This window comes from Streptomyces sp. NPDC002181, from assembly GCF_042890485.1.
GTDB lineage: Bacteria > Actinomycetota > Actinomycetes > Streptomycetales > Streptomycetaceae > Streptomyces.
In genome coordinates, this window is the sequence record NZ_JBIASC010000006.1 from 56,653 (window position 1) to 114,323 (window position 57,671).

At 72.4% G+C, this 57,671-nt stretch carries 41 protein-coding genes (2 of these 41 only partly in view); 33 read left to right on the plus strand and 8 right to left on the minus strand.

Going from position 1 to position 57,671, the window contains the following annotated elements:
- The 4 genes from dapF to hflX all read left to right on the plus strand — a co-directional run.
- Positions 1-121, plus strand: partial view of a diaminopimelate epimerase gene (gene dapF, locus ACFYXV_RS17635; protein WP_389383360.1) — the 3' end only. It extends 755 nt beyond the left edge of the window; the window shows 121 of its 876 coding nt (coding positions 756-876); the start codon falls outside the window, past its left edge; its stop codon occupies positions 119-121.
- 140 nt (positions 122-261) lie between these two features.
- A complete protein-coding gene (locus ACFYXV_RS17640; RefSeq protein ID WP_385469811.1) occupies positions 262-2,355 on the plus strand; it encodes a RelA/SpoT family protein in 2,094 nt (697 codons plus the stop codon).
- 144 nt (positions 2,356-2,499) lie between these two features.
- A complete protein-coding gene (locus ACFYXV_RS17645; RefSeq protein WP_385469898.1) occupies positions 2,500-3,945 on the plus strand; it encodes a M1 family metallopeptidase in 1,446 nt (481 codons plus the stop codon).
- 170 nt (positions 3,946-4,115) lie between these two features.
- A complete protein-coding gene (hflX, locus tag ACFYXV_RS17650) occupies positions 4,116-5,621 on the plus strand; it encodes a GTPase HflX (protein WP_383337299.1) in 1,506 nt (501 codons plus the stop codon).
- A 71-nt stretch (positions 5,622-5,692) separates the two neighbouring features.
- Here the strand turns inward: hflX and ACFYXV_RS17655 are convergent, their stop codons facing one another.
- Entirely contained in the window at positions 5,693-6,871 is a 1,179-nt protein-coding gene (locus ACFYXV_RS17655) for a hypothetical protein (RefSeq protein ID WP_385469809.1), read from the minus strand.
- A gap of 333 nt (positions 6,872-7,204) precedes the next feature.
- Here ACFYXV_RS17655 and ACFYXV_RS17660 point away from each other — a divergent pair, with 333 nt between their 5' ends.
- The 5 genes from ACFYXV_RS17660 to ACFYXV_RS17680 all read left to right on the plus strand — a co-directional run bounded on the left by ACFYXV_RS17660 (position 7,205) and on the right by ACFYXV_RS17680 (position 15,145).
- A complete protein-coding gene (locus ACFYXV_RS17660; RefSeq protein WP_389383361.1) occupies positions 7,205-8,569 on the plus strand; it encodes a diaminobutyrate--2-oxoglutarate transaminase family protein in 1,365 nt (454 codons plus the stop codon).
- Between the two features lie 16 nt (positions 8,570-8,585).
- A complete protein-coding gene (locus ACFYXV_RS17665) occupies positions 8,586-10,463 on the plus strand; it encodes an IucA/IucC family protein (protein ID WP_389383362.1) in 1,878 nt (625 codons plus the stop codon).
- 6 nt (positions 10,464-10,469) lie between these two features.
- Positions 10,470-11,159 carry a GNAT family N-acetyltransferase gene (locus ACFYXV_RS17670; protein WP_385469803.1) on the plus strand — a complete coding sequence of 230 codons (690 nt, stop codon included), beginning with the start codon at positions 10,470-10,472 and terminating at the stop codon, positions 11,157-11,159.
- A gap of 82 nt (positions 11,160-11,241) precedes the next feature.
- Positions 11,242-13,122 (plus strand): IucA/IucC family protein, encoded by a 1,881-nt coding sequence (locus ACFYXV_RS17675; RefSeq protein ID WP_389383363.1) that lies wholly within the window; start codon positions 11,242-11,244, stop codon positions 13,120-13,122.
- A 52-nt stretch (positions 13,123-13,174) separates the two neighbouring features.
- Positions 13,175-15,145 (plus strand): ATP-dependent DNA helicase, encoded by a 1,971-nt coding sequence (locus ACFYXV_RS17680; RefSeq protein WP_389383365.1) that lies wholly within the window; start codon positions 13,175-13,177, stop codon positions 15,143-15,145.
- 86 nt (positions 15,146-15,231) lie between these two features.
- On the opposite strand, the gene lexA is transcribed toward ACFYXV_RS17680, so the two are convergent.
- On the minus strand, positions 15,232-16,023 hold the full coding sequence (gene lexA, locus ACFYXV_RS17685; RefSeq protein ID WP_363179251.1) for a transcriptional repressor LexA: 792 nt from the start codon (positions 16,021-16,023) through the stop codon (positions 15,232-15,234).
- Positions 16,024-16,495: 472 nt separating this feature from the next.
- Here lexA and nrdR point away from each other — a divergent pair, with 472 nt between their 5' ends.
- Positions 16,496-17,008 carry a transcriptional regulator NrdR gene (gene nrdR / locus ACFYXV_RS17690; RefSeq protein ID WP_383337313.1) on the plus strand — a complete coding sequence of 171 codons (513 nt, stop codon included), beginning with the start codon at positions 16,496-16,498 and terminating at the stop codon, positions 17,006-17,008.
- A 132-nt stretch (positions 17,009-17,140) separates the two neighbouring features.
- A complete protein-coding gene (locus tag ACFYXV_RS17695) occupies positions 17,141-20,029 on the plus strand; it encodes a vitamin B12-dependent ribonucleotide reductase (protein WP_389383367.1) in 2,889 nt (962 codons plus the stop codon).
- A gap of 122 nt (positions 20,030-20,151) precedes the next feature.
- Here the strand turns inward: ACFYXV_RS17695 and ACFYXV_RS17700 are convergent, their stop codons facing one another.
- Positions 20,152-21,111: a DUF1152 domain-containing protein gene (locus tag ACFYXV_RS17700; RefSeq protein WP_389383369.1), complete on the minus strand. Its 960-nt coding sequence runs from the start codon at positions 21,109-21,111 to the stop codon at positions 20,152-20,154.
- 115 nt (positions 21,112-21,226) lie between these two features.
- Between ACFYXV_RS17700 and ACFYXV_RS17705 the strand changes: the two genes are divergently transcribed.
- The 5 genes from ACFYXV_RS17705 to ACFYXV_RS17725 all read left to right on the plus strand — a co-directional run bounded on the left by ACFYXV_RS17705 (position 21,227) and on the right by ACFYXV_RS17725 (position 26,255).
- Positions 21,227-22,078 carry an arylamine N-acetyltransferase gene (locus ACFYXV_RS17705; protein WP_385469782.1) on the plus strand — a complete coding sequence of 284 codons (852 nt, stop codon included), beginning with the start codon at positions 21,227-21,229 and terminating at the stop codon, positions 22,076-22,078.
- Between the two features lie 32 nt (positions 22,079-22,110).
- A complete protein-coding gene (locus ACFYXV_RS17710) occupies positions 22,111-22,716 on the plus strand; it encodes a YdbC family protein (protein ID WP_383502104.1) in 606 nt (201 codons plus the stop codon).
- Positions 22,717-22,788: 72 nt separating this feature from the next.
- Positions 22,789-23,448, plus strand: coding sequence for a histidine phosphatase family protein (locus tag ACFYXV_RS17715; RefSeq protein WP_389383370.1), 660 nt, complete (start codon positions 22,789-22,791; stop codon positions 23,446-23,448).
- Positions 23,449-23,459: 11 nt separating this feature from the next.
- On the plus strand, positions 23,460-24,377 hold the full coding sequence (locus tag ACFYXV_RS17720) for an ADP-ribosylglycohydrolase family protein (RefSeq protein ID WP_383337323.1): 918 nt from the start codon (positions 23,460-23,462) through the stop codon (positions 24,375-24,377).
- Between the two features lie 147 nt (positions 24,378-24,524).
- Positions 24,525-26,255, plus strand: coding sequence for a DUF4153 domain-containing protein (locus ACFYXV_RS17725; protein ID WP_389383372.1), 1,731 nt, complete (start codon positions 24,525-24,527; stop codon positions 26,253-26,255).
- Between the two features lie 57 nt (positions 26,256-26,312).
- Here the strand turns inward: ACFYXV_RS17725 and ACFYXV_RS17730 are convergent, their stop codons facing one another.
- On the minus strand, positions 26,313-27,881 hold the full coding sequence (locus ACFYXV_RS17730) for an MFS transporter (protein ID WP_385460336.1): 1,569 nt from the start codon (positions 27,879-27,881) through the stop codon (positions 26,313-26,315).
- A gap of 127 nt (positions 27,882-28,008) precedes the next feature.
- On the opposite strand from ACFYXV_RS17730, the gene ACFYXV_RS17735 reads away from it, so the two are divergent.
- The 3 genes from ACFYXV_RS17735 to ACFYXV_RS17745 all read left to right on the plus strand — a co-directional run bounded on the left by ACFYXV_RS17735 (position 28,009) and on the right by ACFYXV_RS17745 (position 30,104).
- Positions 28,009-28,611 carry a TetR/AcrR family transcriptional regulator gene (locus ACFYXV_RS17735; protein WP_385460857.1) on the plus strand — a complete coding sequence of 201 codons (603 nt, stop codon included), beginning with the start codon at positions 28,009-28,011 and terminating at the stop codon, positions 28,609-28,611.
- Between the two features lie 69 nt (positions 28,612-28,680).
- A complete protein-coding gene (locus ACFYXV_RS17740; protein ID WP_383337329.1) occupies positions 28,681-29,391 on the plus strand; it encodes a ribonuclease HII in 711 nt (236 codons plus the stop codon).
- A gap of 59 nt (positions 29,392-29,450) precedes the next feature.
- Entirely contained in the window at positions 29,451-30,104 is a 654-nt protein-coding gene (locus tag ACFYXV_RS17745) for a hypothetical protein (protein WP_389383374.1), read from the plus strand.
- Positions 30,105-30,282: 178 nt separating this feature from the next.
- Here the strand turns inward: ACFYXV_RS17745 and ACFYXV_RS17750 are convergent, their stop codons facing one another.
- Entirely contained in the window at positions 30,283-30,915 is a 633-nt protein-coding gene (locus ACFYXV_RS17750) for a hypothetical protein (protein ID WP_385460339.1), read from the minus strand.
- A gap of 368 nt (positions 30,916-31,283) precedes the next feature.
- Between ACFYXV_RS17750 and ACFYXV_RS17755 the strand changes: the two genes are divergently transcribed.
- The 8 genes from ACFYXV_RS17755 to ACFYXV_RS17790 all read left to right on the plus strand — a co-directional run bounded on the left by ACFYXV_RS17755 (position 31,284) and on the right by ACFYXV_RS17790 (position 43,839).
- Positions 31,284-33,443 (plus strand): RecQ family ATP-dependent DNA helicase, encoded by a 2,160-nt coding sequence (locus ACFYXV_RS17755; protein WP_389383376.1) that lies wholly within the window; start codon positions 31,284-31,286, stop codon positions 33,441-33,443.
- Between the two features lie 162 nt (positions 33,444-33,605).
- The gene (locus ACFYXV_RS17760) at positions 33,606-34,871 is read left to right on the plus strand and encodes a DUF4192 domain-containing protein (RefSeq protein WP_389383378.1); all 1,266 of its coding nucleotides are present in this window, start codon (positions 33,606-33,608) and stop codon (positions 34,869-34,871) included.
- Positions 34,872-35,116: 245 nt separating this feature from the next.
- Positions 35,117-37,084 carry a glycogen debranching N-terminal domain-containing protein gene (locus ACFYXV_RS17765; protein WP_389383380.1) on the plus strand — a complete coding sequence of 656 codons (1,968 nt, stop codon included), beginning with the start codon at positions 35,117-35,119 and terminating at the stop codon, positions 37,082-37,084.
- A 69-nt stretch (positions 37,085-37,153) separates the two neighbouring features.
- Positions 37,154-37,900, plus strand: coding sequence for an NUDIX domain-containing protein (locus ACFYXV_RS17770; protein WP_366104641.1), 747 nt, complete (start codon positions 37,154-37,156; stop codon positions 37,898-37,900).
- A gap of 116 nt (positions 37,901-38,016) precedes the next feature.
- Positions 38,017-39,789, plus strand: a complete 1,773-nt coding sequence (locus ACFYXV_RS17775) for an ATP-binding cassette domain-containing protein (RefSeq protein ID WP_389383381.1) — start codon at positions 38,017-38,019, stop codon at positions 39,787-39,789.
- 151 nt (positions 39,790-39,940) lie between these two features.
- Positions 39,941-40,882 carry a FadR/GntR family transcriptional regulator gene (locus ACFYXV_RS17780; RefSeq protein WP_385460356.1) on the plus strand — a complete coding sequence of 314 codons (942 nt, stop codon included), beginning with the start codon at positions 39,941-39,943 and terminating at the stop codon, positions 40,880-40,882.
- A gap of 274 nt (positions 40,883-41,156) precedes the next feature.
- Positions 41,157-42,731: an RNA polymerase sigma factor gene (locus tag ACFYXV_RS17785; RefSeq protein WP_389383382.1), complete on the plus strand. Its 1,575-nt coding sequence runs from the start codon at positions 41,157-41,159 to the stop codon at positions 42,729-42,731.
- 127 nt (positions 42,732-42,858) lie between these two features.
- Positions 42,859-43,839, plus strand: a complete 981-nt coding sequence (locus ACFYXV_RS17790) for a serine protease (RefSeq protein ID WP_389383384.1) — start codon at positions 42,859-42,861, stop codon at positions 43,837-43,839.
- A 118-nt stretch (positions 43,840-43,957) separates the two neighbouring features.
- Here ACFYXV_RS17790 and ACFYXV_RS17795 read toward each other — a convergent pair whose 3' ends face one another.
- Positions 43,958-44,191, minus strand: coding sequence for a hypothetical protein (locus ACFYXV_RS17795; RefSeq protein WP_030154305.1), 234 nt, complete (start codon positions 44,189-44,191; stop codon positions 43,958-43,960).
- 445 nt (positions 44,192-44,636) lie between these two features.
- Between ACFYXV_RS17795 and ACFYXV_RS17800 the strand changes: the two genes are divergently transcribed.
- The 3 genes from ACFYXV_RS17800 (at position 44,637) to ACFYXV_RS17810 (ending at position 49,006) form a co-directional block, all read left to right on the plus strand.
- The gene (locus tag ACFYXV_RS17800; RefSeq protein ID WP_048477576.1) at positions 44,637-46,757 is read left to right on the plus strand and encodes a type IIA DNA topoisomerase subunit B; all 2,121 of its coding nucleotides are present in this window, start codon (positions 44,637-44,639) and stop codon (positions 46,755-46,757) included.
- A 150-nt stretch (positions 46,758-46,907) separates the two neighbouring features.
- The gene (locus tag ACFYXV_RS17805) at positions 46,908-47,417 is read left to right on the plus strand and encodes a DUF485 domain-containing protein (protein WP_385460366.1); all 510 of its coding nucleotides are present in this window, start codon (positions 46,908-46,910) and stop codon (positions 47,415-47,417) included.
- The gene (locus ACFYXV_RS17810; protein ID WP_389383386.1) at positions 47,414-49,006 is read left to right on the plus strand and encodes a cation acetate symporter; all 1,593 of its coding nucleotides are present in this window, start codon (positions 47,414-47,416) and stop codon (positions 49,004-49,006) included. The genes ACFYXV_RS17805 and ACFYXV_RS17810 overlap by 4 nt, the downstream gene beginning before the upstream one ends.
- Positions 49,007-49,033: 27 nt before the next feature.
- Here ACFYXV_RS17810 and ACFYXV_RS17815 read toward each other — a convergent pair whose 3' ends face one another.
- Positions 49,034-49,750, minus strand: a complete 717-nt coding sequence (locus ACFYXV_RS17815) for a response regulator (RefSeq protein ID WP_389383387.1) — start codon at positions 49,748-49,750, stop codon at positions 49,034-49,036.
- Positions 49,747-51,363, minus strand: a complete 1,617-nt coding sequence (locus tag ACFYXV_RS17820; protein WP_389383388.1) for an ATP-binding protein — start codon at positions 51,361-51,363, stop codon at positions 49,747-49,749. Before ACFYXV_RS17820 ends, ACFYXV_RS17815 begins: the two co-directional genes overlap by 4 nt.
- A gap of 215 nt (positions 51,364-51,578) precedes the next feature.
- Here ACFYXV_RS17820 and ACFYXV_RS17825 point away from each other — a divergent pair, with 215 nt between their 5' ends.
- The 3 genes from ACFYXV_RS17825 to ACFYXV_RS17835 all read left to right on the plus strand — a co-directional run.
- The gene (locus ACFYXV_RS17825; RefSeq protein ID WP_389383389.1) at positions 51,579-55,868 is read left to right on the plus strand and encodes a discoidin domain-containing protein; all 4,290 of its coding nucleotides are present in this window, start codon (positions 51,579-51,581) and stop codon (positions 55,866-55,868) included.
- 102 nt (positions 55,869-55,970) lie between these two features.
- Entirely contained in the window at positions 55,971-56,981 is a 1,011-nt protein-coding gene (locus ACFYXV_RS17830) for a LacI family DNA-binding transcriptional regulator (RefSeq protein WP_030154312.1), read from the plus strand.
- Positions 56,982-57,183: 202 nt separating this feature from the next.
- On the plus strand, positions 57,184-57,671 hold the 5' portion of the coding sequence (locus ACFYXV_RS17835) for an extracellular solute-binding protein (protein ID WP_389383391.1). 913 nt of this gene lie beyond the right edge of the window; 488 of the gene's 1,401 nt are visible here — the first part of the coding sequence; its start codon is at positions 57,184-57,186; its stop codon lies off the right edge, out of view.

Here is a 57,671-nt window from a genome sequence, read left to right on the forward strand (position 1 = left end):
CGGCGGCACGCTCGTTATCACCGAACACCCCGACGGGCAGATCGACATGACGGGACCGGCCGTCATCGTCGCCGCGGGCGAGTTCGACACGGCCTGGCTCACCGAAACGGCTTTCGGCTGAGTCTTCCCTCTAATGGGTGATCCGGTTCACGCTGAGCGAGAGGCGGACTGCGCCACGTGGTGGGGTCGGTAGCATCAGGCACCGGCCCTGAGGGCTCACCCCATGCCCGCCACCGCCGGTCGAAGCCGCCGGAGGTGCCCATGAGTGCAGAGGCCACGAACCCCGAAGCACGTCCCGAAGCGCGCCCCGAACTCAGCAGACGGGGCCGAACCCGCCTTGACCTGCGACGACTCGGGCGCGCTGCCCTTCTCGGACCCACATCCCGAGACCGGCTCCCCGATGCCATCGGCCACGTGGCCGAGGCGCACCGCGCCCACCACCCGGACGCGGACCTGTCCCTCCTGCGCCGCGCGTACGTGCTCGCGGAGTCCTCGCACCGCGGCCAGATGCGCAAGAGCGGTGAGCCGTACATCACACATCCGCTCGCCGTCACCCTGATCCTCGCCGAACTCGGCGCCGAGACCACGACCTTGACAGCCTCTCTGCTGCACGACACGGTCGAGGACACCGAGGTGACCCTCGATCAGGTCCGCGCCGAGTTCGGCGACGAGGTCTGCTTCATCGTCGACGGCGTCACCAAGGTCGAGAAGATCGACTACGGGGCCGCCGCCGAGCCCGAGACCTTCCGCAAGATGCTCGTCGCCACCGGCAACGACGTCCGCGTGATGTCCATCAAACTCGCCGACCGGCTGCACAACATGCGCACCCTCGGCGTGATGCGCCCCGAGAAACAGGCGCGCATCGCCAAGGTCACCCGTGACGTCCTCATCCCGCTCGCCGAGCGGCTCGGCGTGCAGGCCCTCAAGACCGAGCTGGAAGACCTCGTCTTCGCGATCCTGCACCCCGAGGAGTACGAGCACACCCGCGCGCTCATCGCGGCCCACGCCGGGGAGCGCGACCCGCTGCCGGCCATCGCCGAATCCGTACGCGGCGTGCTGCGGGAGGCCGGCATCGCCGCCGAGGTGGTCGTACGGCCCCGGCACTTCGTCTCCGTGCACCGCATCGCCCGGGGGCGCGGCGAGCTGCGCGGCTCCGACTTCGGCCGCATCCTCGTCCTCGTCGGCGAGAACGCCGACTGCTACGCCGTACTGGGCGAGCTGCACACCTGCTTCACCCCGGTCGTCTCGGAGTTCAAGGACTTCATCGCCGCCCCGAAGTTCAACCTCTACCAGTCGCTGCACACCGCCGTCGCCACACCCGAGGGGTACGTGGCCGAAGTCATCGTCCGCACCCGCCAGATGCACCGGGTGGCCGAGGCCGGCGTCGTCGCCCTCGGCAATCCCTACGCCACCGCCCCGGCCGCGGAGTCCTCCGCCGACTGCGACGAGGAGCGGGTCGACCCGACCCGACCCGGCTGGCTCTCGCGGCTCCTCGACTGGCAGCAGTCCGCACCCGACCCCGACACCTTCTGGAGCGTGCTGCGCGCCGAGCTGGCCCAGGACCGCGAGATCACGGTGTTCCGCGAGGACGGCAGGGCCTCCGGCACGCTCAGCCTGCCCGCCGGCGCCAGCTGTATCGACGCCGCCTACGCGCAGTACGGCGAGGCGGCGCACGGCTGTATCGGCGCCCGGGTCAACGGGCGCCTCACCTCACTGGCCTCCCCGCTCTCCGACGGGGACACCGTTCAGCTGCTGCTCGCCCAGGACGCCTCCTCGGGGCCCGCCGCCGACTGGCTGGAGCACGCCAAGACCCCAGCCGCACGCATCGCCATCGGCAGCTGGCTCCAGGCGCACCCCGACACCGCGAAGCCCGCCGCCACCCCCGCCCGGGCGCCGCTGTCCGTGGTGGGCGCCCGGGGCGGCGGCGGCAACGCCGTGGCCGACCTCCCGGACGCCACCGTACGGCTGGCCGGCTGCTGCACCCCCGTACCGCCGGACGCCGTCGCCGGGTTCGTCGTACGGGGCGGGGCCGTCACCGTCCACCGCATCCACTGCGCGGCCGTGGCCCAGATGCGCGCGCTGGGGCGGACCTCCGTCGCCGTGCACTGGCGGGCCACGGCGGACTGCCGGGTCACGCTGCTCGCCGAATCGTTCGGCCGCCCGCACCTGCTGGCCGACCTGACCGAGGCCATCGCCCGCGAAGGGGTCGAAGTGGTCTCCGCGACCGTGGAGCCGCCCGTCGAACAGCGGGTCCGCCACACGTACACCCTGCAACTGCCCGACGCGACCGGGCTGCCGTCCCTGATGCGGGCGATGCGGGACGTGCCCGGGGTCTACGACGTGCGCCGGGCCTGACCCGGGGGAGGTCCGGACCCGGGAAGCCGCCCGGGGCGCCCGCGCGGGGCCAGGCCCGGGCGCACGGCCCCGGAAGGTCCCGTTCGGGTGGAACCGTCGCGCGCCGTACGCGGCGGCGCGGCGGGCGCTGGTAAGCGGTGGGGGATGCAGCTCTCCTCCCCGCGCCTGCGCGCCGCCCTGCTCGCCGCGGCCTCCCTCACCCTCGTCGCCGCCGTGCTGCCCCCGCCGAAGCCGCTGGGCATCGGCGACACGCTGTTCCCGCAGCTCGGGAACCCCGGGTACGACGTCCTCTCGTACGACCTCTCCCTCACGTACAAGGACAACAAGAGCCCGCTCGACGCGACAACCGTCATCGACGCCCGCGCGCTGGAGCCGCTGGAGCGGATCAACCTCGACTTCACCCACGGCACGGTCGCCTCCGCCCGCGTCAACGGCGAACCGGCGCGCTTCGAGAGCGCCGGCGAGGACCTCGTGCTCACCCCGGCGAGCCCGGTCGCGGCGAACGTCCCGCTCCACATCGAGATCCGGCACACCAGCGATCCGCGCGGCATCGCCGACGGGGGCTGGGTGCCCACCGACGACGGCCTGGCCATGGCCAACCAGGCCGACGCCGCCCACCGGGTCTTCCCGTGCAACGACCACCCCGCCGACAAGGCCTACTTCACCTTCCGGATCACCGCCCCGGCCGGTCTGACCGCCGTCGCCAACGGGGTGCAGGGAGCCCTCCCCGCCCCCCGGGCGGCGGGCGCGACCACCTGGACGTACCGCACCCTGCACCCGATGGCCACCGAGCTCGCACAGGTCTCCATCGGCGATTCGGCGGTGGTGGAGGCCACCGGTCCGCACGGGCTCCCGCTGCGCAGCGTGATCCCGGCCGCCGACCGCACACGGCTGGAGCCCTGGCTGGAGAAGACGGCCGGGCACGTCCGGTGGATGGAGGCGCGCGTCGGCGCCTACCCCTTCGAGAACTACGGGGTCCTGATCGCCAAGGCCAAGACCGGCTTCGAGCTGGAGACGCAGACCCTCTCGCTGTTCGAGAACGGCCTGTTCTCGGGTACGGGCTACCCCGCCTGGTACGTCGAGGCCGTGATGGTCCACGAGCTCGCCCACCAGTGGTTCGGCGACAGCGTCACCCCGCGCACCTGGTCCGACCTGTGGCTCAACGAGGGACACGCCACCTGGTACGAGGCCCTGTACGCGGACGGCCTCGGCAAGTACTCCATGGAGCGGCGCATGCGCGAGGCGTACCAGCGCTCCGACCAGTGGCGGGCGGCCGGCGGGCCCCCGGCCGCGCCGAAGGCCCCGGCACCCGGGGAGAAGGTCGGGCTCTTCCGGCCGGCCGTCTACGACGGGGCCGCGCTGATCCTGTACGCGCTGCGGCAGGAGATCGGCGAGAAGGCCTTCGACCGGGTCGAGCGGCGCTGGGTGGCCGAGCACAAGGACGGCACGGCCGGCACGGAGGACTTCGTACGCCTGGCCTCGGACGTGGCCGGACGGGACCTGACCGCCTTCCTGAAGCCGTGGCTGTACGGGAAGACCACCCCGGCCATGCCCGGGCACCCGGAGTGGGGCGGCCCGAAAAGCGTGTGACCCGCGGGGAACGGGCATGTCACCATCGACAGGGCCGGTCGACGGAGCCGCACACCGGGGGGAATCTCCCGGCGAGGCGACACGTTGGACGTGACAGAGTGGGAGTCACGCTCACACCCGGCCGCCACCATGCGTGACACGGCCGCATTCGACATCGACGTAAGGATCCAATGACCTCCTCTTCTTCCCCTTCCCAGGACGCGCGGGACGCACGGGACGTGCCGGACCCGCAGAGCTTCACCGAGAGCCTTCGGGCCGACGCCCTGATGGAAGAGGACGTCGCCTGGAGCCACGAGGTCGACGGAGACCGGGACGGCGAACAGTTCGAGCGCTCCGAGCGCGCGGCGCTGCGCCGCGTGGCCGGCCTCTCCACCGAGCTCGAAGACGTCACCGAGGTCGAGTACCGCCAGCTGCGCCTGGAGCGCGTCGTGCTGGTGGGCGTCTGGACCTCCGGAACGGTGCAGGACGCCGAGAACTCCCTCGCGGAGCTCGCCGCCCTCGCCGAGACGGCCGGCGCCCTCGTGCTCGACGGTGTCATCCAGCGCCGCGACAAGCCGGACCCGGCCACCTTCATCGGCTCGGGCAAGGCCCGCGAACTGCGCGACATCGTGCTGGAGAGCGGGGCCGACACCGTCGTCTGCGACGGCGAGCTCAGCCCCGGCCAGCTCATCGCCCTTGAGGACGTCGTCAAGGTCAAGGTGGTCGACCGGACCGCCCTGATCCTCGACATCTTCGCCCAGCACGCCAAGTCCCGAGAGGGCAAGGCACAGGTCGCCCTCGCGCAGATGCAGTACATGCTGCCGCGCCTGCGCGGCTGGGGTGCCTCGCTGTCCCGGCAGATGGGTGGCGGCGGCGGTGGCGGCATGGCCACCCGAGGCCCCGGTGAGACCAAGATCGAGACCGACCGGCGCCGGATCCGCGAGAAGATGGCGAAGATGCGCCGGGAGATCGCGGACATGAAGACCGGCCGCGACATCAAGCGGCAGGAACGACGCCGCAACAAGGTGCCCTCGGTCGCCATCGCCGGCTACACCAACGCGGGCAAGTCCTCGCTGCTCAACCGCCTCACGGGCGCGGGCGTACTGGTGGAGAACGCGCTGTTCGCCACCCTCGACCCGACCGTGCGCCGGGCCGAGACCCCCTCCGGCCGGATCTACACCCTGGCCGACACGGTCGGTTTCGTCCGGCACCTGCCCCACCACCTGGTCGAGGCGTTCCGCTCCACGATGGAGGAGGTCGGCGACTCCGACCTCATCCTGCACATCGTGGACGGCTCGCACCCGGCCCCGGAGGAGCAGCTGGCGGCGGTGCGCGAGGTCATCCGCGAGGTGGGCGCGGTCAACGTGCCCGAGATCGTGGTGATCAACAAGGCCGATGCCGCGGACCCGCTCGTCCTGCAGCGCCTGCTGCGCATCGAGCGGCACTCCATCGCCGTCTCGGCGCGCACCGGGCAGGGCATCGCTGAGCTCCTCGCGCTCATCGACTCCGAGCTGCCGCGGCCCGAGGTCGAGGTCGAGGCACTCGTGCCGTACACGCGCGGCTCGCTGGTCGCCCGGGCGCACGCCGAGGGTGAGGTGATCTCCGAGGAGCACACCCCGGAGGGCACCCTGCTGAAGGTGCGGGTCCACCAGGAACTCGCCTCGGACCTGGCCCCGTACGTACCGGCCAAGCGCTGACGGACGAGCGGACACACGACGGAGGGCCCCCGCGGTGCGGGGGCCCTCCGTTTTCGTGTACCCGGCCGGGACTACTTGAACTTGGCGCTCACCGCGTCGAAGATCCCCTTGGCCTCGGGCCCGAGCCGGGGTCCGGCCAGCCAGCCCGCCTTGGCGGGGCCGATCGAGGTGTTCGACACCAGCGCCGGCTTGCCGTCACTGCCCGTGGCCACCCAGCCGCCGCCGGAGGAGCCGCCGGTCATCGTGCAGCCGATGCGGTACATGACCGGGGTGCTCGCGGCCAGCGTCAGCCGGCCCGGCTTGTCGGTGCACTGGAAGGCCTTCTGGCCGTCGAACGGGGCCGCCGCCGGGTAGCCCGTCGCCGTGATGCCCGCGACCTTCGGCACCGCGGGGGCGTTGAACTCCACCGGGAGCGCCGCGCCGACCGTCTCCTCCAGGGACTTCCCGGTGCTCTTCTCCGGGGTCACGTGCAGCACCGCGAAGTCGTACGGGGCGCCCGCGCCACCGGTCGGACCGCCGTTCGCGATCCACTGGTCCGAGGTCTGCGCCCAGTCGCTCCACCACACGCCGTACGGGGCCACCTGCTCGCGCGGGGCGCCCTTGAGCTGCGCGGCCGGCTTGCCCGCGTTGTTGTACGAGGGGACGAAGGCGATGTTGCGGTACCAGCCACCCGACTTGCCCGCGTGCACGCAGTGGCCGGCCGTCCAGACCATGTTGGACTTGCCCGGGTGGGCCGGGTCCTTCACCACGGTCGCCGAGCAGACCATCGAGCCCTCGGGGCCGTCGAAGAACACCTTGCCGGACACCGGAACGCTGGTGTGGTACGGCGCGTTGGCGGCCTTGGCCTGCACCGGAGCCGGAGTCGGGTCCGTGACGCCCTGGTCCTTGCCGGCGTCCTGGTCGACGGCGGGGGGCTGCGGGGTCTTGTCGGCCTCACGCATCCGGTCCGGGTTCCACAGGTCCTCGATGATCGGGTTGACGTAGTCGCCCGCCTCGCGGAGCCAGTCCTCCTGCTTCCAGTTCTTCCACGCACCCCCCTTCCACTTGTCCAGGTCGAAGCCGTGCTGCTTGAGCCTCTCCTTGAGCTGGTCCGGGATCTTGACGGTCCCGTCGGCCTCGGTGGGGAGGCTCGCCGCCACGGTCGGCTTGGCGTCGCCGCCGGCCTCCCCGTCGCCGGGTCCGCAGGCCGCGGCGGTCATGGCGAGTGCCGCCGCGCACAGGATCGCGGTGACCGGTCGGTTCGGGCGCATGTCGTGAATCCCCCTGGTGATTCCGGATGTCAGACGCGGTGCAGTTGAGGTATTAGGGACACGCGGGGTGCGTGTCCCGGGTTCAGCACCCCACTATGCCGCTGCCGTTGGGGACGGCACAGCCCGGGGCCGTGGTTCCGCGACCGCGGGGCGCCGCGGGAGGACGCCGTGAAGTCCGGGCGAATTCGGGACGAAGTCCCGGCGGGACAAGGATCTTGGGACCACCCGTGATCCGCCGCCGTCACCGTCGTTGGTACGTACGGGGGATGGGGGGCGGCGTTCATGTTCGAGGCGCGATCCGATGGAGCAGTGCGTGCGGGAGGTCCGACAGTCGTGGCTTTGACCGAGCAGGGCGAGGCTGCCGCGCAGGTGCCGTCGCAGGGAACCCGGGCCGTGGGACCCGGAGGGGTGGAGGGCATCCTGCGGCGGCAGGCCATGCGGGAGTCCGCCGCCCGGACGTACGCGCGCTCGCTGCCCATCGTCCCGGTGCGCGCCCGGGGGCTGACCATCGAGGGCGCGGACGGGCGGCGTTACCTGGACTGCCTCTCCGGGGCCGGCACCCTCGCCCTCGGGCACAACCATCCCGTGGTGCTCGAAGCCGTACGGGGCGTCCTCGACTCCGGAGCCCCGCTGCACGTCCTGGACCTCGCCACCCCGGTCAAGGACGCCTTCACCACGGAGCTGTTCGCCTGCCTCCCGCCGGAGCTGGCCGCCGACGCGCGCGTCCAGTTCTGCGGGCCCGCCGGGACGGACGCGGTGGAGGCCGCGCTCAAGCTGGTCCGCACCGCCACCGGGCGCCCGGGGCTGTTGGCCTTCACGGGGGCGTATCACGGGATGACCGCCGGGGCGCTGGGCGCCTCGGGCGGAGCGCCGGACGTACGGGTGACCCGGCTGCCGTTCCCACAGGACCTCCGCTGCCCTTTCGGGGTCGGCGGTACCGAGGGGGCGCGGCTCGGGGCCCGTTGGACCGAGAGCCTGCTCGACGACCCCAAGGGCGGGGTGCCGACGCCCGCGGCGATGATCGTCGAGCCGGTGCAGGGCGAAGGCGGGGTGTTCCCGGCACCGGACGTGTGGCTGCGCCGGATGCGCGAGATCACCGAGGCCCGGGGGATCCCGCTGATCGCCGACGAGGTGCAGACGGGCGTGGGCCGCACCGGCGCCTTCTGGGGCGTCGACCACGCCGGGGTGGTGCCGGACGTGATGGTCCTGTCCAAGGCGATCGGCGGGAGCCTCCCGCTGGCGGTGATCGTGTACCGGTCGGGTCTGGACGTCTGGGCCCCGGGGGCCCACGCCGGCACGTTCCGGGGCAACCAGCTGGCGATGGCCGCCGGGACGGCCACCCTGGCGTACGTACGGAAGAACCGTCTCGCCGAGCGCGCGGGGGCCCTGGGCGAGCGGATGCTGACCGCCCTGCGCGGCCTGGCCGGCGAGCACCCCTGCATCGGGGAGGTCCGCGGCCGCGGCCTGATGATCGGCCTGGAACTCGTCGACCCGGAGACCGGCGCCGCGGCGCCGGTCCTCGCCGCGGCGGTCCGCCAGGAGTGCCTGGACCGCGGCCTGATCGTCGAACTCGGCGGCCGGGGCGCCAGTGTGGTCCGCCTGCTGCCCCCGCTGACCCTGACCGACGACCAGGCCGCGGCGGTCCTGGACCGACTGTCGGACGCCATCCCGGCGGCCGCCTCCCGACAACTCCACTGACTCCGAGGACCCTGCCATGCCCGAAGCCCCTCTCTCCACGCCGACCAGCGCCCCCGCCGGACCGGGCGGGAGCGCCGGGACCGCCCGGCCCGCGACGGGCAGCGTGCCGCGCCAGGAGAACGGCGTGCTGTGGCACCGGATCGGCGCCGGCGCAGCGGCCGGGACGGCCGACCCGCTGGACCATCCCGATCCGGGCGTCGCCGCCGAGGCCGCCTCCGTGGAGAACCTGCTGAGGTGCTGGGTCCGGGAGAACGGGATCGGACGGCCGGGCGTGGGCGTGCTGCGCATCCCCCTCCCCGCCTCCGGCACCGCTCTGCTCGTCGCCGTCCGCTACTGGTCCGCCACCGGCTGGCACCGCTTCGGCCCCGCCCGGCTGGAGGGCACGCCCGCCCACGCCCCCGCCGTGGACGCCGCCACCCTCGCCCCGCTGCTCGCCCGCGAGGGCGGCCCCGACGGGCGCGGCGGCGCCGACCTCGCCGGCCGGGTCTGCGACTCGGTCCGCCGCACCGCCGAGTTCATCGCCGACCGGCGCGAACGGCCCACCCCGCCCGAGCCCGTCGCCGGTGACCTCTTCCTCACCGCCGAACAGTCCCTCCTCCTCGGCCACCCCCTCCAGCCGGACCCGAAGAGCCGCGAGGGACTCTCCGAGGCCGAGATCCGCCGCTACTCACCCGAACTCCACGGCTCCTTCCCCCTGCACTGGCTCGCCGTCGCCCCCTCCGCCCTCGCCACCGGCTCCGCCTGGACCGAACGCGGCCGCCCCGTCTCCGCCGCCCGGCTCCTCGGCCGGCTCACCCCCGGGCTCCCTCTGCCCGAGGGGACGACCCCCCTTCCCCTGCACCCCTGGCAGGCCCGCGACCTGCTCCAGCGCCCCGCCGTCGCCGCCCTCCGCGACGCGGGACTCCTGTACGACCTGGGCCCGTTCGGCGAGCCCTGGTATCCGACCTCCTCCGTCCGCACCGTCCACCGCCCCGGCGCCCCCGTGATGCTCAAGCTCTCCCTGGGCCTGCGCATCACCAACTCCCGCCGTGAGAACCTCCGCAAGGAACTCCACCGCGGCGTCGAGGTGCACCGGCTGCTCCGCACCGGCCTCGCGGAACAGTGGCAGGCGGCCCACCCGGGCTTCGACATCGTGCGCGACCCCGCCTGGATCGCCGTCGACGCCCCGGACGGCACCCCCGTTCCCGGACTCGACACGGTCCTGCGACACAACCCCTTCCGTTCCCGCGACGACGCCGTCTGCATCGCTGCACTCACCTCGCCCCGCCCGTGGCCGGGCCGGACCACCATGCGCTCCCGGCTCGCCGAGACCGTCTCCCGGCTGGCCGCCGCAACCGGGCGCCCGACCGCCGCCGTCTCCGCCGAGTGGTTCCTGCGCTACCTCGATCACGTCGTCCTGCCGGTCCTGGCCTTCGACGCACTCGCCGGCATCGCCCTCGAAGCGCACCAGCAGAACACGCTGGTCCTCCTCGACCCGGCCGGCTGGCCGGTCGGCGGCCGCTACCGCGACAACCAGGGCTACTACTTCCGCGCCTCCCGCCGCGCGGAACTGGAGCGCCGCCTCCCCGGTATCGGCAGCGCCAGCGACACCTTCGTCTCCGACGCCGTCACCGACGAACGCTTCGCCTACTACCTCGGAATCAACAACGTCCTCGGTCTCATCGGCGCCTTTGGATCCCAGCAACTCGCCGACGAGCGCGTCCTGCTCGCCGCCTTCCGCCGGTTCCTCGGCAAGGCCTCCGGACTCGGACCGCTCCCCGCCCGGCTGCTCGACTCACCCACCCTCCGCTGCAAGGCGAACCTGCTCACCCGGCTGGGCGGCCTCGACGAGCTCGTCGGCCCCGTGGACTCCCAGTCCGTCTACGTCACCATCGCCAACCCCCTTCACGATTGAGTGCCGATGCCCTCCACCGACACCTCTGCTTACGCCCCCACCGCTGCCGTCGACCCCGCCACCGCGGGCATCCGGATCCCCGGACGCCGGCTCACCGCCCGGCTTCTGCCGCTGCTCGCCGAAGCCGAACTGCTCGACTCCCCGGCCGGCTGGGGCACCGCCGCCACCCCCGTCGGGCCCCTCCGCCTCGAACCCGTACGCCTCGGCCGTGACCTGGAGCTGCTGACCGGCTGGATGAACGACCCCGAGGTGGCCGCGTACTGGGAGCTCGCAGGCCCCGCCGCCGTCACCGCCGCCCACGTACGCTCCCAGCTCGACGGGAACGGCCACAGCATCCCTTGCCTCGGCGTCCTCGACGGCACGCCGATGAGCTACTGGGAGATCTACCGGGCCGACCTCGACCCGCTCTCCCACCACTACCCGGCGCGCCCCCACGACACGGGTATCCACCTGCTCATCGGAGACGGCACGAACCGCGGCCGCGGTCTGGGCACCGCCCTGCTGCGGGCCGTCGCCAACCTGGTGCTCGACAACCGCCCCCGCTGCACCCGCGTCATCGCCGAACCGGACATCCGCAACACCCCCTCCGTATCAGCCTTCCTCAGCTCCGGATTCCGCTGCTCCGCGGAGATCGACCTCCCCGGGAAGCGGGCGGCGTTGATGATCCGCGAGCGAGCCCTGCGCAACCTCATCTGATCCATCCGAGCCTCCCCGTTCACGCCTCACCCTTCGAAAACTCTGCGTCGCGCAGCAAAGTTCCCGATCCCCGAGGAGTCCCGTGCCGAATTTTCCCGCCGCCTCCGACTCCGCCGGCCACCCCTTCGCGGAAGCTGTCGTTCCGCCCTCCCCCCAACACCCCTGCACGCCCCCCGAACTCACCGCCGCGACCTGGGAGTCCGCCGCCCGCCGACTCCTCGCCAAGATGCTGGCCGAGTTCGCCTACGAGGAGATCGTCAGCCCCCTGCGGACTCCCGCTCCGGCCACCGCCGCCGGAGACGCCTGGCAGCTGACCCTCGACGACGGCAGCAGCCTCGGCTTCCGGGCCCGCCGCCGCGCGTACGGCAGCTGGCACGTCGCCCCCGACACCATCACGCTGACCCCGCCGCCCCCGTCCGCGGAGCCCCCGACCGCCTTCGGGGACCCGTACGCCTTCCTCCTGCGCACCCGCACCCTCCTCGGCCTCGACGGCTCCACCCTCGGCCACCTCGTCCGCGAGCTCAGCGCCACCCTCGCCGCCGACGCCCGCATCGACCACACCGCGCTCACCGCGGACGTCCTCGCCGACCTCGACCACGCCGAGCTCGAAGGCCACCAGACCGGACACCCCTGGCTCGTCCTCAACAAAGGCCGCATGGGACTGTCCGCCGCCGACACCGCCGCCTGGGCCCCCGAGGCCCGCACCCGCCAGAGGCTGCCCTGGCTCGCCGCCCACACCTCCCTCGCCGCCTACCGCGGCACGGCCGGCCTGGAAGACCCGGCCCGCCTCTACGCCCGGGAACTCGACCCCGTCACCCGGGACGGCTTCGACCGGGCCCTGCGCGCCCGCGGCCTCGACCCGCTCGGCTACCTCTACCTCCCGGTCCACCCCTGGCAGTGGGACGAGATCGTGCTGCCCCTCTTCGCCCCGGCCCTGGCCTCGGGCGCCCTGGTCCCGCTCCCCGCCGACCCCGACATACGCGTTCCGCAGCAGTCCGTCCGCACCTTCCTCAACCTCACCCGCCCCGACCGGCACAGCGTGAAACTGCCGCTCTCCGTCTTCAACACCCTCGTCTGGCGCGGCCTGCCCTCCGACCAGTCCGCCGCCGCCCCCGCCGTCACCGCCTGGATCCGCTCGCTCCACGACGCCGACCCCTTCCTCCGCGACGAATGCCGCGTGGTCCTCCTCGGCGAGGTCGCGTCGGTCACCGTGCGCCACCCCGTCTACGACGAGCTCCCCGACGCCCCGTACCAGTACAAGGAGCTCCTCGGAGCGATCTGGCGCGAGCCGCTGACCGGCCGGCTCGCCCCCGGCGAGCGGGCCCGTACGCTCGCCTGCCTCCTCCACGTCGACCCGCGCGGCCGGTCCTTCACCGCCGAGCTCGTCGCCCGGTCCGGACTCGCCCCCGCCCGCTGGCTCCGGAGGCTCTTCGCCGCCCTGCTGCCGCCCCTGCTCCACTTCCTCTACCGCTACGGCACCGTGTTCTCCCCGCACGGCGAGAACACCACCGTGATCTTCGACGAGCACGAGGTACCGGTCCGGCTAGCCCTGAAGGACTTCGTGGGCGAGGTCAACATCTGCCGCGAACCGCTGCCCGAGCTCGCTGGCGTGCCCGCCGAGGTGCGGGCCGCACTGCGCGACAAACCCGCGGCCTTTCTGCCCCAGTACATCCACTCCGGTCTCTTCGTCGGGGTCTTCCGCTACCTGGCCGCCCTGTGCGAGGACCGCCTCGGCGTCCCCGAGGCGGAGTTCTGGTCGCTCGTACGGGCGGAGATCCTGCGCCACCACGCCCGCTTCCCCGAGCTCAAGGAGCGCCACGCGCTCTTCGACCTGCTCGGCGAGCGCATCGGGCGGCTCTGCCTGAACCGCAACCGGCTGTACGAGGACGGCTACCGCGACCGCCCCGACCGCCCGAAGGCGGTGGAGCACGGCACCGTGCCCAACCCCTTGTACCTGCCATGAATCCCGGTCGTGGCGGTCACTGTCGGTGGCGCCCCGTAGGGTTGTCATTGCTATGACGAAGCCCTCCCTCCCCGACCTGCTGCACGCCGCCGTCTCCGCCGTCGGCGGTACGGAGCGGCCCGGCCAGGTGGCCATGGCCGAAGCCGTCGCCGAAGCGATCGACGACAACACGCACCGGCTGATCCAGGCCGGTACCGGCACCGGAAAGTCCCTCGGCTACCTGGTGCCGGCCCTCGCGCACGGCGAGCGCGTGGTCGTGGCCACCGCCACCCTCGCCCTCCAGCGGCAGCTGGTCGAGCGCGATCTGCCCCGGACGGTGGACGCGCTGCACCCGCAGCTCCGCCGCCGCCCGCAGTTCGCCATGCTCAAGGGCCGCTCCAACTACCTGTGCCTGCACCGGCTCCACGAGGGCGCGCCGCAGGACGAGGAGGAGGGCCTCTTCGACCAGTTCGAGGCGGCCGCTCCCACCAGCAAGCTCGGCCAGGACCTGCTGCGGCTGCGCGACTGGGCGGACGAGACGGAGACCGGCGACCGGGACGATCTGACCCCCGGCGTCTCCGACAAGGCCTGGTCGCAGATCTCCGTCTCCTCCCGGGAGTGCCTGGGCGCGACGAAGTGCGCGTACGGCGCCGAGTGCTTCGCCGAGGCCGCCCGCGAGCGGGCCAAGCTGGCCGACGTGGTCGTCACCAACCACGCCCTGCTGGCCATCGATGCCATCGAAGGCGCCCCGGTGCTGCCGCAGCACGAGGTGCTGATCGTGGACGAGGCCCACGAGCTGGTCTCCCGGGTGACCGGTGTCGCCACCGGCGAGCTCACCCCGGGCCAGGTCAACCGCGCCGTGAAGCGCGCGGCCAAGCTGGTCGACGAGAAGACCGCGGACTCGCTCCAGACCGCGTCCGAGTCGTTCGAGCGGGTCATGGAGCTGGCCCTGCCGGGCCGGCTGGAGGAGCTTCCCGAGGACCTCGGGTACGCGCTGGCGGCCCTGCGGGACGCCGCGCGCAATGTCATCTCGGCGATCGGCGCGACCCGCGACAAGTCCGTCCACGACGAGGACGCCGTCCGCAAGCAGGCCCTGGCCGCGGTGGAGAACGTCCACGGAGTGGCCGAGCGGATCCTGCTGGGCTCCGAGTACGACGTGCTCTGGTACGAGCGGCACGACCGCTTCGGAGCCACCCTGCGCGTCGCCCCGCTGTCGGTGTCCGGCCTCCTGCGCGAGAAGCTGTTCGAGGACCGCTCGGTGGTGCTGACCTCGGCGACCCTCAAGCTGGGCGGGGACTTCAACGGGGTCGCGGCCTCGCTGGGCCTGTCCCCGGAAGGGGTCGAGGCGGAGGACGCCCCGGCCTGGAAGGGCCTGGACGTCGGCTCGCCGTTCGACTATCCGAAGCAGGGCATCCTCTATGTCGCGAAGCACCTGGCCACGCCCGGCCGGGAGGGTACGCGCGGCGACATGATGGACGAGCTCGCCGAGCTGATCGAGGCGGCCGGCGGCCGCACGCTCGGTCTGTTCTCCTCCATGCGGGGCGCGAAGGCCGCCGCCGAGGAGCTGCGCGGCCGGCTGGACAACCCGATCCTGCTCCAGGGCGAGGAGACGCTGGGCGAGCTGATCAAGGCGTTCGCGGCGGACCCGAAGACCTGTCTGTTCGGGACGCTGTCGCTCTGGCAGGGCGTGGACGTGCCCGGTCCCAGCTGCCAGCTCGTGATCATGGACCGTATTCCGTTCCCGCGTCCGGACGATCCGCTGATGAGCGCCCGGCAGAAGTCGGTCGAGGAGCACGGCGGCAACGGCTTCATGGCCGTCGCGGCCACACATGCGGCGCTGCTGATGGCCCAGGGTGCCGGCCGTCTCGTACGGGCCTCCGGTGACCGCGGCGTCGTGGCGGTCCTGGACCCCCGGCTGGCCACGGCCCGGTACGGGAGCTTCCTGAGGGCCACGCTGCCGGACTTCTGGTACACCACGGACCGCAACCAGGTCCGCCGCTCGCTGGCCGCCATCGACGCTGCCGCTCAGGCGGACGGCAAGTAGCTGCGCCGAGCGGTTCCGCACGGAACAAAACAACCCCCGGGACCGGCGCAGTGGGTCCCGGGGGTTGGCTAGGAAGGGGCGCGGGGTCAGACGCGGCGCAGTACCGCGACGACCTTGCCGAGGATGGTCGCCTCGTCACCGGGGATCGGCTGGTAGGCGGCGTTGTGCGGGAGCAGCCAGACGTGGCCGTCCTCGCGCTTGAAGCGCTTGACCGTGGCCTCGCCGTCGAGCATCGCGGCCACGATGTCGCCGTTCTCCGCGACCGGCTGGCGGCGGACCGTGACCCAGTCGCCGTCACAGATGGCGGCCTCGATCATCGAGTCGCCGACTACCTTCAGCACGAAGAGCTCACCGTCACCGACGAGCTGGCGGGGGAGCGGGAACACGTCCTCCACCGACTCCTCGGCGAGGATCGGGCCGCCGGCCGCGATCCGGCCGACCAGCGGTACGTACGAGGCGGCGGGCTTGCCGGTGGTGTCCGTGGGCTGCGAGCTGGGCTGGTCCGAGCCCCGGACCTCGTACGCCCGGGGGCGGTGCGGGTCGCGACGGAGGAAGCCCTTGCGCTCCAGGGCCATCAGCTGGTGGGCCACCGACGACGTGCTGGACAGGCCGACGGCCTGGCCGATCTCCCGCATCGACGGCGGGTAGCCGCGCCGCTGCACCGAGTCGCGGATGACCTCGATGACCCTGCGCTGCCGGTCCGTGAGCCCGGAGCTGTCGGCGCGGATGCCCGGAGGTCGCCCTGGCAGTGAGCGTGCGGGGCGCGCGGGCTCCGCCTCCGGGTTCAGGCTTGCGTCGTTCATGGGATGCACCGGCTCGAGTCGGCTCTGGGAGCGGTTCTGGGCAGTGATGGTGGCACTGTCTGCGGTGGTGGTCACGTCGGCGGCCCCTCTCGAAATGTTCTCCCTAGCTGGACAACGGTAGTTGCTTTCGAAAGGTTGCGCCAAACACACGTTCGAGTGAAAAAACGCGGATCGTCCAACCTGGACACATCAAGGGGTGTATGGACGATCGGTCCGCCGAACGCGGGTTCGGTCCGGCGTCCGTTGTTTACGGTACCCTTCCCGATCGGATCGCCGCCCTCCGGTCCTGTGCCCAGTGTGGCACCGGGAACGGCCCCGTCCGGGCATCGCGCGGGGCGACACGCGGAACGAAGTAAATCCAGCGCAACCCAAGATCTAGTGGTTGGATGAGCGCTGCCACCCAGAAGTTGTGGTCCCCGGTCCTCCGAGGTCCTCGGTATCGCATATGCTGGTGGCTGCTTCACGAGCCCCCGACCCGGACCCGTCCCGGTCGTTCAGGCGCCTCGTGAGGTGATTCGGTCGTGCCAAGAGGGAGGGTGAGGGAACCATGCACTGCCCCTTCTGCAGGCACCCCGACAGCCGCGTCGTCGACAGCCGCACCACGGACGACGGCACGTCGATCCGCCGGCGCCGTCAGTGCCCCGACTGCTCCCGTCGCTTCACGACGGTGGAGACGGCCTCGCTGATGGTCATCAAGCGCAGCGGGGTGACCGAACCCTTCAGCCGTACCAAGGTCATCTCCGGCGTGCGCAAGGCGTGCCAGGGACGGCCGGTCACCGAGGACGCCCTCGCCAAACTCGGCCAGCGGGTCGAGGAGGCGCTGCGCGCCACCGGGAGCGCCGAGCTGACCACCCATGACGTGGGTCTGGCCATACTCGGCCCGTTGCAGGAGCTCGACCTGGTCGCGTACCTGCGGTTCGCGTCCGTTTACAAGGCGTTCGACACCCTCGAAGACTTCGAGACCGCCATCGCGGAACTCCGCGTGCCGCGGCCTCATGCCCAAGAGTGCGAGCCCGCCCGGACCCCCGCGGTCCCCGTGCCCGCCTCCGCCGCCGACTGACCGGGTGGCCGCAGCGCAGCGCGGCCGCTGCCCGGGACAGCCAGGCGAAGAAACGTAGATACAAGACAGGCAGTGCCGCGGAATAACGCTGGCACTTTAGGGCGTTTTTGCCCGCATATGGGAGGAAGCGGCATGACAGAGACGGCGAGCGGCTCGGCACGAGGTTCCCGCGCCAAGGGGACCAAGACTGCCAAGAGCGGCCTGCGGATCGAGCGCATCCACACCACCCCCGGCGTGCACCCGTACGACGAGGTGAGCTGGGAGCGCCGTGACGTCGTCATGACGAACTGGCGCGACGGCTCGGTGAACTTCGAGCAGCGCGGCGTCGAGTTCCCCGACTTCTGGTCGGTCAACGCGGTCAACATCGTCACCAGCAAGTACTTCCGCGGCGCAGTCGGCACCCCGCAGCGCGAGACCGGTCTCAAGCAGCTCATCGACCGCATCGTGAAGACCTACACGAAGGCCGGCGAGGACCACGACTACTTCGCGTCCCCGGCCGACGCGGAGATCTTCGAGCACGAGCTGACCCACGCCCTCCTGCACCAGGTCTTCAGCTTCAACTCCCCGGTGTGGTTCAACGTCGGCACGCCCCAGCCGCAGCAGGTCTCCGCCTGCTTCATCCTCGCCGTCGACGACTCCATGGAGTCGATCCTCGACTGGTACAAGGAAGAGGGCATGATCTTCAAGGGCGGCTCCGGCGCCGGCCTGAACCTCTCCCGCATCCGCTCCTCCAAGGAGCTCCTCTCCTCGGGCGGCAACGCCTCCGGTCCGGTCTCCTTCATGCGCGGCGCCGACGCGTCCGCCGGAACGATCAAGTCGGGCGGCGCCACCCGCCGCGCGGCCAAGATGGTCGTCCTGGACGTGGACCACCCGGACGTCGAGGACTTCATCGCCACCAAGGTGAAGGAAGAGGAGAAGATCCGCGCCCTGCGCGACGCGGGCTTCGACATGGACCTGGGCGGCGACGACATCACGTCCGTCCAGTACCAGAACGCCAACAACTCCGTCCGCGTGAACGACGAGTTCATGACGGCCGTCGAGAACGGCACCGAGTTCGGCCTGCGCGCCCGCATGACCGGCGAGATCATCGAGAAGGTCGACGCCAAGGCGCTCTTCCGCAAGCTGGCCGAGGCCGCGTGGGCCTGCGCCGACCCGGGCATCCAGTACGACGGTGTGATCAACAACTGGCACACCTGCCCCGAATCCGGCCGCATCACCGCCTCGAACCCGTGCAGCGAGTACATGCACCTGGACAACACGTCCTGCAACCTCGCCTCGCTGAACCTGATGAAGTTCCTCAACGACGACGGCAAGGGCAACCAGTCCTTCGACGCCGAGCGCTTCGCCAAGGTCGTCGAGCTCGTCATCACCGCGATGGACATCTCCATCTGCTTCGCGGACTTCCCGACGCAGAAGATCGGCGAGAACACGCGCGCCTTCCGCCAGCTCGGCATCGGCTACGCCAACCTGGGCGCCCTGCTGATGGCGACGGGCCACGCGTACGACTCGGACGGCGGCCGCACCCTCGCCGCGTCGATCACCTCGCTGATGACCGGCACCGCGTACAAGCGCTCCGCCGAGCTGGCCGCCATCGTCGGCCCGTACGACGGCTACGCCCGCAACGCCGAGGCGCACAAGCGCGTCATGAAGCAGCACGCCGACGCCAACGCCGTCGCGCCGCGCACCGAGGACCTGGACAACTCGATCTGGGCCGCGGCCACCGAGGCCTGGCAGGACGTCCTGCGACTCGGCGAGAAGAACGGCTTCCGCAACTCCCAGGCCTCCGTCCTCGCGCCGACCGGCACCATCGGTCTCGCGATGTCCTGCGACACCACCGGTGTCGAGCCGGACCTGGCCCTGGTCAAGTTCAAGAAGCTCGTCGGCGGCGGCTCGATGCAGATCGTCAACGGCACCGTCCCGCAGGCCCTGCGCCGCATGGGCTACCAGGAGGAGCAGATCGAGGCGATCGTCGCCCACATCGCCGAGCACGGCGTGGTCGTCGACGCCCCGGGTCTGAAGACCGAGCACTACGAGGTCTTCGACTGCGCGATGGGCGAGCGCTCCATCTCCGCGATGGGCCACGTCCGCATGATGGCCGCGATCCAGCCCTGGATCTCCGGCGCGATCTCGAAGACGGTCAACATGCCGGAGACGGCGACCGTCGAGGAGATCGAGGAGATCTACTTCGAGGCGTGGAAGATGGGCGTCAAGGCGCTCGCGATCTACCGCGACAACTGCAAGGTCGGCCAGCCCCTCTCCGCGAAGAAGAAGGAAGAGGAGAAGGAGGAGGTCACCGCCAAGGCGGAGGACACCATCCGCGCGGCCGTCGAGAAGGTCATCGAGTACCGCCCCGTCCGCAAGCGCCTTCCCAAGGGCCGCCCGGGCATCACCACCTCCTTCACGGTGGGTGGCGCCGAGGGCTACATGACGGCCAACTCCTACCCGGACGACGGCCTGGGCGAGGTCTTCCTGAAGATGTCCAAGCAGGGTTCGACCCTCGCGGGCATGATGGACGCCTTCTCGATCGCCGTCTCGGTCGGCCTGCAGTACGGCGTTCCGCTGGAGACGTACGTCTCGAAGTTCACGAACATGCGCTTCGAGCCGGCCGGCATGACGGACGACCCGGACGTGCGGATGGCGCAGTCGATCGTCGACTACATCTTCCGCCGCCTGGCGCTGGACTTCCTGCCCTTCGAGACCCGCTCGGCGCTCGGCATCCACACCGCCGAGGAGCGTCAGCGCCACCTGGACACCGGTTCGTACGAGCCGATGGAGGAGGACCTCGACACCGAGGCCCTCGCCCAGTCGGCCCCGCTGGCCGCCGTCCCGGCAGCGCCCAAGCCGATCGCGGTCGTCGAGGTCCAGGCCCCGAAGACGGCGCACTCCAGCGCCGAACTGGTCGAGATGCAGCTCGGCGTCTCCGCCGACGCCCCGCTGTGCTTCTCCTGCGGTACGAAGATGCAGCGCGCCGGCTCCTGCTACATCTGCGAGGGCTGCGGCTCCACCAGCGGCTGCAGCTGAAAGTAGACGCCCACCAGGCGTGACGCGCCTGGTCGAAACGGGGAGCCGGCGAAATGCCGGCTCCCCGTCGGCGTCCCGGCGGAAGTTCGCCCGCCGGCTCGGCCGCTCCCGGCCGTATCGGGTCAGTGGGGGATGCGGCGGGACGGGCGGGTGACGAGGTCCTCGCGGAATTCCGCGATCCGGGATTGGACCTGGCGCATGAGGTGGGTGTCCTCGATGCGGTCCAGGTAGAGGCAGCGCGCGGCCAGCCCCGGCAGGTCGAAGGCGAAGCACAGCGACATGAGCGGGTTCACGAAGAGCTCGCTGCCGCTGGTGCGGCTGGTGAACTGCGCGTCGCCGAAGGAGCCGCGGACGGCCGCGGCGATGGAGCCGTTGACGATGCTGGGGCGGTCCGGGGTCCGCTCCTGGGCGTGGGCGACCGCGTCGAGGAAGAGCGCGCCCTCACGGGTGGCGCGCGGTACGGAGAAGGCGCCGAGGTACGCGCCCTCGCGCTCCAGCGCGGCGATGTTCTCCAGTACGAGCGCGTGGCTGACCCCGTGGTACGCGTCCACGCCGAAGCCGACCGACACGACGAGGCGCTGGGGTACGTCGTCGAGGGCGGCCAGAGCCGCGACGCTGGTCAGGTCCTCCTCGGGGGTGCCGAGGCCCGCTTCGTCGCCGCGCATGAGGATGTCGGTCCCGCCGTCGACCAGGACGACCGCGTCGATGCGGTGGAGGTCGATCAGCGCGCGGTAGGCGGCGCGCAGCGGCTGCACCCCGGTCTGGGGGAAGGCGTAGACGGTGGCCGGGTAGCCGTGCGCCTCCAGCCACTGGGCCAGGGTCCGCTCGGGGAAGTACGCCTGGTGGGGCGCGGTGTCCGGGGTGATGGCGGCGAGGTCGGGAGCCGCCCAGTCCTCGACGGGCAGCCCGGCGAGGTGGCTGAAGGAGAGGTTCGCCAGGTGGACCTCCTTGCCCTGGTGGATGAGGGAGAGGGCGAGGGGGAGTCCGGCGTAGATGTCGAAGCCGCCGCCCGCTCCCGCGACCAGGATGCGTTCGGCGTCGGCGAGGCGGCCGAAGAGCGGGTTGGTGTGCAGGTCGGTCATGGAGATCATTGTGCGGGGCGCGCAGGCGCCGGCGTCCCGGATTTTCCGGGAGGGGACGGCGGCCCGCGCCGGGCAGGGACGGCCTGGACCGAGGCAGCGGGGAGACGGGGGAGACATGTGGAGTGGTGAACAGCTGGATCTGGACGCCTATCTGGCGCGGATCGGATACGACGGACCGGTCGGGGAGGGCGGGGAACTTCGGGCCGACCTCGGGACGTTGTACGCAGTGCACCGGGCCCACACCGGTGCCATCGCCTTCGAGAACCTGGACGTGCTGCTCGGCCGCCCCGTCGAGCTGGACGTCAAGGCTCTGGAGGAAAAGCTCGTGCACGGCCGCCGCGGCGGCTACTGCTACGAGCAGAACTCGCTGCTGGCCGCTGCCCTGGAGCGGATCGGCTTCGAGGTCTCCGGGCGCGGCGCCCGCAACCGCACCCGGGGGGACACCCTCCTCGCGGTGACGCACGCCGTCCTCGTCGTCACCGTCGAGGGCGAACCCTGGCTGTGCGATGCCGGGTTCGGGCACCAGGGGCCGCGCGAGCCCGTCCCGCTGGCACGGCCCGGTGCCGAGGTGGTGCAGGGGGAGTGGACGTACGCCGTCCGCGAGGAGGAAGAGGGGATCCTCGCGCTGTCCATCCTGCGCGAGGGCGTCTGGCGGGACCTGTACGCGTTCTCCCCGCAGCGCTACCACCCCGTGGACTACGTCCTGCTCAACCACTACAGCTCCACCCACCCGCGCTCCGTCTTCGTCGGGAGGGTGATCGTCCAGCACCCGGGCGACTCCGTCCGCAGTCCCGTCCGCCGGGCGCTCGTGGGGCGGGAGCTCACCCGGCTCCACGCCGACGGGCGGGTCGAGCGGCGTTCCGCGGACCCCGATGAGCTCCTCGCGCTGCTCGACCGGGAGTTCGGGCTTCGGCTGTCCGGGCGGGATGCGGAGGAACTGGTGCGGATCAACCGCGCTGAGGACTGACCGGGGCCGCGCCGGGCCCGTACGATGGCGCGGTGCTGGTCAAGTGGATTCGCTGCACGGTGACGGACCGACGCGGGTTCGAGCGCGGGCAGCGCAAATGGGCGGGGCTGCCCGGCGAGCCGGGATTCCGGGGACAGGGCGGCGGATGGAGCCGGGGGCGGCAGGGGGTGGCGCATGTCTTCGCGTTTTGGGAGAGCCGTTCGTTCTACGACTCCTTCATGGCCCGCTCGCACGACCGGCTCGCCGCGTCCCAGACCGGGACTTACACGAACGCGCGGGTCACGCTCTTCGACCACCGCTTCGACGTGAAGACCGGCTTCGAGCCGCGCTTCACCGACGCGGACGTCGTGCGGGTCGCCCACACACGCGTGCGGGAGGGGCGCGTGGACCACTTCGCCCTCATGCAGGAGAAGGTGTGGAACCCGGCCATGGCCGGCTCACCCGGAATGATCCGGGGCCTGTTCGGGGAGGCGCCGGGCCGGGAGTTCCTGGTCCTGTCGATGTGGCATGCCGCCGCCGAGCACGGCAAATACCGCCAGGAGCGGGTCGAGCGGCTTTCGCTGCGCGCCCAGACCGAGGCCGACGTGGAAGCCCTCACCGGTGACGTCGTCGACCTCGAACCCACCTGGACGGTATGACCGTACGACGATCGGCGGGCCGACCGGCGAGCCCGGGTGCTCGGCCCGCCGGCCGCCGCATAGGGTCGGGGGATGGCACGACCACGGCGCATCGTCCTTGTCCGGCACGGGGAATCGGAGGGCAATGCCGATGACACGGTGTACGAACGGGAGCCCGACCACGCCCTGCGGCTGACCGCCCAGGGCCGCGAGCAGGCCGCGGAGGCCGGAGTACGGCTGCGCGGGCTCTTCGGGGACGAGGCCATCAGCGCGTACGTCTCCCCGTACCGCCGGACCCTCCAGACCTTCCGGGAGCTGAGGCTGGACCCGGGGCGGGTGCGGATGCGCGAGGAGCCCAGGCTGCGGGAGCAGGACTGGGGGAACTGGCAGGACCGGGACGACGTACGGCTGCAGAAGGCCTACCGCGACGCGTACGGGCACTTCTTCTACCGCTTCGCGCAGGGGGAGTCCGGCGCGGACGTCCACGACCGGGTCGGATCCTTCCTGGAGAGCCTCTACCGCAGCTTCGAGGCGCCCGACCACCCGCCGAACGTGCTGCTGGTGACGCACGGGCTGACCATGCGGCTGTTCTGCATGCGGTGGTTCCACTGGTCGGTGGCCGAGTTCGAGGCGCTGTCCAACCCCGGGAACGGCGAATACCGGGTGCTCCTGCTGGGACCGGACGGGCGCTACCGGATGGACCGCCCGTTTGAGAGGTGGACCACACCGGAGCCTTATGACCTGGACGGCTAAACTGACGCGGGATGACCGCTGACTCCGCTTCCGAACGGCGCTACGCACGCGCCCTGGCCAGCCTCCGCGGGCTGGCCCTGGGTGACGCCCTGGGCTCCCAGTACTTCGTCCCCGTGAACTACCCCCTCCTCAAGCGCCGCGAGCTGCCCGCCGGCACCGGCACCTGGCAGTGGACCGACGACACCGAGATGGCCTGCTCGGTGGTCGCCGTCCTCGCCGCGCACGGGCGCATCGACCAGGACGCCCTGGCGAGCTCCTTCGCCCACCACCACGACTTCGACCGCGGCTACGGGCCCGCCGTCAACCGGATGCTCCGCCTCGTCCGGGAGGGCGAGGACTGGCGCACGCTGGCCGCCGAGCTGTTCAACGGGCAGGGCTCGTGGGGCAACGGCGCGGCCATGCGGATCGCTCCGCTGGGTGCCTGGTACGCCGACGATCCGGAGCAGGCCACGCACCAGGCGGAGATCTCCGCCTACACCACGCACCAGCACCGCGAGGCGGTCTGTGGAGCGATGGCCGTGGCGGCGGCGGCCGCGCTGGCGGCGGACCCGGCGGGTCCGCCGAAGGCCGGCGACCTGCTGGACGGGGTGATCGCCCTGGTGCCGCGCAGCGCGGTGGGGGCGGGACTGCGGCGGGCCCGGGACATGCTGGACTACGGCGATGCGACGACGGTCGCGGCGGTACTGGGCTGCGGGCGGCGGACGAGCGCGCACGACACGGTGCCGTTCGCCCTGTGGTCGGCGGCGCGGTCGCTGGACGACTACGAGCGGGCGTTCTGGACCACCGCGCAGGTGGGCGGGGACGTGGACACGACCTGCGCCATCGTGGGCGGGGTGCTGGGGGCGCGCGGCGACGCGGCACTGCCGGCCGCCTGGCTGTCCCGTACGGAGGCCCTGCCGGCCTGGCTGCCGGAGACGGCGGTGCGCTGACCCCGGGGGACATGGGCCGCGGCGATTGTCACGGTCCTGCCACAGGGGCTTTCCCGGCGGGCTGAACCCGCATGTCACGGGCCTAACCTGTCCGCTCCGCCGCCTCCGTCGCGATGACGCGGGCGGCCGACAGGGGAGGGGAACCCGATGCCGGAGAACACCGATGGCGAGCCCGGGAACGTGACCGGGAGTGTGACCGGGGGAGGGGCCGGCGGAGCGCACTTGGCGGGACGGGCCGGGGCGCCGGCGCCCGGCGCGGCCCGGGCGCAGGCTGCGGTCGGCGGCGGGGCCGCGGTCGGCGGCGGGGCGCCGGACGGATGGGATCCCAAGGCCTGGCAGGCCTACCAGGTGCGTCGACAGCGGGCCGCTTCCGGGGCCTGGTCCGTCCTGCCGCCTGCCTGGGCCGAGGCCGTCCGGCCGGCTCCGGCCGCGCCGGTGCCCACCGCCGTGCTCCTCGCCGCCGTGGCGGCCGGCCTCGCCTCGGGCCTGTTCCTCGGCGACGGGCTGGGACTCGGACTGCTGATCGCCGCCGTGCCCGCCGTCATCGGCGCGTACCTGGCCGCCCGAGAGGCCCGGCGACGTGCGCGGGCCTGGAGCGTGACCTGGGCCCTGGGGTGCGTCGCACTCCTCGCGATCCCCGCGCTGCGCGACGCCGGCTGGCCGTCCGCCCTCGCACTGCTCGCCGCCGTCCTGCTGGGCGCGCTGGCCCTGCACGGCAGCCGCACCTGGCCCGGCGTCCTGCTCAGCCCGTTCGGCTTCCTCGACTCCGCCGTGCTCGGGGTCCGCTGGGCCTGGAGCGGTCTGCGCTCGCGCGGCAGCGGGGTCGACCGCGCCCGCTGGCTGCCGGTGGTCAAGGCCACCGCCGTGGCCCTCGTCCTGCTCGTGCTCTTCGGCACCCTGTTCGCCTCCGCCGACGCCGCCTTCGCCGACCTGCTGGACGGGCTCACCCCCGAGATCTCCATCGGCGACGGCCCCCTGCGCCTCGTGCTCTTCCTGCTCGGAGCCGTCCTCGCGCTCGCCGCCGCCCGCGCCGCCACCGCGCCCTCGCGCTGGGACCGGATCCGGATCGCGCCCGGAAGGCCGCGCTCGCGCCTCGAATGGGCGCTTCCGCTCATCGTGCTCGACCTGCTCTTCGCCGGCTTCAACGCCGTCCAGCTCGCGGTCCTGTTCGGCGGCTACGACAAGGTCCTGGAGAGCACCGGGCTCACCCATGCCGAGTACGCCCGCCAGGGCTTCTGGCAGCTGCTCTGGGCCACCCTGCTCACCCTCGCTGTGATCGCGCTCGCCCTGCGCTGGGCCCCGCGGGCCGGAGACGGCGACCGCCGGTTCGTCCGCGTGGTCCTCGGCACGCTGTGCGCGCTGACCCTGGTCGTGGTCGCCTCCGCGCTGCGCCGGATGGACTTGTACGTGGACGCGTACGGGCTGACCCGGCTGCGCGTGTCGGTGGCCGCGATGGAGCTGTGGCTCGGGCTGGTGATCGTGCTGATCATGGCCGCCGGTGCCTTCGGCGCCCGCCTGCTGCCGCGGGCGGTCGCGGCGAGCATGGCCGCCGCCGTCCTGGCCTTCGGGCTGCTGTCCCCGGACGGGATGGTCGCCGAGACGAACGTGGCCCGCTTCGAGCAGTCCGGCAAGCTGGACCTGGCCTACTTCCAGGACCTGTCGGCGGACGCCGTGCCCGCGCTGGACCGGCTGCCCGAACCCCGCCGATCCTGCGCCCTGCGCGGGATCAACGACGACCTGTCGCGCCGCGGCCGGGTCCCCTGGTACGCGGTCAGCCTCGGCGAGTACCGGGCCCGGCAGATCCTGCGCGAGCGCCCGGTGACGGCCTCGTACGAGGTGTGCCGGGGCCTGGGCACCTTCCACGGCCGCATCGGGTAGCGGCCGGATCGCGCACGGGGGACCGGTACCGGGCCCCCGTACGCCACGCCGTGCTGCTCAGGCCGCCGGACCGGCCTCCGCGGCGGCGCCGTTCAGGGCGTCCAGGTCGCTCTTGCGCACCCGGATCACCAGCAGCGCGGTGGCCACCGCGAGCCCGGCCATGGCGACGGCCGCGACGAACGCGGTGGAGATGCCCTGGGTGAGGACGAGGTCGCCCCACGGGTCTGGCAGCCGCCCGGTCTCCTTGAACGCCGCCATCTGATCGGGGTCCGCGTGGGCCATGAAGTCCGGCACCTGCTTCGCGCCCTCGTTGCGGCTGGCCGTGCCGAAGACGGTGACCAGGATCGACAGGCCGAGGGAACCGCCGACCTGCTGGCTGGCGTTGAGCAGACCGGAGGCCGCCCCGGCCTCCTTCTGGGCCACCCCGGAGACGGCGGTCAGGGTGAGGGTCACGAAGTTCAGGCCCATGCCGAAGCCGAAGACCAGCATCGGCCCGAGGACGCCGGAGACGTACGAGCTGTCGGTGCGGATGAAGGTCAGCCAGGCCAGGCCGATGCCGGTGAGGACGGAGCCGGTGACCATGAACGGTTTGGGTCCGAAGCGCGGCAGGAAGCGCTGCGAGAGCCCGGCCGCGGTGACGATCGCGACGGTCACGGGAAGGAAGCCGAGCCCGGACTGGATCGGGGAGAAGCCCAGCACGTTCTGCACGAACTGGACGATGAAGAAGAACATCCCGAACATCGCGGCGGCGAGCCCCAGCATGATCAGGTAGGTGCCGGAGCGGTTGCGGTCGGCGAACATCCGCAGCGGGATGATCGGTTCGTGGGCCCGCGACTCGATGCCCACGAAGAGCGCGAGCAGGACCGCGGCCGCGGCGAAGGAGACCAGGGTGCCCCCGTCGCGCCAGCCGTCCTCGGAGGCGCGGATGAACCCGTAGACCAGCGAGGCCATGCCGCCGGTGGAGGTGAGGGCCCCCGCGATGTCGAAGCGGCCCGGGTGGCGCTCGGACTCGGTGATGTAGAGCGGCGCGAGCACGGCGATCAGCAGGCCGATCGGCACGTTGACGAAGAGCACCCAGCGCCAGTCGAGCCACTCGGTGAGCATCCCGCCGGCCAGGAGGCCGATCGCCCCGCCGCCCGCGGAGACGGCGGCGAACACGCCGAACGCGCGGTTGCGCTCGGGGCCTTCGGCGAACGTCGTGGTGATCAGGGCCAGGGAGGTCGGCGAGGCGATCGCGCCGCCGACCCCCTGGAGGGCGCGGGCGGCCAGCAGTTGCCAGGGCTCCTGGGCGAAGCCGCCCAGCAGGGAGGCCAGGGTGAAGAGCAGGATGCCGGTCAGGAACACGCGGCGGCGGCCCAGGATGTCGCCGGCCCGGCCGCCGAGCAGCAGGAGGCCGCCGAAGGCCAGCGTGTAGGCGCTGATCACCCAGGACAGGTCGGTCGTGGAGAAGGACAGGGCGGTCTGGATGTGAGGGAGAGCGATGTTCACGATCGTCGCGTCGAGGACGACCATCAGCTGACAGGCGGCGATGACCGTGAGGGCCACGCCGGGCCGCCCTTCCCGGCGGGCCGCGCCCGGTATCCGGGGTGTGGCGGGTGGAGAACTTTTCACCGAGGATCCCCCCATAGTGAAATAGTGAACGCAGCCGTTCACTGCGGCCCCACGGTAGGAGCCCCCGGTTAGTGAACGCAACCGTTCACTAAGGCTGGAAATGCGTACGAGGGCCCCTTCGGCTCTGCGGGAGGTGGAGGTGGTGGTGGGTTCGCGCTGGTCAGTGGCCGCGCCGGGTCGCAGGCGCGGTCCGGAACTCGAACGGGCGATCCTCGACGCGGCGTTGGAGCAGCTGAGCACCGTCGGCTGGAACGCGCTCACCATGGAGGGTGTCGCGGCCTGCGCGCACACCGGCAAGGCGGCGGTCTACCGGCGGTGGCCCTCGAAGGCCGACCTCGTGGCCGAGGTGCTGCGGGCCGGGCTGCCCCCGCTCGGCGAGATCGCCGACTGCGGATCCGTCCGGGACGAGTTCCTCCGGTTGTGTGTGCGGATGCGTGACGTGATGGAGTCGCGCGCCGGTCAGGCACTGCGAGCGGTCCTTCACGAATGCGACCACGAGCATGCGGGCCGGTTCCACGACGTGGTCCGCGCCGGGCTGCACGAGCCTGCCCACCGCTTGATCAGGGAGCTTGTGCAGCGCGGGATCGAGCGGGGGGACGTGCGTGCGGACGCGGCGGGTCCGTTCGTCATCGACGTCATTCCGGCCATGATGATGTACCGCGCGAAGGTGTGCGGGAGCGAATGGACGGATGCGGACATCGCGGAAATGATCGATCAGGTGATGGTGCCGCTGCTCAGGGTGTGAGACGCCCCGCGGACTCCACCCGGGGCGGGGTGTGCAGGCGGCGCGGGGCGGCGTACCCTTGCTGGCGCCATGCCGTACGAAGCACCCACCCACACCGTCGAACGCTCCCTCCGTGCAACCACCGGCGCCAAGGTCATCGCCGGGGTCGACGAAGTCGGACGAGGGGCCTGGGCCGGTCCCGTCACCGTGTGCGCGGCGATCACCGGTCTGCGCCGGCCGCCGGCCGGTCTCACCGACTCCAAACTGCTCACCCAGAAACGACGCGACGCGCTCCTCGACGTCCTGGAGGACTGGGTCACCGCCTACGCCCTCGGGCACGCCTCCCCGGAGGAGATCGACGCGCTCGGGATGACGGCCGCCCTGCGGCTCGCCGCCGAGCGCGCCCTGGAGGCGCTGCCGGTGCGGCCCGACGCGGTGATCCTCGACGGCAAGCACGACTACCTCGGCACGCCCTGGCGGGTCCGTACGGTGATCAAGGGCGACCAGTCCTGCGTCGCCGTCGCCGCCGCCTCGGTGATCGCCAAGGTCCGGCGCGACCGGATGATGGCCGAGCTCGGCCGACAGGGCGGCGGATGCGCGGAGTTCGCCTTCGGCGACAACGCCGGATATCCCTCGCCGGTGCACCGGGCCGCACTGGAGGAGCTGGGGCCCACCCCGTACCACCGGCTCTCGTGGTCGTACCTCGACGGGCTGCCCCGGTGGCGGCACCTCAAGAAGGTGCGGCGCAGCGAGGAAGCGACGGAGCTGGAAAACGGAGGCCAACTCGGCTTCGATTTCTGATCGCACCCACGTGCCACCCGCCGGTACGTTTCGTACCGGTGTTTGATAGACATCAACTCATGCCTCTCACCCCCGAGGAGCCTCAGATTCACGAGAGTGCCCAGGGTCCCCGCGTCACGCCGGCCGCGAGCCGCACCGCGCAGACCCCCCGCCCCGTACCTGGTCCGCGTCCCGCCGCCGTTCCGCGGCCCGGGCGCCCCGGTCCCTCCCCCGCGGCGGCGAGCCGTACGGGCGGGGCTCCCAGGCCCGCGCCGCCCGCGCAGCGAGCGCCGCAGGCCACTCCTGGACCCGCAGCCCCCACCGCACCGTCCGTCTCCGCGGCGGTGCCCCAGATCCAGCTGATCCCGGCCTCCGCCGAGGGTGCGCTGGACGCGGCCGAAGAGGCCGTCGACCTGCTGCTCGACACCGGGCGCGCGCCCGGCGACGTCCTGGTGCTCACCACCGGCGACCCGCACCCGTGGGCCGCGCACGAGCTGTCCTTCGGCGAGGCCGCGTACTGGGCCCTGCACGACGCCGGGGACGACGTCTTCTACGCGGACGCGGCGCAGGCCGAGCGCGCCGCGGGCCGTCCCGTCGTGGTCTTCGCCGTCAACGGCGGACCGGCCGGCGCGACGGCCGCCTCCCTGCCGACCGCGCTCGCGCGGGCCGGCACGCTGCTGATCGTGTGCGGCGACCCGCAGCAGATCAACTCCGTGCTGGGCACGGGCGTCTGACGCCCCGTGTCCGGCACGGGCAAGGGGCGGGGCCGGCCGGACCGGCCCCGCTGAAGCCCGGGGCCCGACCAGCCGTACGCCCGATCCAGGGTGTACGGCCGTGAGGGCTGCCCGCGTACGGGAACGGTGCGCGGGCGGGCTTCGGCGCACCGGGCGGGCTCCGGCGTACGGCGAGCCCTCAGCGCGCGGCGGTGCGGCGCCGCATGACCTCGCTCGCGCCGCCGCCGGTGCGCAGGCTCACCGCGGGGAAGTCGGACACGTGGTCGCCGAGGCGCTCGGGCCGCGATTCGGAGCCCGGATGCCGGCCGCCCCGGCCCTCGCCCAGCACCTGCCAGCCGCCGCGGGTCAGCGTGATGTACGCGCCGCAGCGCAGCCCGTGCAGGGTGCAGGCGTCCCGCAGCCCCCACATCCAGGCGCCGTCCTCCTCGGTCCACCGCTCGTCGCCCTCGCGGCAGTACAGCAGCACCGCGGTCCGCACCGGGCTCCGGCGCCGCAGGTCGTGCGGGATGACCCGGCGCAGAGCCGCGAGCAGGGCGTTGCGGTACTCCCAGCCGTCGGCCGAGGAGGAGCGCTGTACGAAGGAGGCGCTCGCGACGAGCCGTTCCTCGGGGCCGAGCACGGCGATCACCGCCGTCGAGGGCGCCGGAGCGTGCCGGGCGTGCAGCCCGCTGACGACCTCGCGCGGATCGCGCAGCAGGGGGACGCCGGCCGCAGTCCACTCGGCGGGTTCCAGCCGTCTGCCGTGCCGGCTGGCGATGCCGGCCGCCGTGGTCAGTGACGACGTCGAAGGCGGGGCGAATCCGAAGGTCACGGTCCTCCCTTCGGGTACACGCCCGCGGACGGGCACAGCTGTCGTGCGGGCGCGCTGCGGCGAGGCCCGGAAGAGCGCCGTCGAGCCGAGCGGGGGCAGCCCAATTCTCGCGTGGTGCGCGAGCATGCGGCAACGAGCAATTGGCGCCGCCGACCGGAATTCGCCGGTATGCCGTTCATATCCTTGCCCCGTCGAGGTGAAGATGACGCATTCGACTCCGGCCGAACCGCCCGCACCAGCGGAAACACCCCTTCGGGCGCGGGGTCGAGGCCGGGTGGAGCGGGTGTCCGACCCGTGGACGGTCCGCGACGATCTTCTTACGGTGGGTGAATTGGCCGATTGTCCGTGCCATCCGGTTGCATGGGGGCATGGACAACCTGGAGCTCCGCACCGAAGCCGATGCCATCCTCGCTGAGCTCGTCGGCGCGCCCGGGAGCGGGGCGCGGCTGCGGGAGGACCAGTGGCAGGCCGTGGCCGCCCTGGTGGAGGAGCGCCGGCGGGCGCTGGTCGTGCAGCGCACCGGCTGGGGCAAGTCGGCGGTCTACTTCGTCGCCACCGCACTGCTGCGCAGGCGCGGATCCGGCCCCACGGTGATCATCTCGCCGCTGCTGGCGCTGATGCGCAACCAGGTCGAGGCGGCGGCGCGGGCAGGCATCCGGGCGCGCACCATCAACTCGGCCAACCCGGAGGAGTGGGACGCCATCTACGGGGAGGTCGAGCGGGGCGAGACCGACGTGCTCCTCGTCAGTCCCGAACGCCTCAATTCCGTGGACTTCCGCGAGCAGGTGCTGCCCAAGCTGGCGGCGACGACCGGTCTGCTCGTGGTCGACGAGGCCCACTGCATCTCCGACTGGGGTCACGACTTCCGCCCCGACTACCGGCGGCTGCGGGCCATGCTCGCCGAGCTCGCCCCCGGCGTCCCGGTCCTGGCCACCACCGCCACCGCCAACGCCCGTGTCACCGCGGATGTGGCGGAGCAACTGGGCACAGGGGCCGGTGAAGCCCTGGTGCTGCGCGGCCCGCTCGACCGGGAGAGCCTGCGCCTGGGCGTGGTCGAGCTGCCGGACGCGGCGCACCGGTTGGCCTGGCTCGCCGAGCACCTGGACGAGCTGCCCGGCTCGGGCATCATCTACACGCTGACGGTGGCCGCGGCCGAGGAGGCCGCCGCGTTCCTGCGCCAACGCGGCTTCCCGGTGGCCTCGTACACGGGCAAGACGGAGAACGCCGACCGGCTGCAGGCCGAGGACGACCTCCAGGCCAACCGGGTCAAGGCGCTCGTCGCGACCTCGGCGCTGGGCATGGGCTTCGACAAGCCCGATCTCGGCTTCGTGATCCACCTCGGCTCCCCGTCCTCGCCGATCGCCTACTACCAGCAGGTCGGCCGTGCCGGGCGCGGCGTGGAGCACGCCGAGGTCCTGCTGCTGCCGGGCAAGGAGGACGAGGCCATCTGGCGCTACTTTGCCGACACCGCCTTCCCGCCGGAGGCCCAGGTACGACAGACCCTGGCGGCACTCGCCGACGCCGGGCGGCCCCTGTCCGTGCCCGCCCTGGAGGCGGCGGTGGAGCTGCGGCGCACGCGGCTGGAGACGATGCTCAAGGTGCTCGACGTCGACGGAGCCGTGAAGCGGGTCAAGGGCGGCTGGAGCTCCACAGGCCGGGAGTGGACGTACGACTCCGAGCGGTACGCCTGGGTCGCCCGCCAGCGCGCCGCCGAGCAGCAGGCCATGCGGGACTACGTGAGCACCTCCGGGTGCCGGATGGAGTTCCTGCGCCGCCAGCTGGACGACGAGGGCGCGGCCGCGTGCGGCCGGTGCGACAACTGCGCGGGCGCCTGGGCCGACTCCTCCGTGTCGGCCGAGACCCTGACCGGCGCGACGAAGGAACTGGAGCGCCCCGGGGTGGAGGTGGAGCCGCGCCGGATGTGGCCGACCGGCATGGCCGCCCTGGGCGTCAGCCTCAAGGGGCGCATCCCCGCAGGGGAGCAGTGCTCCACCGGGCGGGCGCTCGGGCGGCTCTCGGACATCGGCTGGGGCAACCGGCTGCGCCCGCTGCTCGCCGAGAACGCCCCCGACGGACCGGTCCCCGAGGACGTGCTGAACGCCGCGGTGGCCGTCCTCGCCGACTGGGCGCGCTCGGCGGGCGGCTGGGCCCCCGGGGTCCCGGACGCCTCCGCCCGGCCTGTGGGCGTCGTCGCGGTGCCCTCCCTCGCCCGCCCGCAGCTCGTGGGTTCCCTGGCGGAGGGGATCGCGCGCATCGGCCGCCTCCCGTACCTGGGCACCCTGACCTATACCGGGCCGGAGGGCGCGCACGCGGCGCGCCGCAGCAACTCCGCCCAGCGCCTGCGGGCCCTGGCCGGGACGTTCGTGGTCTCCGGCGAACTGGCCGCGGCCCTGGCGCAGTCGCCCGGGCCCGTCCTTCTCGTGGACGACTACTCCGACTCCGGCTGGACGCTGGCGGTCGCCGCCCGCCTGATCCGCCAGGCCGGCGGCGGGCAGGTCCTTCCGCTGATCCTGGCGACGGCCGGCTGACCTCACCGACGGGTGCGAACGTGACGGGTACGTGGTCATGTACCCATGGAACCCGGTGGTTGTGACATCGCGTCAAGGGCGGCCCCGAGCCTGTGGATGTTGAAGGATCAAGAGTTATCCACAGGGCTTTCGGGATCTGATCGTCCGCGGGACCGTCGGGGCATGACGAACGACCGCGAATCACGCATCCCGTCCGACCGGCCCGCCACCAGCGCGGCCGGACCCTCCCCCCTCGCCCCCCGGATCACCCTGCGCAGCCCGGCCGAACTGGCCGACGCGCTGCCCTACATGCTCGGGTTCCACCCGACCGACTCCCTCGTCATGGTCACCGTGCACGGAGAGGGCGGGCGCTTCGGCGGCCGGCTCCGCGTCGGCATCCCCGCGGCCCCGGCGGAATGGGAGGACACCGCCCGGCAAGTCGCCGAGTGCCTGGTCCGGGGCAGCGAACGGCGCGACGCCAAGCCGGACGGCATCGTCGTCTTCCTCTGCCAGGACCCGGCGGACGGGGAGAGCGGCCAGCGGGTGATGACCCGGCTGCGGCCGCTGGCCCAGCGCATCCGGCTGGCGTGCGGCGCGCTCGACGTGCCGGTGATGGAGGCGCTGTGCATCTCCGGCGGCCGGTACTGGTCCTACTGCTGCCCCGACGAGCGGTGCTGCCCCGCCGAGGGCAGCCCGCTGGCCGCGACCGGCACTTCGGTGATGGCGGCGACTGCCACCTTCGCCGGACTCCAGGTCAGGGGCTCGCTCCGGGAGATCGAGGGCCGCATGACACCGCTGCGCGGCGGCGCGGCGGCCGAGATGGAACGGGCTCTGGACCGGGCGGCCGCCGCCCTCGTGCCGAAGATCCTCGACGGGGCCACCCGGAAGGAGGTCGGCGCGGAGACGGTCACGCTGGCCCGGGCCCTGATGCGGCGGATGACCCTCGCCCCGCCCGTCGAGGGCGGACCGGGAGCTGACGACTGGGACGACGCGCTGCTCGGCCACGACGAGGCCGCCACCGTGATCCTCGGCCTCCAGGACCGCGAGATCCGGGACGTCGCCGCCGAGTGGATGGAGGGCGAGGACGCGGCCCCCGCCCTGCGGCTTTGGCGGGCGCTGGCCCGTCGCTGCGTCGGTGCCTACGGCGAGCACGCGGCGGCCCCGCTCACCCTCGCGGGCTGGGTGTCGTGGTCCACCGGAGACGAGCCGACGGCCCGGATCGCCCTCGGGCTCGCCCTGCGCGCCGATGCCGACTACCGCTTCGCGCAGCTGCTCCACCACGCCTGCAACGAGGGCATCGACCCGGAGGGGCTGCGGGCCTGCCTGCGGGAGGAGCGGAGGCGGCGGGAACCCCGCCGCAAGCGCGCCGCAGCCACGACCCGCCCTCCGGGCCGCCGCCAGGCGCAGCCCCGCCGGGAACCCCGCCGCACCGCGGGGAGCGACCAGTGAGCCGGGACCGGGGCCCCGGCGCGGGCAGGGGCGCCGGGAGCCGCGCGCGGTGGATCCGGGACACCGCCGCGACCGCCCTGCGGCGAAGGCCGCGTCACCGGCACGGCCCAGTGCGGGCGCAGCCGCCACCGGGGCCCGTGACCCGGGCGGGGGCGGGGGCGTTCAGCTGGAGGGTGGCGGGGGCCCGGCCGCGCCGCCGCCCAGCGAAGCAGGCCGGAGCGCAGACAGCCCAGACAAGGCGACCCATGGCCCACTCCGTACCGCCCGCCCGCAGGACCGAGCTGCCGCCCGTGCACGGCGCCGTCATCTGCGTCGCCGCACCCTGTCTGGTCATCTCGCCGGAGCACGGCCAGCTGACCGGGCGGGGGATCGACGGGATCTACCGCTCCGGGCGCCGGCTGCTCTCGCGCTGCGTGCTCCGCGTCGGCGGCCGGGATCCGGTCGCCGTCCAGGGGCGCAGCCTCGGCTCCGACCGGGCCGCCTTCACCGCGACCGTCCGTACCGGGGCGGAGGCGGGCCCCGACCCCGACATCGGCGTGGAGCGGGTGCGGCACGCGGACGGCACCGAGCGGATCACCGTGCGCAGCTTCACGGCCAGACCGCTGCGCCTGCCTGTGGAGCTGCTGCTCGGCACCGATCTGGCGGAGCTGGCCGCGGTGGCCGCCGGCCGGGCCGGGCCCGAGCTGCCCGCCGGGGTGCACGCCGCCGGGCTGCGCTGGACCAGCGGGGAGGCCCAGGCCGTCACCGCCGCCGAGCCGGCTCCCGACGACGCGCTGGCCTCGGCGGGGCTGCTGCGCTGGCAGCTCGAACTGGGGCCGGGCGAGTCCCGCACCATCGAGCTGCGGACCACGCAGGACCGCGTCTCCCGGGCCCCGGCCGGCCAGGTGGCCAATCCGCTGGCCGCCGCCCGGGCCGAGGGGGACGACCCGCGGGTCGAGGCCTGGTTCCACCGCAGCGTCGAGGACCTCGGAGCCCTGCTGATGCGGGATCCGCAGGAGCCGGCCGACGCCTTCGTCGCCGCCGGAGTGCCCTGGCGGCTCGGGCTGGCTCCGGCGGAATCCCTCTGGGCGGCCAGGATGGCGCTGCCGCTCGGGACCGGGCTCGCCGCGGCCACGCTGCGCATCCTGGCCCGGACCCAGACCGGCGGCCGGGGCCCCGACGCCGGGCGGATCCCCGGGCCGCTGCGCGGGGCGGGGCCGCAGCTGCCGCCCGGGTGCACCGGCACCGAGGCGACCCTCGCCTTCCCGGCAGTGCTCGCCGAGGCCCGGCGCTGGGGAATGCCCGAGGAGGAGGTGGCCCGGCTCCTCCCGGCGGCCGAAGGGTGCCTGGAATGGCTGCGCGGAGCCTTGGGGCCGGACGGCCTGCTGGCCGATCCCGATCCCGGGCCCCGGCGCCTGGAGACCCAGGCCCACGCCCACCGGGCCGCGCTGCTCGGAGCCGACCTGCTCGACGGGTGCGGGCGGCCCGGCGCCGAGGAGTGGCGGGAGTGGGCGGCCGCACTGCGCAAGAGGTTCGGGGACGGGTTCTGGATCGACGGTCCGGACGGCGGGCGGCCCGCGGCGGCCCTGCACCCCGACGGGCGGCCGCTGCCCCGGCTGACGGGGGCCGCCGCCCATCTCCTGGACACGGGCCTGCTCGGCGGCGGTCTGCCCGCCCCCGGGCTGCTGGACCGGGTCCGCACCGAGCAGCTCGCCCGCCTGCTCGGCGCCCCCGCCATGGATTCCGGCTGGGGGCTGCGGAGCATGGCCTCCCGGGAGCCGGGCCACAACCCCTTCGGCCACCGCTCCGGAGCGGTGCGGGCGTACGAGAGCGCCGTCGCGGTCGCCGGCCTCGCCCAGGCGGGCTTCGAGAACGAGGCCGCGGGGCTGCTGCGGGGCCTGCTGGACGCCGCGGAGAGCTTCGGGTACCGGCTGCCGGAGATGTACGCCGCCGAGCAGCGCACCGCGGGCAGCGCGCCGCTCCCGCACCCGGCGGCCTGCCGCCCGGCGGCGGTGGCCGCCGCCGCCGGGGTGCACGCGCTGACCGCTCTCGCGGGACTGCGTCCCGACGCCCCCGCGGGCACGGTCGCCGTCGTCCCGCTGCCCGGGGCTCCGCTCGGCGCCCTGCGCTTCTGTGACCTGCGGGTCTCGGGGGAACCGTTCGCCGTCCGGATCAGCCGGCTCGGCCTCGGCATGGTGGAGGAGGCGGCCGATGCGCTCCAACTCGGCGGGTAGCCGGGCAGTCGTGGCTTCCGTGGTCACCAAAGCTCTGTTTATCGTCAGGCAGACGACTATGATCGCGGCATGTCGCCCTACGACCCGTCGGCCTATCCGCCCTTCGCTGTCACTGTCGACCTGGTCGTGCTCACCGTGCGGCGTCACGCGCTCTGTGCGCTCGTCGTCCGGCGGGGTGAGCAGCCGTTCCAGGGGCGCTGGGCCCTGCCCGGCGGCTTCGTCCGCGGCGACGAGGACCTGGCCGCGGCCGCGGCCCGCGAGCTCTCCGAGGAAACCGGCCTGTGCGCCCACGACCCGGCCGAGCCGGGCGCGGACAACGGCGCGCACCTCGAACAGCTGGCCACGTACGGGGATCCGAAGCGCGATCCGCGCATGCGCGTCGTCAGCGTCGCGCACCTGGTCCTGGCTCCGGACCTGCCCGCGCCCCGGGCCGGCGGAGACGCCAACAGCGCGCGCTGGGCCCCCGTCGACGAGCTCCTGGCGGCCTCGGACCAGGCGGCCGCGGGGCTCGCCTTCGACCACGCCCGGATCCTCGCCGACGGCGTGGAGCGGGCCCGCTCCAAGATCGAGTACTCCTCGCTGGCCACGGCCTTCTGCCCGCCCGCGTTCACCGTCGGCGAGCTGCGCAGGGTCTACGAGGCCGTGTGGGGCGTGGCCCTCGACCCCCGCAACTTCCACCGCAAGGTCACCGGGACCCCCGGGTTCCTGGTGCCGGCCGGGGGGACGACGACCCGTCAGGGCGGGAGGCCCGCCCAGCTGTTCCGGGCCGGTGGGGCGAACTTGCTCAACCCGCCGATGCTGCGCCCCGAAGTCTGACGCGCCGACACGGAGGCGAACGCTCCCCGGCTACCCCGAAAATCGGACATATCGCGTTATCTTGCTTGCGGTACTCACATTGCCGCAGAGCGGTCTCACCCCCCGCGAGAGAAGCGATGCTCCAGGCCATCGGACTCACCAGCACACCCCGTCGAGACCTCCCACCCCTGGTGGACGACCTCACCCTAGAGGCCCGCCCGGGAACCGTGACCGCCCTCCTCGGCGAACCGGGATCGGGCAAGACCACCGCACTGCGGCTCATGCTCGAACTCGAACCGGGCCGCGGTGTCACCTACTTCCGCGGCCGCCCGCTGCACCGGATCCCGTATCCCGGCCGCGAGGTCGGGGTGCTGCTCGGGGACGTGCCCGGCAACCCCTCGCGGACCGTCCTGAGCCAGCTGCGGATGCTGTGCGCCGCCGCCGGGGTGCCGGCCTCCCGGGCCGACACCATGCTGGAGGTCGTCGGCATCGCGGGCCTGCGCGACCAGCGGCTCGGCTCGCTCTCGCTCGGCATGGAGCGCCGGGTCGCGCTGGCCGCCGCCCTGCTCGCCGACCCGTGCACCCTGCTCCTCGACGAGCCCGCCGCCGGACTCTCGCCCCGTGAACGGGGCTGGCTCCACGGGCTGCTGCGCGGGCACGCCTCCCTGGGCGGTGCGGTGCTCTTCACCACCGACGACGCCAAGGAAGCCGCCCGCAGCGCCGACCGGGTCGTCAGCATCGAGGCGGGCCGGCTCGTCGCCGACCAGGACGCGGCCGAGTTCGCCCGGACCCGGCTGCGGCCGCGGGTCGCCGTACGGAGCCCGTACGCCGCCCGGCTCGCCGACGTACTGGGCCGCGAGGCGCGGGCCGCCCGGCGCGCGGTGGAGATCGTCGAGGAGAGCGGCAGCCGCCTGTCGGTGTACGGCAGCAGCTGCGCGGAGGTGGGGGAGGCGGCGTTCCGGCACGGCGTGCTGGTCCACCAACTCGCCGACGAGACGGGGGACGCCGGCGCGCCCGCACCGCCGGTGCCGCAGGCGCGCACCGAGCCGGACGGGGACGGCGCCGTCTCCCAGGCGCACGCGCTCGCCGCCACCGCCGCGGCGCGCAGCATGCGGCCGGCCTCCACGGTGCGCCGAGTGGGCGGACCGCTGCGGCCGCTGCGCTACGAGCTGCGCCGCGTCTTCGGCACCGCCACGCCGCTGCTCACCGCGGCCGCCGTCGTCGCCGTCTCCGTCGTCACCGCCCTGGTGCTGGCCCGGGCCGGCGGGACCCCGCAGAACCGGCTGCTCGCCGCCTGGCCGAAGCCGCTGCCGCTGCCCCCCGCCGCCCTCGGCGCCGGACTGCTCGGCGCCCTGGCCTTCGGCGAGGAGTACCGCTATCCCGCGCTCGCCGCCGACCGGGGCACCGTGCCGCGCCGCATGGGCCTGCTCGCCGCCAAGCTGACGGTCGGCGCCGCCCTCGCCCTGGCCTTCGGCGCCCTCGCGGTCACCGCCGACGCCGCCGCCCTGAAGCTCGTCTTCGACCGAGGCCCGCTGCGCGCGCCCGGGGAATGGCTCGCCCCGGCCGTGAGCTGGGCGGGGCTGCTCATCGGCTGCGCCTGGGCCGGCGTCCTGGCTTCCGGCGTCTTCCGGTCGGCGGTCGCGGGCCTGGCCGCCGTGCTCGCCGTACCGGTCATCGTCGTCCCGCTCGTACGCAAGGCCCTGGACGGGCCGTCCGCGTACGCGGCGAGCGGGCTCGCGGCCAGGCTGCGCGGCCTGGCCTGGGCGCAGTGGCCCCCCGAGGCCGACCGCCTGGTCCTGGGCGCCCTGCGGGTGATGGCCCAACCCGTGGGCACGGCCCTGCTGTTGTCGCTGATGGTCCTGTTGTGCGCCTATGGGTTCACAGGACTGCGCAGCCGCGTCCGTTGGTAAAGGACCGATGGTGATCGCCGCCGTGCCACAGAAAGTCCGAAGGGGACCGATCCCGTCCGCATCACGTGAACCGGACCACAACTCCCCTCAAAGAGCCCGGTTCTTTACGATAAGTCGTCAATTGCGTAGGTGGCACCGATCACCCTTTCGTGTGCTTTTCACCAAAGACCTCAAGGGTCATCCGGGCACGGCCGACAAAGGATTCGTGAGTACCCTTGCGCACACCATGATGACCGCCGCCCGCCACGCCGACTCCGGCCTCGCCGGCCCGGGCGAACTCGACCGCTACCCCTACGCGGAGGCCTCCGGGACCGACCGCGTCGCAGCGCCCCACTGGGACGGCGCCGACGTCGAGTTGAGCCGGGTCGGCCGCCGCGCGGCAGGCAGCCGCGGCCGCGGACTGCACGGCCAACTCGTCCAGCAGCTCGGCCAGATGATCGTCTCCGGCGACCTCGGCGCAGACCGGCCCCTGGTCCCCGAGGAGATCGGCCAGCGCTTCGAGGTCTCCCGCACGGTGGTCCGCGAATCGCTGCGCGTGCTGGAGGCCAAGGGCCTCGTCAGCGCACGCCCCAATGTCGGCACCCGCGTCCGGCCGGTCGCCGACTGGAACCTGCTCGACCCCGACATCATCGAATGGCGCGCCTTCGGCCCCCAGCGCGACGACCAGCGCCGCGAGCTGGGCGAGCTCCGCTGGACCATCGAGCCCCTCGCCGCCCGCCTCGCGGCCGGCCACGGGCGCCCGGACATCCAGCAGCGCCTCGCCGACATGGTCGAGATCATGGGCCACGCCCTCGGCCAGGGCGACGCGATCACCTTCGCGCGCGCCGACAACGAGTTCCACGCCCTCCTCATCCAGGTCGCGGGCAACCGCATGCTGGAGCACCTCTCCGGCATCGTCTCCTCCGCGCTCCAGGTCTCCGGCAGCCCCATCACCGCCTGCGACCGGCCGAGCGAGACGTGCGTCGCGCACCACGCCCGCATCGTCGAGGCCCTCGCCGCGGGCGACGCGATGGGTGCCGAGAACGCCATGCGCCAGCTGCTGACGGTGCACCCGGAGGTCGAGCGCGTGGTCCCCGCCCCGCGCGAGCACTGACGCGAGGACGGGCGGCCGGACGGGCGCCGGGGCGGTCGGGCGGCCGGGGTGTGACTCGGGCCACGAAGATTGGGGCGTAACACTCCGCGAGGTCGAGCGATGACCTAGAGAGGTGATGGCCGACGGAGGGAAGACAGCAGCCCTTGCGGGTGCTGTGCAGCTCCCCGGCCCCTGCCCGCGCCCCCGGCCCATCCCCCGTCGGTGGTCGTCGGCTCCGGTCCAGCACCATCCGGCCGGGGTCGGAAGCCGTTTCCATCGTTCCGAGAGGTTGTTCGTGTCGGCCAGCACATCCCGTACGCTCCCGCCGGAGATCGCCGATTCCGAGTCTGTGATGGCGCTCATCGAGCGGGGCAAGGCCGAGGGGCAGATCGCCGGCGATGACGTGCGTCGGGCCTTCGAGGCTGACCAGATTCCTGCGACCCAGTGGAAGAATGTTCTGCGCAGCCTCAACCAGATCCTCGAGGAAGAGGGTGTGACGCTGATGGTCAGTGCCGCGGAGTCGCCCAAGCGCACCACCCGCAAGAGCGTCGCAGCGAAGACCCCGGCCAAGCGGACGGCCACGAAGACCGTCGCGGCGAAGACGACGGCCGCGCGGCCCGTCGCCGCCGCGGCGCCCGAGGCCGAAACGGTGGATCCGGAGCCCTCGGACGCTCTCGCGGAGGAGCCCGGAACCGAGTCCCCCGCGAAGAAGACCGCGGCGAAGAAGACGGCAGCCAAGAAGGCGGCCCCCGCCAAGAAGACCGCCGCGAAGAAGACGGCGGCGAAGAAGACCGCCGCCAAGAAGGACTCCGACGAGGCGGGCGAGGAAGAGTCCTCAGAGGAAGGCCCCGGCGCGGTCAAGGCGGAGGGCGAGGAGGAAGAGGACGGCGGCGAGAGCAAGGGCTTCGTCATCTCCGATGACGAGGACGACGCCCCGGCCCAGCAGGTCGCCGTGGCCGGCGCCACCGCCGACCCGGTCAAGGACTACCTCAAGCAGATCGGCAAGGTCCCCCTCCTCAACGCCGAGCAGGAGGTCGAGCTCGCCAAGCGCATCGAGGCGGGCCTCTTCGCCGAGGACAAGCTGGCCAACTCCGACAAGCTGGCGCCCAAGCTCAAGCGCGAGCTGGAGATCATCGCCGAGGACGGCCGCCGCGCCAAGAACCACCTGCTGGAGGCCAACCTCCGCCTCGTCGTCTCCCTGGCCAAGCGCTACACCGGCCGCGGCATGCTCTTCCTGGACCTGATCCAGGAAGGCAACCTGGGCCTGATCCGCGCGGTCGAGAAGTTCGACTACACCAAGGGCTACAAGTTCTCCACGTACGCGACCTGGTGGATCCGCCAGGCGATCACGCGCGCCATGGCCGACCAGGCCCGCACCATCCGCATCCCGGTGCACATGGTCGAGGTCATCAACAAGCTCGCCCGCGTGCAGCGCCAGATGCTCCAGGACCTGGGCCGCGAGCCCACGCCGGAGGAGCTGGCCAAGGAACTCGACATGACCCCCGAGAAGGTCATCGAGGTCCAGAAGTACGGCCGCGAACCGATCTCCCTGCACACCCCGCTCGGCGAGGACGGCGACAGCGAGTTCGGTGACCTCATCGAGGACTCCGAGGCGGTCGTCCCGGCCGACGCCGTGAGCTTCACGCTCCTCCAGGAGCAGCTGCACTCGGTGCTCGACACCCTCAGCGAGCGCGAGGCGGGCGTGGTCTCGATGCGCTTCGGGCTCACCGACGGCCAGCCGAAGACCCTCGACGAGATCGGCAAGGTCTACGGCGTCACGCGCGAGCGGATCCGCCAGATCGAGTCCAAGACCATGTCGAAGCTGCGCCACCCGTCCCGCTCCCAGGTCCTGCGCGACTACCTGGACTGACAACCGCACCGGCCGGGCCGGAGACGACGGGCCGAAGGCCCTGCGGAGGTGGCCGTGCGCGGGTGCGCACGGCCACTTGGCGTCCCACTCTGGGTGGAGTCATGCACACTCAGAGTCAGGAGGCCTCATGCGTCGTCCCTTTTCCCGTGCTCTGGCGGGCGCGCTGACCCTGGTGGCGGGGGCGGCCGCGGCGCCGCTGGCCCAAGCGCCGCACGCAGCCGCGGACAGTGTGGTGATCGGCGGTAAGCCGGTGAAGGCGGCCGACAGCCCGTGGGTGGTGGCCCTCGCCAGCCGTGACCGGTTCGGGGGTACGCGGGGCGGCCAGTTCTGCGGGGGCGTCATCGTGGGCCCCACCAAGGTGCTGACCGCGGCCCACTGCCTGGGCCGGCAGGTGCTGGGCGGTCCGATCGAGTCCGTCCGCGATTTCCGGGTGATCACCGGGCGTACGGAGCTGCGCGCGGCCGAGGGCCGCGAGATCCCGGTCAGGTCGGCCCGGGTGAACCCGGCGTACGACACCCGCAGCAATGCCGGGGACCTGGCCGTACTGGAGCTGGCCGAGGCCGTGCCCGCCCACTACGTGCTCCCCATGGCCGGTGCGGGGCATCCCGGCTACGAGGCGGGCGGAGAAGCGGCCGTGTACGGCTGGGGCGATACGAGCGGATTCGGCGACTACGCGTACGCGCTGCGTGCCGCACGCGTGACGGTGCTGGCGGACGACGTCTGCCGGCGGGCCTACCCGGGGGACGCCGACGGGCAGTACCGGTCCGACTCCATGGTGTGCGCGGGACACCGCGACGGCGGCCGGGACGCCTGTCAGGGAGACAGCGGCGGGCCGCTGGTCGCCCAGGGCAAGCTCATCGGGCTGGTGTCCTGGGGGCGGGGCTGCGGGCGCCCCGACAGCCCGGGGGTGTACACGAAGATCGCACCGCTCACCGGCTTCGTGACGGCCCCGGAGACGGCCCCGCGGCGAAGCGAGGGCCACGACGTCGCGTGGGGTGGTCAAAGGGCCTCCGGACCGGCCGCACGGCCCGTACAGGGGCATGCGGCCGGGGAGCCTCGGGGATCCGCGGGTGCGCCGGGCAGGGGGCACGGGCCCGGGGGCCGCTAGCCGCACCCCTCGCACGCCGCCGGACGTGAGGACGGGCGGCACCCCTGGGTCTCAGGGGTGCCGCCCGTCGACCGGCCTGGCCGGTCCTGGCTCGTCGGATGCGAGGTATAGGCCTGTGTCAGCGGTCCTCGGTGTCGGCATTCGCCGTCGGAGCGGACGTGAGCCGCTCGGTCTCATCCTGTATATCCGCGGCGATCTTCTTGAGTTCCGGCTCGAACTTACGCCCGTGGTGGGCGCAGAACAGCAGTTCACCGCCGCTCAGCAGGACGACGCGCAGATATGCCTGGGCGCCGCAACGGTCGCATCGGTCAGCGGCCGTCAGCGGGGTCGCGGGTGTCAGAACAGTAGTCACGTCGCCTCTTCTCTAGCTCGACGAGCTGTCGTACCAGGGTCAACATCCAACCAGGCCGAAAACGTTCCCGCTCGCGGCTTTTCCTCGAAACTTCCTTCCGAAGCTGGCCGGCTGCTGCCGGTTGGCGGCGAAGGAGCCGTATTGCGTTGCTTTACGGTTTCGCGTTGTCAGTCGTTCGCTTGTTGCAGTTCCGTCCTCCCCGGCTGAGTGCCGGTTGTTCATGAGGACGTGCCCGAACCCTAAATGGTTCATGCGTGGAAGGGAACGTGATGTTTGCTTCACCCGGTCGGGGGATCGAACACCCGTGCGGTCCTGCACTAGGCTGATGAAGGCGCGAGGGTGGCGTTGCATCGGCTCTACCAGGCCTCGGTACCCTTCGACGGGCAACCGAGCCACCCTGCGCCCGACAGGGCCAGAAAAAGAAATTCAGCGAGGAGCGAACTGCGTGACCGCCGACACGTCCGTGCCTTCCAGCGCGCTGCTGTCCGGAGCAGACCGGGACGGCTCCAACTACACCGCGCGGCACCTGCTCGTCCTCGAAGGCCTCGAGGCCGTTCGCAAGCGCCCCGGCATGTATATCGGTTCCACCGACTCCCGAGGCCTCATGCACTGCCTCTGGGAGATCATCGACAACGCCGTCGACGAGGCCCTGGGGGGCTACTGCGACCACATCGAGGTGATCCTCCACGAGGACTCCTCGGTCGAGGTCCGTGACAACGGCCGCGGCATCCCCGTCGACGTCGAGCCCAAGACCGGGCTGTCCGGCGTCGAGGTCGTCATGACCAAGCTGCACGCGGGCGGCAAGTTCGGCGGCGGCTCGTACGCGGCCTCCGGCGGCCTGCACGGCGTCGGCGCCTCCGTGGTCAACGCCCTCTCCGCCCGGCTCGACGTGGAGGTGGACCGCAACAGCTCCACCCACGCGATCAGCTTCCGCCGCGGCGTTCCGGGCATGTTCACCGAGCAGGGCCCCGACAGCCCGTTCGACCCCGCCAACGGCCTGCGCAAGGCCAAGCGCGTCGCCAAGGGCAAGACCGGCACCCGGATCCGCTACTGGGCCGACCGGCAGATCTTCCTGAAGGACGCCAAGCTCTCCCTGGAAACGCTCTACCAGCGCGCCCGCCAGACCGCCTTCCTCGTCCCCGGCCTGACCCTCGTCGTCCGCGACGAGCGCGCCATCGACGGGGCCGGCAAGACGGAGGAGACCTTCCGCTTCGACGGGGGCATCAGCGAGTTCTGCGACTACCTCGCGCAGGACAAGGCCGTCTGCGACGTGCTGCGCCTGAGCGGCCAGGGCACCTTCAAGGAGACCGTCCCCGTCCTGGACGAGCGCGGCCACATGACCCCCACCGAGGTCACCCGCGAGCTCGGGGTGGACATCGCCCTGCGCTGGGGCACCGGGTACGAGACGCAGGTCAAGTCCTTCGTCAACATCATCGCGACGCCCAAGGGCGGCACCCACATCACCGGCTTCGAGCGCTCGGTCGCCAAGACGGTGAACGAGGTGCTCCGCTCGGCGAAGCTGCTGCGCGTCGCCGAGGACGACGTGGTCAAGGACGACGCGATGGAGGGCATGACGGCGGTCGTCACCGTCCGGCTGGCCGAGCCGCAGTTCGAGGGCCAGACCAAGGAGGTGCTCGGCACCTCGGCGGCCGCCCGGATCGTCGCGGCCGTGGTCGCCAAGGAGCTCAAGGCCTTCCTGACCAGCACGAAGCGTGACGACAAGCAGCAGGCGCGCGCCGTGATGGAGAAGATCGTCGCGGCTGCCCGGACCCGGATCGCCGCCCGCCAGCACAAGGAGGCGCAGCGCCGCAAGACGGCGCTGGAGACCTCCTCGCTGCCGGCCAAGCTGGCCGACTGCCGCAGCGACGACGTGGAGCGCAGCGAGCTCTTCATCGTCGAGGGCGACTCCGCCCTCGGTACGGCCAAGCTGGCACGGAACTCGGAATTCCAGGCGCTCCTGCCGATCCGCGGCAAGATCCTGAACGTCCAGAAGTCGTCGGTCTCGGACATGCTCAAGAACGCCGAGTGCGGCGCGATCATCCAGGTCATAGGGGCCGGCTCGGGCCGGACCTTCGACATCGACGCCGCGCGGTACGGCAAGATCGTCCTGCTCGTCGACGCCGATGTCGACGGCGCGCACATCCGCTGCCTGCTGCTCACGCTCTTCCAGCGGTACATGCGCCCGATGGTCGAGGCGGGCCGGGTGTTCGCAGCGGTGCCGCCGCTGCACCGGATCGAGCTCGTCCAGCCCAAGAAGGGCCAGGACAAGTACGTCTACACCTATTCGGACAACGAGCTGCGCCAGACCCTGCTCGAATTCCAGCGCAAGAACGTCCGGTACAAGGATTCGATCCAGCGCTACAAGGGTCTCGGCGAGATGGACGCGGACCAGCTGGCGGAAACGACCATGGACCCCCGCTTCCGCACGCTGCGCCGCATCAACATCGGCGACCTGGACTCCGCCGAGCAGGTCTTCGACCTGCTCATGGGCAACGAGGTGGCGCCGCGCAAGGAGTTCATCACGAGCTCCGCGGCCACCCTGGACCGCTCGCGCATCGACGCCTGACCGACGCGCACACCGGCGCCACGGCACACCGGCGCTCTTCACTCCATCACCTGTTGGAGTGAAGAGCACCGGGACACCAGTCCGGAAAACGTTCATACCGCACATCCTTGTGGGCACGCGGCCAATGCGGCAGCGGACAAGGAGAGTTCGGTGGACAAGCACGAAGGTCCCGATGCCGGAACGATCCGGCTCGACGACCCCTGGTACGACGCGCTCGCCGTCGGCTGGGGGGAGGGCGAGGGCGGGGAACCGCCGCCCCCGCCCCCGCGGCCGGCCGTCGGCGGCCGGGCCGCGCCCGGGGCGTCCGACATCTACCTCGAAGTGCAGCGCAGCGCCGCCTTCCAGGAGGTCCGCAGCCGCTACCGCGGGTTCGTCGTCCCCGCGACCGCCGGATTCCTCCTCTGGTACGTCGCCTACGTGGTCGCGGCGACCATGGCCCCCGGCATCATGGCCCGGCCCGTGTTCGGAGCCGTCAACGTGGCCCTGCTGGCGGGCCTCGGCCAGTTCCTCAGCACCTTCCTGCTGACCTGGGCGTACTCCCGGCACGCGCGGCTGCGCCGGGACCGGGCCGCGCTCGACCTGCGCTGGACGGTCTTCGAGCAGGAACGCGACCAGGAACGGAACCGGAACCGGAACCAGAGCCGGGGGGCCGGCCGGTGACCTCGGAACACCAGATGCTCGCCCTGATCCTGTTCAGCCTCTTCATCGCGGTCACCCTGGGCATCACCACCTGGGTCAGCCGCAACCGGCACGGCTCGGCCGAGGAGTTCTACGCGGGCGGGAGGCTGTTCTCCCCGATGGAGAACGGTTTCGCCATCGCCGGCGACTACATGTCCGCCGCCTCCTTCCTCGGCATCTCCGGGCTGATCGCCCTCTTCGGCTACGACGGCCTGCTGTACTCGGTGGGCTTCCTCGTCGCCTGGCTCGTCGTGCTCTTCCTCGTCGCCGAACTGGTCCGCAACTGCGGGCGCTTCACCCTCGCCGACGTGGTCGTGGCCCGGATGAGCGAGCGGCCCGTACGGATCGCCGCCGGCGCCTCCTCCGTCACCGTCTCGGTGCTGTACCTCGTCGCACAGATGGTCGGCGCGGGCAGCCTGGTCGGCCTGCTGCTCGGAGATTCGGGCACCGTCGCCCGCACGCTGACCGTGATCGGGGTCGGCGCGCTCATGGTGGTCTACGTGTCCTTCGGCGGCATGCGGGCCACCACCTGGATCCAGATCGTGAAGGCCGTGCTGCTCATGGGCGGGGCCGTCACCCTCACCGTGCTCGTCCTGCTGCGCTTCCACGGGGACTTCGACCAGCTGCTCACCAGTGCCGCCGAGCGCAGTGGGCACGGGCGGCGGTTCCTGAGCCCGGGGCTCAAGTACGGCGCGGACTGGACCTCGCGCTTCGACTTCATGAGCCTGGGCCTCGCGCTGGTCCTCGGGACGGCGGGGCTGCCGCACATCCTGTCGCGCTTCTACACGGTGCCCACGGCCCGGGCGGCCCGCCGGTCGGTGGTGTGGGCGATCGCGCTGATCGGCGGCTTCTACCTGATGACCATCGTGCTCGGGTTCGGGGCGGCCGCTCTGGTGGGCCCGGACGAGGTGCGGGCCTCCAACGCCTCGGGGAACACGGCGGTTCCGCTGCTCGCGGCCTTCCTGGGCGGCGGGGCCGGGTCGACCGGGGGAGCGGTGCTGTTCGCGTTCGTGGCGGCGATCGCCTTCGCCACGATCCTGGCCGTGGTCGCCGGGATCACGCTGGCCTCCTCGGCCTCGGTGGCGCACGATCTGTACGCCTCGCTCAAGCGCCGCCACGCGCGCCAGCGCAGCGAGGTCGCCGTGGCCAGGGTCGCGGCCGTCGGGATCGGGGCGGTGGCGATCGCCCTGGGGCTGCTCGCCCAGGACCTGAACGTGGCGTTCCTGGTGGGGCTGGCCTTCGCGGTGGCGGCCTCGGCCAATCTGCCGGTGCTGCTGTACTCGCTGTTCTGGAGGGGTTTCACCACCCGGGGCGCCGTCTGGTCGGTGTACGGCGGGCTGATTCCGGCAGTCGTGCTCGTCGTCCTGTCGCCTGTGGTCTCCGGCAGCCCGGAGTCCCTCTTCCCGGGTGTGAGCTTCCAGTTCTTCCCGCTGCAGAACCCCGGTCTGGTCTCGATCCCGCTGGGCTTCCTGGCGGGCTGGCTGGGCACGGTGACCTCGGCCGAGGAGCCGCGCGAGGCGAAGTACGCGGAGACGGAGGTCCGTTCGCTGACCGGAGCCGGGGCGGTCTGAGCGCGGTCCGCGTTCCGGCCCGCCGGATCACGCGCCCTCGGACGGGAGCCAGGAATAGCGGTGTTCCGGGCGTCCCGTCTCGCCGTACCGCAGGGCGAGGGTGACCCGGCCGGTGCGCTCCAGGAGCTTGAGGTAGCGCTGGGCGGTCTGGCGGCTGATGCCGGCACGGTCGGCGATCAGCTGGGTGGAGAGCGGGCCTTCGGCGGAGCGCAGGACCTGGCGGACCAGCTCGGCGGTGGTGCCGGAGTGGCCCTTGGGCAGTTCGTTCGGGGAGCCGGCTGCGGCGAGGGCGCCGAAGATCCGGTCCACCTCGGCCTGTTCGGCCTCGCCGCCCGTCTCCAGAGTGCGCCGCAGGGCTCCGTACGCCTCCAGGCGGGTGCGCAGGCCCGCGAAGGTGAAGGGCTTGACCAGGTACTGGAGGGCGCCCAGGCGCATGGCGTTCTGGACGGTGGCCAGGTCGCGGGCGGCCGTGACCATGATCACGTCGGTGCGGTGGCCGAGCTGGCGCAGTCGGCGGACCAGGTCCAGTCCGTTCTCGTCCGGGAGGTAGTGGTCGAGGAGGATCAGGTCCACGGGGTGGGTGTCGAGGCGGGCCAGCGCCTCGGCCGCCGAATGGGCCTGGGCGACGACGCGGAAGCCGGGAACCTTGGCCACGTACGCCGCGTTGATCCGGGAAACACGCATGTCGTCGTCGACGACCAATACGTGGATGTCGTGGACGTCGTGGATCGGGGTCCCGGTCATCGCAGGGCCTCCGGGAGTACGACGGAGAACTCCGCCCCTCCGTCCGCTGCCTCGCCGGCCCGGGCCGTGCCGCCCTGGCGTTCCGCCAGGCGGCGTACGAGCGCGAGGCCGAGCCCGCGCTCGCGGTGGGCCTTGGGCTGCTTGGTCGACCAGCCCTCGGTGAAGATCTCCTCGCGGTGGGCGGCCGGGACGCCGGGGCCGCTGTCGCGGACCCGGAGGATCGCCGTACGGCCTTCGGCGCGCAGCTCGACCTCGACCAGGGGTGCGGCGGAGCCGGCCGCCGCGTCCAGGGCGTTGTCCACCAGGTTGCCCGTGATGGTGACCAGCCCGCCGGGGTCGACGAGGCCGTCGGGCAGGAAGGTGGCGTCGGCGAGCCGCAGCGGGACGCCGCGTTCGGCCGCGACGGTCGCCTTGCCCACCAGGAGGGCTGCCAGCAGCGGGTCGTGGACCTTCTCGGTGACCTGTTCGGCGGTGCTGCGATGCACGCCGACGACCTCGGTGACGAACTCCACCGCCTCCTCGTGCAGGCCCAGCTCCAGCAGGCCGAGGAGGGTGTGGAGGCGGTTGGCGTGTTCGTGGTCCTGCGCGCGCAGGGCGTCGATCAGGCCCTTGGTGGAGTCGAGTTCGCGGCCGAGGTGTTCCAGCTCGGTGCGGTCGCGCAGGGTGGCGACGGCACCGCCGTCCTCGGTGGGCATCCGGTTGGCGACCAGCACCCGCGGGCCCTGGACGGTCAGCAGGTCGCGGCCGGTGACGCGGCCGGTGAGGACGTCGGTGGTGCGGCCGGCGCCCAGTACGTCGTCCAGCGGGCGCCCGGCCACGGTCGCGGCCGTGTCGGGGGCGAGGCCCAGCAGCCGGGCGGCCTCGTCGTTGACCAGCCGGACCCGGCCGTCGCCGTCGAGGGCGATCACGCCCTCGCGGATGGAGTGCAGCATCGCCTCGCGCTCGGCGAGCAGCCCGGCGATGTCGGAGAAGGCCAGATCGCGGGTCTGGCGCTGGATCCGGCGGGAGAGCAGGTAGGCGGCGAGCGCGCCGGCAGCGAGGGCGCCGCCCGCGTAGGCGAGCAGACCCGGGATGGCGCCGAGCAGCCGGTCGTGGACGCTGTCGTAGGCGATGCCGACGGAGACGGCGCCGACGATCTCCCCGTCGGCCGCGATGAGCGGGACCTTGCCGCGGGCGGAGCGGCCGAGCGTGCCCTCGTCGATCTCCATGACCTCGCGGCCCGCCAGAACGGCACTCGGGTCGGTGGAGACGTGCGCTCCGATCCGGTCGGCGCCGGGGTGCGAGCGGCGGATGCCGTCCAGGTCCATGACCACCACGTACTCGGCGCCCGTGGCGCGGCGGATCCGCTCGGCCGAGGTCTGGACCGGGCTGTCGGCGCTCGGCCCGGAATCGAGGAGGTCGGCGGCCAGTGACGGGTCCGCCGCCGCGCTCTGCGCGATGGCCAGGGCGCGCCGCATGGCCTGGTCGTCGAGCTGTGCGCCGAGCGGTGCCAGGAAGAGCCCGGTGGCCAGCACGACGACCCCGGCGGCGATGGCCAGCTGGGTGAGCAGGATCTGCGAGACGGCCCGTCTGGGCAGCCCGAAGCGCCGAGCGCTCATGTGGGGGAACCGCATGACCAGCAACGGTAGGTCGCCTTCGGCCGAAGCGGAATTTCTCATGTGCACGCAAATGACTTGCGTGATTTGCGTCCAGCTTGCGCAAGTGATGACGGCATGAAAGTGCGGTCAGAGCAGTAGACGACTCGGCAATGCTCTGCAACTCTCGCACGGCACGACGCAAATTCCTGTCTCACCTGGTTCAGAAAACTCATGCCGAGGGACGAGGACATATGAGAAGGCTCCACTGGAGAGGTCGGACGCCGGCCGCCCTGACCGCCACGGCCCTGCTGATGCTGGGATGGCCCGCCCTGACCGCCGAGGCCGCCGGCGGCCCGGGCATCGCGGCGGGCCGCCCCGCCGCGGCGAGGAGCAGCAGCGGCACCTACACGGCCGCCAACGCCACCGACGGCAACCAGTCCACGTACTGGGAGAGCGCCGGCGGCGCCTTCCCGCAATGGGTGCAGACCGATCTCGGCGCCACCACCCGCGTCGACCAGGTGGTGCTCAAGCTGCCCGCGGCCTGGGAGAGCCGCAACGAGACCCTGTCCGTCCAGGGCAGCGCCGACGGCACCGCCTTCACCACCCTGGTGAGCTCGTCGACGTACACCTTCGGCCAGGGCAGCGGGAACACCGTCACGATCACCTTCCCGGCCTCCCAGACCCGGTACGTCCGGATCGAGATCACGGCGAACACCGGCTGGCAGGCGGCCCAGCTCTCCGAGCTGGAGGTACGCGGCGCCGGCGAGTCCTCGGCCGATCTGGCCCTCGGCAAGACCCTGACCGCCAGCAGCAGCACCCAGACCTACCTGCCGCCCAACGCCAACGACGGCAGCCCGGCCAGCTACTGGGAGAGCGCCAACAACGCCCTGCCCCAGTGGCTCCAGGCCGACCTCGGCGCCTCCGTCCGCGTGGACCGCGTGGTGCTGCGCCTGCCCGAGGGCTGGGGAGCCCGCACGCAGACCCTGAAACTCCAGGGCAGCGCCAACGGCACCGACTTCACCGACCTGACCGCGTCCAAGGCGTACGCCTTCGACCCGGCGAGCGCCAACACGGTGACCATCTCCTTCGACGCCACCACCACCCGCCACCTGCGGGTCCTCATCTCGGCCAACTCCGTTCAGCCCGGCGGACAGATATCCGAGCTGGAGATCTACGGCCCGCGGACCGGCGACACCCAGCCCCCGACGGCCCCCGCCGAACTCGCCTACACCGAGCCCGCCACCGGCCGGATCCAGCTCACCTGGAAGGCCGCCACCGACAACACCGCCGTGACCGGCTACGACGTGTACGCGAACAACCAGCTGCGCACCAGCGTGGCCGGCGACGTCACCGCCTACACCGACACCCAGCCCACCGGTACGAGCGTCACCTACCGGGTCCGGGCCAGGGACGCCGCCGGAAACCAGTCGCCCGACAGCAACAGCGTGACCCGGGCCGCGGACACCGGGGACACCCAGGCACCCACGGCCCCGGGCGCCCTGTCCTTCACCCAGCCGGCCCCCGACCAGGTCAAGCTGGCCTGGCAGGCCTCCACCGACAACGTCGGCGTCACCGGCTACGAGGTGTACGCGAACAACGTGCTGCGCACCACGGTCGCCGGCAGCGCCGCCACGTACACCGACACGCAGCCGGCCGACGCCACCGTCAGCTACTTCGTCCGGGCCAAGGACGCGGCGGGCAACCGCTCCGGCGACAGCAACACCGTGACCCGCAACGGCACCGGAGGCGGCGGCTCCAACCTGGCCGTCGGCAAGCCGATCACCGGCTCCTCCGTGATCCACACCTTCGTCGCGGAGAACGCCAACGACAACAGCACCTCCACCTACTGGGAGAGCGCGGCCGGGGCCTACCCCAGCACCCTCACGGTCAAGCTCGGTGCCAACGCCGACGTCGACCGCCTGGTCCTCAAGCTCAACCCGGACAGCAGCTGGGGCGCCCGCACACAGAACATCCAGGTCCTGGGCCGGGAGCAGAGCGCCCCGGGCGCCACGAACCTGGTCGCGGCCAAGGACTACGTCTTCGACCCCGCGTCCGGCGCCAACACCGTCAGCGTCCCGGTGCACGCCCGCGTAGCGGACGTGCAGCTCCGCTTCACCGCCAACACCGGCGCCCCGGGCGGCCAGATCGCCGAGTTCCAGGTCATCGGAGTCCCGGCGCCCAACCCCGACCTTGAGATCACGGGCCTGAGCGCGACCCCCGCGGCCCCGGTCGAATCGGACTCCGTCACGCTGTCCGCCACCGTCCGCAACAGCGGCCCGGCCCCGGCCCCCGCCACCGCCGTCACCTTCAAGCTCGGCGGCAGCCCGGTGGGCACGGCCAACGTACCCGCCCTTGCCCCCGGGGCCACGGTCACCGTCACCGCCGGCATCGGCGCGCGCGACGCCGGCGCCTACCCGCTGAACGCCGTCGTCGACGAGGCGAACACGGTCATCGAGCAGAACGACAGCAACAACACCTTCACCGGCTCCCCGCTGGTGGTCCGCCCGGTCGACAGCTCCGACCTGGTCGCCTCGGCGGTGAGCTGGTCACCGAGCGCTCCGTCCGCGGGTCAGCCGGTCGCCTTCAGCGTCACCGTTCGCAACCAGGGCACCATCGCGGCCGCCTCCGGCGCGCACGGAATCACCCTCACCCTCCAGGACGCGTCGGGTTCAGCCGTCCGTACGCTCACGGGCTCCTTCAGCGGGGCTCTGGCCCCCGGCGCCTTGAGCGCCCCGATCGCGCTCGGCAGCTGGCCGGCCGCCAACGGCAAGTACACGGTCAAGGCGGTGCTCGCCGACGACGCCAACGAACTCCCGGTCAAGCGAGCGAACAACACCTCCACCAAGCCCCTCTTCGTCGGCCGCGGGGCGAACATGCCCTTCGACATGTACGAGGCGGAGGACGCCGCGGTCGGCGGCGGAGCCACCGTCGTCGGGCCCAACCGCACCATCGGGGACATCGCGGGCGAGGCCTCCGGCCGCAAGGCCGTCCGTCTCGACGCGACGGGAGAGTACGTCGAGTTCACCACCCGCGCCGCCACCAACACCCTGGTCACCCGCTTCTCCATCCCGGACGCCCCGGGCGGCGGCGGGATCGACTCCACCATCGACGTCTACGTCAACGGCACCTTCAAGAAGGCCCTGCCGCTGACCTCGAAGTACGCCTGGCTGTACGGAGCCGAGGCCGCCCCGGGCAACCCCCCGGGATCCGGCGCCCCGCGGCACGTCTACGACGAGGCCAACCTGCTGCTGGGCGAGACCGTCCCGGCGGGCAGCAGGATCCGCCTCCAGAAGGACGCGGCCAACACCACCAGTTACGCGATCGACTTCGTCAGCCTGGAGCAGGCCGCCGTCACGCCCAACCCGGACCCGGCGACGTACACCGTGCCCGCCGGCTACACCCACCAGGACGTGCAGAACGCCCTGGACAAGGTCCGCATGGACACCACCGGCAAGCTGGTCGGCGTCTACCTGCCGCCGGGTGACTACGAGACGGCCGGCAAGTTCCAGGTGTACGGCAAGGCCGTCCAGGTGCTCGGCGCCGGACCCTGGTTCACCCGCTTCCACGCCCCGGCCGGGCAGGACAACACCGACAACGGCTGGCGTGCGGAGGCCAGCGCGAAGGGCTCTTCCTTCGCGGGGTTCGCCTCCTTCGGCAACTACACCTCGCGCATCGACGGCCCCGGCAAGGTGTTCGACTTCTCCAACGTCACCGACATCACCATCGACAACATCTGGAACGAGCACACCGTGTGCCTCTACTGGGGCGCCAACACCGACCGCATCACGATCAAGAACTCCCGGATCCGCGACACGTTCGCCGACGGCATCAACATGACGAACGGCAGCACGGACAACCTCGTGTCCAACAACGAGGCACGGTCCACGGGGGACGACAGTTTCGCCCTGTTCTCCGCGATCGACGCGGGCGGCGCGGACATGAAGAACAACCTGTACGAGAACCTGACCGCGATCCTGACCTGGCGCGCGGCCGGTGTGGCCGTCTACGGCGGCTACGACAACACCTTCCGCAACATCCACATCGCCGACACCCTCGTCTACTCGGGCGTCACCGTCAGCTCGCTGGACTTCGGGTATCCGATGAACGGCTTCGGCACGGATCCGACGACCTTCGAGAACGTCTCGATCGTCCGCTCCGGCGGCCATTTCTGGGGCGCGCAGACCTTCCCCGGGATCTGGCTGTTCTCGGCCTCGAAGGTGTTCCAGGGGATCAGGATCAACAATGTCGACATCGTGGATCCCACCTACAGCGGCATCATGTTCCAGACGCAGTACGTCGGCGGCAGGCCGGTCAACCCGATCAAGGACACCGTCCTGAAGGACATCACCATCACCGGGGCGAAGAAGAGCGGCGACGCCTTCGACGCCAAGTCCGGCTTCGGACTCTGGGCGAACGAGATGCCCGAGGACGGGCAGGGTCCGGCGGTCGGTGAGGTCACCATCAACAACCTGAAGACGAGCGACAACGCCGTGGACGTACGGAACACGACCTCGACGTTCAGAATCAACCAACTGCCGTAGCCCCGGCGGGCGCGACGACGGTGGTGGGGCGGCTCCGGGTGCTCCCGGGACCGCTCCACCGACCCGCAAGCGACTTGCATTTCTTGCGATACTCTTGCGCGCATGACGCGACGACTTGCTCAAGTGGCGAAGAAGGTGGGAGTCAGCGAGGCAACGGTCAGCCGGGTGCTCAACGGCAAGCCGGGCGTCTCGGAGGCCACCCGCCAGTCCGTGCTCACCGCCCTCGACGTCCTCGGCTACGAGCGGCCGACGCAGCTGAGGGGTGAGCGCGCCCGGCTGGTCGGCCTGGTGCTGCCGGAGCTGCAGAATCCGATCTTCCCCGCGTTCGCCGAGGTCATCGGCGGCGCGCTGGCGCAGCAGGGGCTGACCCCGGTGCTCTGCACGCAGACCACCGGTGGGGTCTCCGAGGCCGACTACGTCGAACTCCTCCTCCAGCAGCAGGTGTCCGGCGTCGTCTTCGCCGGCGGCCTCTTCGCCCAGGCCGACGCCCCGCACGGGCACTACCGGCTGCTGTCCGACCGCAAGGTCCCGGTGGTGCTCATCAACGCCTCCATAGAGGACCTCGGCTTCCCCTGCGTGGCCTGCGACGACGCCGTCGCCGTGGAGCAGGCCTGGCGCCACCTGGCCTCCCTGGGGCACGAGCGCATCGGCCTGGTGCTGGGCCCGCCCGACCACATCCCCTCCCTGCGCAAGCTGACGGCCGCCCAGGCGGTCGCCGCCGCGGCCGGCACCGAGCTGCCCCCGGCCCACGTCGAGCGGGCTCTCTTCTCGCTGGAGGGGGGCCACGCGGCCGCCTCCCGGCTGCTCGACCGCGGGGTCACCGGCATCATCTGCGCCAGCGACCCGCTCGCGCTCGGCGCCGTACGGGCGGCCCGCCGCCGCGGGCTCGACGTGCCCCGGGAGGTCTCGGTCGTCGGCTACGACGACTCGGCTTTCATGAACTGCACCGAGCCCCCGCTGACCACCGTCCGCCAGCCCATCGAGGCCATGGGCCGGGCCGCCGTCGAGCTGCTGACGGCGCAGATCCAGGGCGCGGCGGTGCAGCCCGGGGAGCTGCTCTTCGAGCCCGAGCTCGTGGTTCGCGGCTCCACCGCGCAGGCCCCGCGCGCGTAGCCCGGTACCGGTCCCGCACGACGGAGCAGGGCTCCGGAACGTCCCCAGGGCGCTCCGGAGCCCTTTTTGCGTTCCGTGTCCGGCACCGCAATGTCAATCTCTTACGAAATCTGCGCGAGATATTGCGTCCATCTGTGGGTGGTGGTTGAGTGTGCCGCGCTCGCCCCCACGCCTCCTGCCCGATGCTCGAAGGGGACCACCGATGAGATACAGCCTCCGCCGCGGCACCGCGGCCGCCCTTGTCTCCGCCCTCGCCGTCTCCGCGCTCGCGGCCTGCGGTACGAGCAGCAGCGGCGACGGCAAGTCAGCGCAGCCGGGCGGCGGTTCCACCGACGCCACCGCACCGCTCGACCCGAAGACGAAGGTCACCCTCTCCATCGACTGCATGCCGCCCGCGGCCAAGGCGGCCGAGCTCAAGGAGTGGAAGGAGGACGTGGCGGAGTTCAACAAGACGTACCCGAACGTCACGATCGACGGCCGCTCCACCCCCGGCCAGTGCCTGGAGCCCCCGCGCTTCACCGCGATGCTCAAGGCCAAGTCCCAGCCGGACGTGTTCTACGCGTACTTCACCGACCTCCAGCAGGTGCTCGACAACGACGGAGCCGAGGACGTCTCCGCCTACGTCACCCCGCGGTCGGTGCCCGCGCTCGGCGACATCGACAAGAACGTCCTGGGCGTCCTCAAGCGGGA

Excerpts from the sequence above, each read along its gene's own strand:
- ACFYXV_RS17640 (WP_385469811.1), top strand. The coding sequence starts at position 262 with ATGAGTGCAGAGGCCACGAACCCCGAAGCACGTCCCGAAGCGCGCCCC.
- ACFYXV_RS17645 (WP_385469898.1), top strand. The coding sequence starts at position 2,500 with ATGCAGCTCTCCTCCCCGCGCCTGCGCGCCGCCCTGCTCGCCGCGGCC.
- hflX (WP_383337299.1), top strand. The coding sequence starts at position 4,116 with ATGACCTCCTCTTCTTCCCCTTCCCAGGACGCGCGGGACGCACGGGAC.
- ACFYXV_RS17655 (WP_385469809.1), bottom strand. The coding sequence starts at position 6,871 with ATGCGCCCGAACCGACCGGTCACCGCGATCCTGTGCGCGGCGGCACTC.
- ACFYXV_RS17665 (WP_389383362.1), top strand. The coding sequence starts at position 8,586 with ATGCCCGAAGCCCCTCTCTCCACGCCGACCAGCGCCCCCGCCGGACCG.
- ACFYXV_RS17670 (WP_385469803.1), top strand. The coding sequence starts at position 10,470 with ATGCCCTCCACCGACACCTCTGCTTACGCCCCCACCGCTGCCGTCGAC.
- ACFYXV_RS17680 (WP_389383365.1), top strand. The coding sequence starts at position 13,175 with ATGACGAAGCCCTCCCTCCCCGACCTGCTGCACGCCGCCGTCTCCGCC.
- nrdR (WP_383337313.1), top strand. The coding sequence starts at position 16,496 with ATGCACTGCCCCTTCTGCAGGCACCCCGACAGCCGCGTCGTCGACAGC.
- ACFYXV_RS17695 (WP_389383367.1), top strand. The coding sequence starts at position 17,141 with ATGACAGAGACGGCGAGCGGCTCGGCACGAGGTTCCCGCGCCAAGGGG.
- ACFYXV_RS17700 (WP_389383369.1), bottom strand. The coding sequence starts at position 21,111 with ATGACCGACCTGCACACCAACCCGCTCTTCGGCCGCCTCGCCGACGCC.
- ACFYXV_RS17705 (WP_385469782.1), top strand. The coding sequence starts at position 21,227 with ATGTGGAGTGGTGAACAGCTGGATCTGGACGCCTATCTGGCGCGGATC.
- ACFYXV_RS17715 (WP_389383370.1), top strand. The coding sequence starts at position 22,789 with ATGGCACGACCACGGCGCATCGTCCTTGTCCGGCACGGGGAATCGGAG.
- ACFYXV_RS17720 (WP_383337323.1), top strand. The coding sequence starts at position 23,460 with ATGACCGCTGACTCCGCTTCCGAACGGCGCTACGCACGCGCCCTGGCC.
- ACFYXV_RS17725 (WP_389383372.1), top strand. The coding sequence starts at position 24,525 with ATGCCGGAGAACACCGATGGCGAGCCCGGGAACGTGACCGGGAGTGTG.
- ACFYXV_RS17730 (WP_385460336.1), bottom strand. The coding sequence starts at position 27,881 with ATGGGGGGATCCTCGGTGAAAAGTTCTCCACCCGCCACACCCCGGATA.
- ACFYXV_RS17740 (WP_383337329.1), top strand. The coding sequence starts at position 28,681 with ATGCCGTACGAAGCACCCACCCACACCGTCGAACGCTCCCTCCGTGCA.
- ACFYXV_RS17745 (WP_389383374.1), top strand. The coding sequence starts at position 29,451 with ATGCCTCTCACCCCCGAGGAGCCTCAGATTCACGAGAGTGCCCAGGGT.
- ACFYXV_RS17755 (WP_389383376.1), top strand. The coding sequence starts at position 31,284 with ATGGACAACCTGGAGCTCCGCACCGAAGCCGATGCCATCCTCGCTGAG.
- ACFYXV_RS17760 (WP_389383378.1), top strand. The coding sequence starts at position 33,606 with ATGACGAACGACCGCGAATCACGCATCCCGTCCGACCGGCCCGCCACC.
- ACFYXV_RS17765 (WP_389383380.1), top strand. The coding sequence starts at position 35,117 with ATGGCCCACTCCGTACCGCCCGCCCGCAGGACCGAGCTGCCGCCCGTG.
- ACFYXV_RS17770 (WP_366104641.1), top strand. The coding sequence starts at position 37,154 with ATGTCGCCCTACGACCCGTCGGCCTATCCGCCCTTCGCTGTCACTGTC.
- ACFYXV_RS17775 (WP_389383381.1), top strand. The coding sequence starts at position 38,017 with ATGCTCCAGGCCATCGGACTCACCAGCACACCCCGTCGAGACCTCCCA.
- ACFYXV_RS17790 (WP_389383384.1), top strand. The coding sequence starts at position 42,859 with ATGCGTCGTCCCTTTTCCCGTGCTCTGGCGGGCGCGCTGACCCTGGTG.
- ACFYXV_RS17815 (WP_389383387.1), bottom strand. The coding sequence starts at position 49,750 with ATGACCGGGACCCCGATCCACGACGTCCACGACATCCACGTATTGGTC.
- ACFYXV_RS17820 (WP_389383388.1), bottom strand. The coding sequence starts at position 51,363 with ATGCGGTTCCCCCACATGAGCGCTCGGCGCTTCGGGCTGCCCAGACGG.
- ACFYXV_RS17825 (WP_389383389.1), top strand. The coding sequence starts at position 51,579 with ATGAGAAGGCTCCACTGGAGAGGTCGGACGCCGGCCGCCCTGACCGCC.
- ACFYXV_RS17830 (WP_030154312.1), top strand. The coding sequence starts at position 55,971 with ATGACGCGACGACTTGCTCAAGTGGCGAAGAAGGTGGGAGTCAGCGAG.